General features: G+C 71.9%; 37 protein-coding genes. 14 read left to right on the top strand and 23 right to left on the bottom strand.

Going from position 1 to position 43384, the window contains the following annotated elements:
- Window positions 1-227, top strand: a 227-nt coding sequence (locus J5X07_RS11435) for a hypothetical protein (protein WP_208479879.1), incomplete at its 5' end; no start/stop codon positions are given.
- A gap of 445 nt (window positions 228-672) precedes the next feature.
- Window positions 673-1218, top strand: a complete 546-nt coding sequence (locus J5X07_RS11430; protein ID WP_124932475.1) for a DoxX family protein — start codon at window positions 673-675, stop codon at window positions 1216-1218.
- 44 nt (window positions 1219-1262) lie between these two features.
- On the opposite strand, the gene J5X07_RS11425 is transcribed toward J5X07_RS11430, so the two are convergent.
- The 4 genes from J5X07_RS11425 to gatC form a co-directional block, all read right to left on the bottom strand.
- A complete protein-coding gene (locus tag J5X07_RS11425; protein ID WP_124932476.1) occupies window positions 1263-2645 on the bottom strand; it encodes an NAD-dependent malic enzyme in 1383 nt (460 codons plus the stop codon).
- A 194-nt stretch (window positions 2646-2839) separates the two neighbouring features.
- Entirely contained in the window at window positions 2840-4336 is a 1497-nt protein-coding gene (gene gatB / locus J5X07_RS11420) for an Asp-tRNA(Asn)/Glu-tRNA(Gln) amidotransferase subunit GatB (RefSeq protein WP_124932477.1), read from the bottom strand.
- The gene (gene gatA, locus J5X07_RS11415; RefSeq protein ID WP_243896785.1) at window positions 4333-5868 is read right to left on the bottom strand and encodes an Asp-tRNA(Asn)/Glu-tRNA(Gln) amidotransferase subunit GatA; all 1536 of its coding nucleotides are present in this window, start codon (window positions 5866-5868) and stop codon (window positions 4333-4335) included. The genes gatB and gatA overlap by 4 nt, the downstream gene beginning before the upstream one ends.
- Window positions 5868-6170 (bottom strand): Asp-tRNA(Asn)/Glu-tRNA(Gln) amidotransferase subunit GatC, encoded by a 303-nt coding sequence (gene gatC / locus J5X07_RS11410; RefSeq protein ID WP_124932478.1) that lies wholly within the window; start codon window positions 6168-6170, stop codon window positions 5868-5870. The genes gatA and gatC overlap by 1 nt, the downstream gene beginning before the upstream one ends.
- A 374-nt stretch (window positions 6171-6544) precedes the next feature.
- Here gatC and J5X07_RS11405 point away from each other — a divergent pair, with 374 nt between their 5' ends.
- Window positions 6545-8596 carry a L,D-transpeptidase gene (locus J5X07_RS11405; protein WP_243896784.1) on the top strand — a complete coding sequence of 684 codons (2052 nt, stop codon included), beginning with the start codon at window positions 6545-6547 and terminating at the stop codon, window positions 8594-8596.
- A gap of 119 nt (window positions 8597-8715) precedes the next feature.
- On the opposite strand, the gene ligA is transcribed toward J5X07_RS11405, so the two are convergent.
- Window positions 8716-11250: an NAD-dependent DNA ligase LigA gene (ligA, locus tag J5X07_RS11400; protein ID WP_208479878.1), complete on the bottom strand. Its 2535-nt coding sequence runs from the start codon at window positions 11248-11250 to the stop codon at window positions 8716-8718.
- A gap of 204 nt (window positions 11251-11454) precedes the next feature.
- Between ligA and J5X07_RS11395 the strand changes: the two genes are divergently transcribed.
- Together J5X07_RS11395 and J5X07_RS11390 are read left to right on the top strand one after the other, a co-directional pair.
- Window positions 11455-15339: an FHA domain-containing protein gene (locus J5X07_RS11395; protein WP_208479877.1), complete on the top strand. Its 3885-nt coding sequence runs from the start codon at window positions 11455-11457 to the stop codon at window positions 15337-15339.
- A gap of 299 nt (window positions 15340-15638) precedes the next feature.
- Window positions 15639-15887 carry a WhiB family transcriptional regulator gene (locus J5X07_RS11390; RefSeq protein WP_124932481.1) on the top strand — a complete coding sequence of 83 codons (249 nt, stop codon included), beginning with the start codon at window positions 15639-15641 and terminating at the stop codon, window positions 15885-15887.
- A gap of 78 nt (window positions 15888-15965) precedes the next feature.
- Here J5X07_RS11390 and J5X07_RS11385 read toward each other — a convergent pair whose 3' ends face one another.
- Entirely contained in the window at window positions 15966-17438 is a 1473-nt protein-coding gene (locus tag J5X07_RS11385) for a sensor histidine kinase (protein WP_124932482.1), read from the bottom strand.
- A 156-nt stretch (window positions 17439-17594) separates the two neighbouring features.
- Here J5X07_RS11385 and J5X07_RS11380 point away from each other — a divergent pair, with 156 nt between their 5' ends.
- The 6 genes from J5X07_RS11380 to J5X07_RS11355 all read left to right on the top strand — a co-directional run bounded on the left by J5X07_RS11380 (window position 17595) and on the right by J5X07_RS11355 (window position 22432).
- Entirely contained in the window at window positions 17595-18089 is a 495-nt protein-coding gene (locus tag J5X07_RS11380) for a DUF2505 domain-containing protein (RefSeq protein ID WP_208479876.1), read from the top strand.
- Window positions 18090-18235: 146 nt separating this feature from the next.
- Complete coding sequence (locus tag J5X07_RS11375; RefSeq protein ID WP_124932484.1) at window positions 18236-18688, top strand: OsmC family protein; 453 nt, start codon at window positions 18236-18238, stop codon at window positions 18686-18688.
- A gap of 84 nt (window positions 18689-18772) precedes the next feature.
- Window positions 18773-19450 (top strand): hypothetical protein, encoded by a 678-nt coding sequence (locus J5X07_RS11370; protein ID WP_124932485.1) that lies wholly within the window; start codon window positions 18773-18775, stop codon window positions 19448-19450.
- A complete protein-coding gene (locus tag J5X07_RS11365) occupies window positions 19447-20304 on the top strand; it encodes a thymidylate synthase (RefSeq protein ID WP_243896783.1) in 858 nt (285 codons plus the stop codon). Before J5X07_RS11370 ends, J5X07_RS11365 begins: the two co-directional genes overlap by 4 nt.
- Before the next feature lie 64 nt (window positions 20305-20368).
- Window positions 20369-20986: a dihydrofolate reductase gene (locus J5X07_RS11360; RefSeq protein ID WP_243896782.1), complete on the top strand. Its 618-nt coding sequence runs from the start codon at window positions 20369-20371 to the stop codon at window positions 20984-20986.
- 90 nt (window positions 20987-21076) lie between these two features.
- A complete protein-coding gene (locus tag J5X07_RS11355; RefSeq protein WP_341769463.1) occupies window positions 21077-22432 on the top strand; it encodes an MFS transporter in 1356 nt (451 codons plus the stop codon).
- Here J5X07_RS11355 and J5X07_RS11350 read toward each other — a convergent pair.
- From J5X07_RS11350 to fumC, 9 genes are all read right to left on the bottom strand, one after another.
- Window positions 22429-23382 (bottom strand): ABC transporter substrate-binding protein, encoded by a 954-nt coding sequence (locus J5X07_RS11350; RefSeq protein WP_208479875.1) that lies wholly within the window; start codon window positions 23380-23382, stop codon window positions 22429-22431. The genes J5X07_RS11355 and J5X07_RS11350 overlap by 4 nt on opposite strands.
- Window positions 23379-24059 (bottom strand): ABC transporter permease, encoded by a 681-nt coding sequence (locus J5X07_RS11345; protein ID WP_124932488.1) that lies wholly within the window; start codon window positions 24057-24059, stop codon window positions 23379-23381. The genes J5X07_RS11350 and J5X07_RS11345 overlap by 4 nt, the downstream gene beginning before the upstream one ends.
- Entirely contained in the window at window positions 24056-24766 is a 711-nt protein-coding gene (locus tag J5X07_RS11340) for an ABC transporter permease (RefSeq protein ID WP_208479874.1), read from the bottom strand. The genes J5X07_RS11345 and J5X07_RS11340 overlap by 4 nt, the downstream gene beginning before the upstream one ends.
- Window positions 24763-25689, bottom strand: a complete 927-nt coding sequence (locus J5X07_RS11335; RefSeq protein ID WP_208479873.1) for an ABC transporter ATP-binding protein — start codon at window positions 25687-25689, stop codon at window positions 24763-24765. Before J5X07_RS11335 ends, J5X07_RS11340 begins: the two co-directional genes overlap by 4 nt.
- Window positions 25690-25986: 297 nt before the next feature.
- Window positions 25987-26379: a VOC family protein gene (locus tag J5X07_RS11330; RefSeq protein WP_124932491.1), complete on the bottom strand. Its 393-nt coding sequence runs from the start codon at window positions 26377-26379 to the stop codon at window positions 25987-25989.
- A gap of 90 nt (window positions 26380-26469) precedes the next feature.
- Window positions 26470-27267 (bottom strand): nitroreductase family protein, encoded by a 798-nt coding sequence (locus J5X07_RS11325; RefSeq protein ID WP_208479872.1) that lies wholly within the window; start codon window positions 27265-27267, stop codon window positions 26470-26472.
- Window positions 27268-27370: 103 nt separating this feature from the next.
- Window positions 27371-27823 carry a winged helix-turn-helix transcriptional regulator gene (locus J5X07_RS11320; protein WP_124932493.1) on the bottom strand — a complete coding sequence of 151 codons (453 nt, stop codon included), beginning with the start codon at window positions 27821-27823 and terminating at the stop codon, window positions 27371-27373.
- A gap of 55 nt (window positions 27824-27878) precedes the next feature.
- On the bottom strand, window positions 27879-28280 hold the full coding sequence (locus J5X07_RS11315; RefSeq protein ID WP_208479871.1) for a nuclear transport factor 2 family protein: 402 nt from the start codon (window positions 28278-28280) through the stop codon (window positions 27879-27881).
- A 202-nt stretch (window positions 28281-28482) separates the two neighbouring features.
- Window positions 28483-29922: a class II fumarate hydratase gene (fumC, locus tag J5X07_RS11310; RefSeq protein WP_124932495.1), complete on the bottom strand. Its 1440-nt coding sequence runs from the start codon at window positions 29920-29922 to the stop codon at window positions 28483-28485.
- Window positions 29923-30041: 119 nt separating this feature from the next.
- On the opposite strand from fumC, the gene J5X07_RS11305 reads away from it, so the two are divergent.
- Entirely contained in the window at window positions 30042-30233 is a 192-nt protein-coding gene (locus tag J5X07_RS11305) for a CsbD family protein (RefSeq protein WP_124932496.1), read from the top strand.
- 134 nt (window positions 30234-30367) lie between these two features.
- Here the strand turns inward: J5X07_RS11305 and J5X07_RS11300 are convergent, their stop codons facing one another.
- From J5X07_RS11300 to J5X07_RS11280, 5 genes are all read right to left on the bottom strand, one after another.
- Window positions 30368-31198, bottom strand: coding sequence for a purine-nucleoside phosphorylase (locus J5X07_RS11300; protein WP_208479880.1), 831 nt, complete (start codon window positions 31196-31198; stop codon window positions 30368-30370).
- A gap of 71 nt (window positions 31199-31269) precedes the next feature.
- Window positions 31270-32805: a purine-cytosine permease family protein gene (locus tag J5X07_RS11295; RefSeq protein ID WP_208479870.1), complete on the bottom strand. Its 1536-nt coding sequence runs from the start codon at window positions 32803-32805 to the stop codon at window positions 31270-31272.
- 70 nt (window positions 32806-32875) lie between these two features.
- Entirely contained in the window at window positions 32876-33526 is a 651-nt protein-coding gene (locus J5X07_RS11290; RefSeq protein ID WP_124932498.1) for a ferritin-like fold-containing protein, read from the bottom strand.
- 9 nt (window positions 33527-33535) lie between these two features.
- Entirely contained in the window at window positions 33536-34138 is a 603-nt protein-coding gene (locus tag J5X07_RS11285; protein WP_124932499.1) for a hypothetical protein, read from the bottom strand.
- Window positions 34139-35481: 1343 nt separating this feature from the next.
- Window positions 35482-36273, bottom strand: coding sequence for an ABC transporter ATP-binding protein (locus J5X07_RS11280; protein WP_208479869.1), 792 nt, complete (start codon window positions 36271-36273; stop codon window positions 35482-35484).
- Between the two features lie 1179 nt (window positions 36274-37452).
- Here J5X07_RS11280 and J5X07_RS11275 point away from each other — a divergent pair.
- The gene (locus J5X07_RS11275; protein ID WP_208479868.1) at window positions 37453-39132 is read left to right on the top strand and encodes a DEAD/DEAH box helicase; all 1680 of its coding nucleotides are present in this window, start codon (window positions 37453-37455) and stop codon (window positions 39130-39132) included.
- Between the two features lie 62 nt (window positions 39133-39194).
- Here J5X07_RS11275 and J5X07_RS11270 read toward each other — a convergent pair whose 3' ends face one another.
- The 3 genes from J5X07_RS11270 to J5X07_RS11260 all read right to left on the bottom strand — a co-directional run bounded on the left by J5X07_RS11270 (window position 39195) and on the right by J5X07_RS11260 (window position 42281).
- Window positions 39195-39824, bottom strand: a complete 630-nt coding sequence (locus J5X07_RS11270; RefSeq protein ID WP_124932503.1) for a MarC family protein — start codon at window positions 39822-39824, stop codon at window positions 39195-39197.
- A 156-nt stretch (window positions 39825-39980) separates the two neighbouring features.
- The gene (locus tag J5X07_RS11265) at window positions 39981-40826 is read right to left on the bottom strand and encodes a PHP domain-containing protein (RefSeq protein ID WP_208479867.1); all 846 of its coding nucleotides are present in this window, start codon (window positions 40824-40826) and stop codon (window positions 39981-39983) included.
- A gap of 27 nt (window positions 40827-40853) precedes the next feature.
- A complete protein-coding gene (locus J5X07_RS11260) occupies window positions 40854-42281 on the bottom strand; it encodes a hypothetical protein (protein ID WP_124932505.1) in 1428 nt (475 codons plus the stop codon).
- Window positions 42282-42548: 267 nt separating this feature from the next.
- On the opposite strand from J5X07_RS11260, the gene J5X07_RS11255 reads away from it, so the two are divergent.
- Window positions 42549-43307 carry a Gfo/Idh/MocA family protein gene (locus tag J5X07_RS11255; RefSeq protein ID WP_208479866.1) on the top strand — a complete coding sequence of 253 codons (759 nt, stop codon included), beginning with the start codon at window positions 42549-42551 and terminating at the stop codon, window positions 43305-43307.
- The last annotated feature ends 77 nt before the right edge of the window (window positions 43308-43384 follow it).

The raw sequence follows: 43384 nt of genomic DNA, 5'->3' as shown, positions 1-43384 counted from the left end.
GGGCAGGCAAACCAAAAACAAAACAGACCCAACAACAACCCCACAACAAAAAAGCCGCAGAACCATCATCAAGCCCACATGGCATAAAAAACATGACACACTATCGAGATCTCAAACAACACACCCAGCAAGCACTCACGGCACCTTCATCAGGACCGCTCGCCCTTGCGAGCAACAGAGAAAACTCTAGAGGATATCGGCTCATCCGTCAACTCCCGGGCCGGTGACCCTGGTCGCATCGAAGGCCGCTCTTGAGTTCTCATCGCCGCAGGGCCTGCCATCCCGGAGGAGCGGGCCGCAGCAGCAGGAGGAACTATAGGCAGCGCTCCGGCCACTGCGTCAAGCCGGGGCGGTACGACCCTCGCCACACCCCATCACACCGCATCACTCCACACTCTCGCGCGCCGGTGGCCCCGGCCGATGGCCGAGCATCCACGAGCCGCCCGGCCGGCCCCCGCCTGGGGCCCCGAGCGGTTGACGACGCACCGGCCCGTCCGACCGCCGGGCCGGACACGCGAGTGCCAGCGGGAGCGTGACATGGCTGCGGCCATGCCCTAGGGTCATCACGCACTTATTCAACGATCAACAACCTGTGAGCATCGGCACGCCGGGCCGCCGGCCCGGGACGCGCCCCACCGGCCACTTGATCTCCGATCATCCGAAAGGCAAGGCATGTCCACCTCCTCCCCGGCCCCGTCAGTGGTCATGGGCGATCAGATCGTCACCAGGATCGGAGCCCGCAGGGCCCTGGCCGCACTGAGGCTCCTCATCGGCTTCTACTTCCTGTGGGCCTTCCTCGACAAGACCTTCGGCCTGAGCTTCATGACCCCTCCCGACCAGGCCTGGATCCGCGGCGGCCTGCCGGCCCAGGGCTTCATCATCGCCGTCACCGGCGATGGCCCCCTGGCGGGCTTCTTCTCCCTGTTCGCCAACACCCTGGGCGATGTGCTCTTCATGCTCGCCCTGCTGGGCATCGGCACCGCGCTCATGCTGGGCATGGGCCTGAAGGTGGCCGCGCTCAGCGGCACCGCCCTCATGTTCTTCCTCTGGCTGGCCGAGTTCCCGCCGCTGAACGTCGGGCAGGCCACCAACCCGATCATCGACACCCACTGGGTGCTGGCCGCCGCCATGATCGTCATCGCCCTGACCCGGGCGGGCGACACCTGGGGCCTGGGCCGGTGGTGGTCGGGCATCGTCGGCGACTCCTGGCTGCGCTGACCCCCGGCGGAGCCTGAGCGGGGCCGCCCCCGCACTACTCGGCGCTACTCGGCCAGGCGGCGGACCGCCGAGGCCACGGCGTCGGCCACGCGGGTGTCGAAGGCGCCGGGGATGATGAAGACGGGGCTGAGCTCGTGATCCTCGATCACCGAGGCGATGCCGGTGGCCGCTGTGCGCAGCAGCTCGGTGGTGATCTCGGTGATGCCGGTGTCCAGCAGTCCCCGGAACAGGCCCGGGAAGGCCAGGACGTTGTTGATCTGGTTGGGGAAGTCGGAGCGGCCCGTGGCCACGACGGCGGCGTAGTCCGCGGCGCCGATCGGGTCGACCTCAGGAGTCGGGTTGGCCATGGCGAAGACGATCGCATCATCGTTCATGACCCTCAGGTCCTCGGGCGCCAGGAGGTTGCCCGAGGAGACCCCGATGAACACATCGGCCCCCTCCAAGCCCTCCTTGAGGGAGCCGGTGACCCGGCGGGGATTGGTGTTCTCCGCCAGCCACTTGCGGTGCTCGTTCATGCCCTCGGTGTCCTGGGCGGACAGGGCGCCGTCGCGGCCGTAGCCGACGATGTCGGTGGCCCCATGGGCCATGAGGAGCTTGGCGATGGCGTTGCCGGCCGCCCCCACGCCGGACAGGACGATGCGCACCTCCTCGATCCTCTTGCCCACGACCTTCAGGGCGTTGATGAGCGCGGCCAGGGTCACCACGGCGGTGCCGTGCTGGTCGTCGTGGAAGACCGGGATGTCGAGCTCCTCGCGCAAGCGCGCCTCGATGTCGAAGCACTTGGGGGCGGCGATATCCTCCAGGTTGATGCCGCCATAGGCCGGGGCGATGGCCTTGACGATGGCGATGATCTCCTCGGGATCCTTGGTGTCCAGGGCCACCGGCCAGGCATCCACATTGCCGAACTGCTTGAACAGCACGGCCTTGCCCTCCATGACGGGCATGGCGGCGGCGGGGCCGATATCACCCATGCCCAGCACGGCGGTGCCATCGGTGACCACCGCCACGGTGTTCTTCTTGATGGTCAGCATGCGGGCCCGCTCGGGGTGGTCGTAGATGGCCTTGCACACGCGGGCCACTCCCGGGGTGTAGACCCGGGCCAGATCACGGCGGTTGTGGATCGGGTAGGTGCCCACGACCTCGATCTTGCCCCCGACGTGGGCCAGGAAGGTCGAGTCGCCGACATTGCGCACGACGACGCCCTCGATCTGCTCGAGCCTGGCCACCAGCTCGCCGCGGTGCTTGGAGTCCCGGGTGTCGGCAGTCAGGTCGACGATGAGGGTGTCGCCTCCGGCCTCCGCGACATCGACACCCGTGACCACGGCGCCGGTGGCGGTGGCGGTGTCCACCAGGCTCGCCACCGCCCTCTGGGAGGCGGGCACCTCCAGGTGCAGGGCGACGGTGTAACTGGGACTGGGCTGGACCATGGGTCACTTCCTCCGAGGGTTCTGGGGCAGATCGCGCACATCGCGGACCTGCTGCGAGCCTATCCCGGGGCCCTGGCCCAGGTGAGGGCGATCGTCCCACGGCTTCCGGCATGCGAGACGCGTCCGTGAGACTTCACTCGCAGGGGCGGGCGCCGATGCCCTCGGCGCCCGCCCCTGCGGTGATGGCCCGGTGCTCAGCCCTGGACGCGCTCCATGACGAGCTCGCGCACGCGCCTGGCGTCGGCCCGGCCCTTGGTGGCCTTCATGACGGCGCCCACGATCGCGCCCGCGGCCTGGACCTTGCCGCCGCGGATCTTGTCGGCCACATCCGGGTTGGCGGCCAGCGCCTCATCGACGGCCGCCAGCAGGGCGCCGTCGTCGGAGACGACCTCCAGGCCCCGGGCCGAGGCGACCTCCTCGGGATCGCCCTGGCCCGCCAGCACGCCCTCGAGGACCTGCCGGGCCAGGGAATCGGTGAGCCGGCCGCTGTCCACCAGGGCCTGGAGGCCGGCGATCTGGGCCGGGGTGACCGGCAGGTCCTCCAGCGCGATCTCCTGGTCCTTGGCCGCGCGGGCCAGCTCCCCCATCCACCACTTGCGGGCGGCCTGGCCCGTGGTCCCCGCCTCCACCGTGGCCTCGATGAGCTCCAGGGCGCCGGCATTGACCACGTCGCGCATCTCGGTGTCGCTCAGCGACCACTCCTGCGCGAGGCGACGGCGCTTGGCGGCGGGCATCTCCGGCAGGGACTCGCGGATCTGCTCGACCCACTGGGGCGAGGGCGCCACCGGGACCAGGTCGGGCTCGGGGAAGTAGCGGTAGTCATCGGCGTCGGACTTCACCCGCCCGGCGCGGGTGGTGCCGTCGGCCTGGCCGTGGCGGGTCTCCTGGAGCACCTCCCCGCCGTCGGCGAGGATCGCCGCCTGGCGGGAGATCTCGTAGCGGACCACCTGCTCGATCCCGCGGAAGGTGTTGACGTTCTTGGTCTCGGTGCGCGTCCCCAGCGGGGCGTCGGGCGACTCGCGCAGGGAGACATTGACGTCGGCGCGCACATTGCCCCGCTCCATGCGCGCCTCGGACACGCCCAGGGCGCGGAAGATGTCGCGCAGGGTGCGCACATAGGCGGCGGCCACCTGCGGGGCGCGCTCACCGGCGCCCTCGATGGGCCGGGTGACGATCTCCACCAGGGGGACGCCGGCGCGGTTGTAGTCCACCAGGGAGTACTGGGCGCCCTCGATCCGACCGTCATGGCCGCCGATGTGGGTGTTCTTGCCCGCGTCCTCCTCCATATGCGCCCGCTCGATGGGGATGGTGAACCGGGAGCCGTCCTCCAGCTCGATCTCCAGGGCGCCGTCATAGGCGATGGGCTCGTCGGACTGGGAGGTCTGGAAGTCCTTGGACAGGTCCGGGTAGAAGTAGTTCTTCCGGGCGAAGCGGCACGAGGAGGCGATCCGGCATCCCAGGGCCAGCCCGATGCGGATGGCGTACTCCACCCCCTGGGCATTGACCTGGGGCAGGGCGCCGGGGAGCCCCACGGAGGTGGGGGTCACCAGCGTGTTGGGCCGGGCGCCGAAGGCATTGGGGGCGGCGTCGAACATCTTGGTGGCCGTGCCCAGCTCGACGTGCACCTCCAGGCCCAGCACCGGGTCGTAGCGGCGCACGGCCTCCTCGAAGTCCATCAGCTTCTCGCTCATCGCTCCTCCTCCAGCTCTCCGGCGCGGGCGAGCAGCGGCGCCCCCCACTGCTCCTCCAGGGCCGCCTCCAGGACGGCGCCCACGCGGTACAGGCGATCGTCGGCCCGCTGGGGGGCCAGGATCTGGAACCCGACGGGCAGGCCGTCACCGCTCAGGCCCGAGGGCAGGCTCATGGCGGGCACGCCCGCCAGGTTCGCCGGGATCGTGGTGACGTCCAGCTTGTACATCGCCAGGGGGTCGTCCTTCTCCCCGAAGCGGTAGGCCGTCACCGGTGCCGTGGGCGAGACCAGGACGTCGAAGCGCTCCCAGGCGGCGGCGAAGTCGCGCTGGATGAGCGTGCGCACCTTCTGGGCACTGGCGTAGTAGGCGTCGTAGAAGCCCGCTGAGAGCACGTGGGTGCCCAGGATGATGCGGCGCTTGACCTCGTCCCCGAAGCCGGCGCCGCGGGTGGCCGCCATCACCGTCTCGGCGGTGACCGGGCCGCTGTCAGGCTCCACGCGCAGCCCGTAGCGCATGCCGTCGTAGCGGGCCAGGTTGGAGGAGGCCTCGGCGGGCATGATGAGGTAGTAGGCGTCCAGGGCGTACTCCAGGTGGGGCAGCGAGACCGCGTCCACCCGGGCCCCGGCCCCCTGGAGCAGCTCGACCGCCGCGTGGAAGGAGTCCACGACGCCGTCGTGGTAGCCCTGGCCGCCGTCGAGCTCGGAGATGACACCCACGCGCAGGCCGCTCAGGTCCCGCCCCTCCTGGGCGGCGCGCACCACCGCGGCCATGCCCCGCGGGGCATCGTCCAGCGAGGTCGAGTCCAGCGGGTCGTAGGAGGCGATGACGTCGTGCAGCAGGGCGGTGTCGAGCACCGTGCGCGCCATGGGGCCGGGTGTGTCCAGGGAGGAGGCCATGGCGATGACGCCGTAGCGCGAGACCGTGCCGTAGGTGGGCTTGACCCCCACCGTGCCGGTGACGGCCGCGGGCTGGCGGATCGACCCCCCGGTGTCGGTGCCCACGGCCACCGGGGCCTCGAAGGCGCCCACGGCCGCGGCCGAGCCGCCCGAGGATCCTCCGGGGATGCGCTCGAGATCCCAGGGGTTGGCGGTGCGCTTGAAGGCGGAGTGCTCGGTGGAGCCGCCCATGGCGAACTCGTCGAGATTGGTCTTGCCCAGGATCGGCAGGCCCACGGCCCTGAGGTTGCGCACCAGGGTGGCGTCATAGGGCGGCACCCAGCCCTCGAGGATGCGGGAGGCCGCCGTGGTGGCCTGGCCCCGGGTGCAGATGAGGTCCTTGACGGCCACGGGCACGCCCGTGAGCTCCCCCACCGCTGCGCCCGAGCGGCGGGCGGCATCAGCCGCGTCGGCGGCCTCCAGGGCCCTGTCGGCATCGACATCCAGGAAGGCGCCCACGGCGCCGTCCACCGCCTCGATACGCTCCAGGTGGGCGGCGGTCAGCTCCCGGGAGGAGACCTCGCCGGCCGCCAGGGCGGCGGCCTGCTGCGCAGCGGTGCCCCGGATGAGGCCCTTCATGCGTGCGGAGCCGGTCATCAGGCATCGCCCTCCCCCAGGATCCGGGGCACGAGGAACATGGAGTCCTCCGCCGCCGGGGCGCCCGCGAGCAGCTCATCGACATCCAGGGTGGGGCCGACGACGTCCTCTCGCAGGACATTGGTCAGGGGCACGGGGTGGGAGGTGGCGGGCAGATCGGGCGTGACCACGCTGGAGACGCGGGCGAAGGAGGAGGCGACGGCGTCCAGCTCCCCGGCCAGGCGCGTCACCTCCTGCGGGCTCAGCGCCACGCGCGCCAGGGCCGCGACACGGGCGACCTCGTCCTTGGAGATGGCTGACATGGGCGCGAGTGTAGATCACCGGCCCCGGTGGGTTGGAGACGACTCCCCATGCCGGCCCCGGGCCCCGGCGGCGCATCATGCAGGAGCACCGGCTCCGCACCCGTGCCGGCGCCCCTGGATCCGAGCCGCTATCGCGCTGCTCCTCGCCGAGCGCATCTCACAGCCCGCCAGGGCGCTGAGATGCTTGACATCGTCCCGCGTGACGGCTGTCATGGGCCGTGGAGGTCCTCACCTCGGGCCCGCTCGGGGAGAGCAGTACGCGGATGCGCCCGCGCGAGCAGTATCGAGCAGATGCAGGCGCCTTGCCGGTCGGGCCTCGAGGGGCCCGGCCCCACAGGACGACAATGAGGCACATGAGGCAGAGGACGGATGACATGAGCAGCGATGAGTTCCCGGCAGACGGCTCCACGCGCGCCGATGCCGCGCCGGAGCAGCCGGAGCACCAGGCCCCCCGGCGCACGGCCGTGCTGAGCACGCCCTACGGGCAATCCACTGGCCTGCGCCGCCCCGCCCCCGGCACTCAAGGCCCTCAGGGCTCCTCCACGGACCCGGCGCAGAGCCCCACCGGCCCCGCAGCCCCGGACCCGGGCCCCGAGCCCGGGCAGGCCGCCGACCTGGCCACTCCCGTCCGCCTCGCAGCCGGAGCCACGAGCATGTCAGCGGCCACCCCGCAGGAGCCGCCCCTGCACGCCTCGGACTCCGCGGAGCCCGAGGGCACCGCTGATGACGCCGCTGAGGGCGAGCCCGCCACGAGGGCCGTTCCGAGCGTCGTCGAGCCCGCGCCGCAGGGCCGGGCGCCCACGGCCGCGCCCCGCTCCCGCATCCTGGACGGCCCCCTCCAGGAGGTCATGGATGAGGCGGGCGCCGATGAGGCCGACGATGGGGCCAACGAAGGGGCCGAGGAGGCCACTGCGGGCGCCCTGCCCGGCGGCCCCCCGCAGGGCAGCGGACCGCCGGAGGGCGATGACGGGCCTCTCTACGACGCCGGGCCGCGCCGTCGCCGATGGCCCCTCTGGGCGGCGGCGGCCTCCTTCCTGCTCCTGGCCGGCATGGGGGCGGGCGGCTACGCCTACGCCTCCCACTACGAGGACCGTGCCGTCCCCGGCACCAGCGTGGCCGGCACGGATGTGGCCGGCAGGAGCCGTGAGGAGATCGTCGAGCTCATCGAGGACCGGGCGCAGGGCGCCACCGTGTCCATCTCCGGCGATGTGCAGGCCACGGCCTCCCTGGCCGACCTGGGCACGACTGTGGACGCGCAGGCCACCGCCGATGCGGTGATGGCCCGCGGCGAGAGCGTCGTCAGCCGCTTCGAGGCGCTCCTGGGCGAGCAGAGCGTGCCCGTGGTGCTGTCCACCAATGAGCAGGCCGCCGCCGACTACGCCGTCTCCCTCATCCCCTCCGACCGGGCCAAGGCTATCAACGCCACCGTCGTCCTGGGCGAGGACGGCCAGACCTTCTCCGCCACATCCTCCTCCTCGGGCACTTCCCTGGACTCCGGCGCCATGGCCGCGGCGGCCAAGGAGGCGGCGGGCTCCCTGTCCCCCGCCTCGGTAAAGGTCTCCTTCGGCACCTCCGAGCCCGCGGTCTCCCAGGCCGACGCCCAGAAGGTGGCCGACCAGGCCAACAGCTGGGTGGCCCAGGAGGTGACCATCACCGTGCCGGCCTCCTCGGACCAGGAGGAGGCCAGTTACACGGCGGATGCCGCGGAGAAGGCCTCCTGGATCACGCTGACCACCTCGGTGGACGCCGCCCCCGCCCTGTCGGTGGACGCGGGCAGGGTCAGCCAGTGGGTGACCGCCCAGGCCCAGGAGGCCAATGCCGAGCCGGTCAACGGCAAGCGCAATGTCACCACCAAGGGCACTGTGGTGGCCACCCCGCTGGAGGCCGAGGACGGGCGCACCGTCGACAATGCCGAGACGGTCGCCACCGATATCGTCACCAGCCTGGGCCAGGGCAGGGCCTACACCGGCTCCTTCGAGACCACGGTGGTCGAGGCCACCTGGGATGAGCGCACCATCGCCGACGGCGCGGAGAAGCTCGTCTACCAGGCGGCGCCCGGTGAGAAGTGGATCGATGTCAACCTGGCCAACTACACGGTGACCGCCTACGAGGGCGCCACCGTGGTCTACGGCCCGGTCACCATGGTCGACGGCGCCAAGGAGACGCCCACCGTCACCGGCACCTACCAGGTCTACCTGCAGTACCCCTCCCAGACCATGGAGGGGGACAATGTCGACGGCACCCGGTACCGCACCGAGGACGTGCCGTGGGTGACCTACTTCTACTCCGGCTACGCCTTCCACGGCGCCCCCTGGCGCTCCGACTTCGGCTACTCCGCCTCCCACGGCTGCGTCAACATGCCCTCCTCCGACGCCCAGTGGATCTACAACTGGGTCGAGATCGGCACCACCGTCGTCAGCCACTGACAGCGCCACTGATAGCCCACGAGCCTCACCCGCTCTCAGGGGCCGCCCGGGAAAACGCCCCCGGGCGGCCCCTTTCTCGTGCGCCGGTGCGGCGGGCCCCGACGCACCGGCACAGGCACTCAGGCGGTCTGCGCGCCGACCGCCGCCGGGCCGCCCTCCAGCAGTGCGATGAATCCCTCCTCATCGAGGATCGGCAGGCCCAGCTGGCGGGCCTTGGCCTCCTTGGAGCCGGCCTTGTCGCCCACGACGACGTAGCTCGTCCTCTTCGACACGCTCCCCGAGGCCTTGCCCCCCCGGGCGATGATCGCCTCCTTGGCCCCATCGCGGGTGTAGCCCTCCAGGGATCCGGTGACCACGACTGTCAGGCCCTCCAGGGTGCGCCGCGCTCCGGGGGCCCCCGCCCCTGCCGGCTCGCCGTCGCGGTCGCCCCCGCCGTCGCCCGAGGCGCCGGCAGGCCGGCTCCGGGCGCCCGCCGCGGCGCCGTCGTCGACCATGCGCACGCCCGCGTCCCGCCAGCGCTGGAGGATCTCGCGGTGCCAGTCCACCTCGCGCCAGGCCGCCCAGGAGGCGGCAATGGCGGGGCCCACCCCCTCGACCTCGGCGAGCCGGTCCTCATCGGCCCGGCACAGCTCATCGAGGGAGCCGAAGCGATCGGCCAGGGCCCGGGCCGCCGTGGGCCCCACATGGCGGACGGACAGGGCCACGAGGATGCGCCACAGGGGCCGGTCCTTGGCCGCCTGGAGCTGGGCGAGCATCGCCGTGGTGCTCCGGGAGGCGGCGGTGGGCCTCTTGACCCGCCCATCGGGGGCGTGGACCTGCTTGGTCCAGAAGAACCGGCTCAGGCGCCAGTCGCCTGTGGGGGTCCCGCGGCGGGAGACCGGGCGCCACACGAAGACATCGCGCAGATCCTCCTCATCCAGGTCGAACAGGCCCGCCTCGCCGTCGAGGACCGGGGGCTGCTCGATGATCCCGGCGGCCCGGATCCGCTCGGCCACGGCCTCGACCCGCTCGGAGACGGCCATCGCCTCCAGCTCCTCGGCGGGGATGGAGATGCTGCCGCGCTCGGTCTCCAGGCTGCGCCCCGCGGCCAGGGCGGCCAGGGCCTCGGCGCGCCCGGCGTCGGGGCGGGTCAGGGCGCTGGCGGCCTCATCGCCCAGGCCCTCGATGTCCAGGGCGCCGCGCGCACCGATATGGGCGATGCGCTCGGTGACCTGCGCGGGGCAGGAGCGGGTGTTGGGGCAGCGCACGTCGACGTCGCCGTCCTTGGCGGGGGCCAGGGCGGTGCCGCAGGAGGGGCAGTGCTCGGGCATGACGAAGTCCCGCTCCGAGCCGTCCCTCGACTCGGGCACCGGCCCCAGGATCTCGGGGATGACGTCGCCGGCCTTGCGCAGGATGACCATGTCCCCGATGCGCACGCCCTTGCGGGCCACCTCAGTGGCGTTGTGGAGGGTGGCCCGGGCCACCCGGGAGCCCGCCACCAGGACGGGCTCCATGATGCCGAAGGGCGTGACGCGGCCGGTGCGCCCCACCTGGACGTCGATGTCCAGCAGCCGGGTGCGCACCTCCTCGGGCGGGTACTTGTAGGCCGCCGCCCAGCGGGGCACGCGGGAGGTGGCGCCCAACTCGCGCTGGACGGCGCGGTCATCGATCTTGAACACGATGCCGTCGATCTCGTGGAGCAGGTCGTGGCGGTGGGCGGCGTGGCGCTCGATGTAGGCCTCGCGCTGGGCGCGGCCCCGCACGACGGCGCTGTACGGGGAGACCGGCAGGCCCCAGCCCTGGAGCCGCTCGTACCACTCGTGCTGCTGGGCGACGGGCTCCTGGCCCTCCCGCAGGACGACCGCCCCCACCCCGTGGGCGATCATGGACAGGGGCCGTGAGGCCGTGATGGCCGGGTTCTTCTGGCGCAGGGAGCCGGCGGCGGCGTTGCGGGGATTGGCGAAGACCTGGAGGAGGGGGGCGCCGCCGGCCGCGCGCTCGACGTTCTGGCGGCGCCGGGCCTCGTTGAAGGCCTCGAACTCCTTGACCGGGAAGTAGACCTCCCCGCGGACCTCCAGCAGGCGGGGGTGGCCGGTTCCCGACAGGACCCGGGGGACATCGGCGATGGTGCGCACATTGCCGGTGACGTCCTCGCCCGTGGTGCCGTCCCCGCGGGTCGCCGCCCGGGTGAGGACCCCGTCCTCGTAGGTCAGGGCCACCGCCAGGCCGTCGATCTTGACCTCCGCGGTCATGGCCAGCTCCTCGTCGGGGATGCCGGTCTCGGCGACCATGCGCTCCGCCCACTCCTGGACCTCCTGGGTGGAGAAGACGTCCTGGAGGGAGTACATGCGCTCGTGGTGCGGGGCGGGGGCGAAGTCGGTGGTGGCCCGCCCGCCCACGCTCCGGGTGGGCGAGCCCGCCGCGGCCAGGGCCGGGTGGGCCGCCTCGATCTCCTCCAGCTCGCGGTAGAGGCGGTCGTACTCGGCATCGGACATGGGGCTCTGGGCGTCGATGGCGTTGTAGTAGGCATCGCGGGCGCTCTCGATGCTCAGGACCAGCTCGTTCCACCGGGCGCGCTGGCCGGCGGGGATGTCGGACAGCCCTCCGGCCTCTGCCGACCTGGAGGGGGCCAGGGGCGCCTCGGGGGCGATGTCATGAGTGCTGGCGGTGCGCATGGGGCACATCCTCCCCTCACCCGGCGCCTTGTCCAAGCAGCCGCGGGTGCGGGGCGCCACGAGGCCCGCTGCCCCGGCCCGCATCCGCGCCCTGCCGCGGGCAGCCGTGCGGCACACCTGTGGGAAACGCGCCCCGGGCCCCGATTGTCCACAGGCCCGCCCGCCGGGCAGGACATCCGCCCGGGCCGGCGGCACTCTCACCCCATGGTCATCGCACCGGCCCCCTCAGACGCCCCGACGCCGCCCCCGAGCGCGGCCGCCCCTGCCCCGGAGGGCCAGGACGAGGGCGCGCAGGCCGCGCGGGCCGCCCGAGCGGCCCTGGCCTCGCGCTGGCACCTGGCGGTCCTGGCCGGGCCCGACGCCGGCCTGGTGCTGCCCGCCGGCGGCGCCCGGAGCATCGGGCGCGATGGGGTGCTCACCGATCCCCTGATCTCGCGCCGCCATCTTCGCATCCGCGAGCGAGACCGGTGGCTGCTGGTGCGCGATGCCGGCTCGGCCAACGGCACCCGCAGGCGGGTGGGACCGCTGTGGCTGGGGCTGCGCGGGGAGGCGCGCCTGGGCGAGGGCGCGCAGCTGAGGATGGGCGGCACCCTGGTGGAGCTGCGCCGCCGCCCCCTGGATCTGGGGGTCCCCGCCCCGCCCGCGCCGCAGTCGGCCATCTGGATGCTCGTGGCGAGCCTGCTGTGCGTGGGGGTCATGGTGGTCCTGGGGGTTGTCGCCATGCGCACTGGCAGCCGGGGGGCCCTGGGCCTGGTGATGCTGGCCCCCATGGTGCTCATGGCGCTCATGCGCCTCATCCCCCTGCTCCAGGCCCGGGGCCCTGCCGGCAGGCGGGGGCGCGAGGCCCAGCGGGCCCGGCGCCAGGGGCTGGGCCGGCCGGGCTGGCGCTCGGGCAGGCCCGACCCGCCCACCATGCTCCTGGCCCTGGCCGCCCGCGCCCCGTGCCGGGCCGCGCCCGGCGATCGGGACTCCGAGGGGCGGGCAGGGGGCGCCGATGAGGATGCGCTCCTCGGGGGCTCCGCCCGGGGCCGGGGCTCCCGGGACCCCCGGGACTCGCTGCGGGCGTGGACCGACCGGACCGGGCGCCGCCGGGTCCTGTCCCTTCGGGACGGGGACTGCCTGGCTCTCGGCGGCCCGGCCGCCCATGACACCATGGCCTGGTGGTGCGCCCAGGTGCTGGCGCGGGCCAGTGCCCGCATCCGCCTGAGACCGGGCGGGGTCGAGCTCGTCTGGGGGCCGCCCTCCCGCGAGTGCTCGGCGAGCATGCTGGTGTGCCGCGGTGACCTGGTGCCGACCACGGCGCTCAGCGTGCTGCGCGCCCCCGCGGAGGCCCCTTCCTGCACCCCGGTGTGGTGGCTGGCGGCCTGCCGCCTCCAGGGCCTGGCCGACGGCCCCGGCGGCGGCCCCGGTGGGACCGGGGGCGTGCCGGAGGAGGTGCTCCTGAGCGAGGTGGTCGAGGAGCTGGAGGGGCTCGACAGCGGGGAGCTGGCCGAGCGCTGGTCGACCGGCGCCCCGGAGCGGTTGGAGGCCGTCCTGGGGGTGGGGGCCCACGGCCCGGTGCGGGCGGATCTGGTGAGGCACGGCCCCCACGCCCTGCTGGCCGGCACCACCGGCTCGGGCAAGTCCGAGCTGCTCGTGGCCTGGCTGCTCCAGCTGGCTCTGGGCGCGCCGCCCAGCAGGCTGGCCCTGGTCCTGGTGGACTACAAGGGCGGTGCCGCCTTCGGCCCCCTGGCGCGCCTGCCCCACACGGCCGGGGTGCTCACGGACCTGGATGCTGCCGGCACCCGGCGCGCCCTGAGCTCGCTGGAGGCCGAGGTGCGCCGCCGCGAGCGTCTCCTGGCCCGCCACGGCGTCAAGGACGTCTCCGGCCTGCCGGCGCGAGTGGTGGTGCCGCGCCTGGTGGTGGCCGTCGATGAGTTCGCCGCCATGGCCGCCGAGCATGCCGAGGTCCTCGGCTCCCTGGTGCGCGTGGCCGCGCAGGGCCGCAGCCTGGGCATCCACCTCATCCTGTCCACGCAGCGGCCCCAGGGGGCGGTCTCCCCCGCGGTGCGCGCCAACACGCCCCTGCGGGTGTGCCTGAGGGTCCTGGATGCGGGCGACTCGCGCGATGTGCTGGGGCACGACGGCGCCGCCCGCCTGCCGCTGCACGCGGGCCGGGTCCTGGTCGAGGGCGCGCCGGCCCCCGGTGCGGCCGGGCGATCGGCTCAGGGGATGTCGGTGGGAGCGGCGCCGGAGCAGTCGGCGTGGCCGGCTGAGGGACGGGGCGGGAGGGGCAGGCAGGCAGCGGAGGTGCTCCAGGCGCCCTGGTGCGGTCCGCAGGAGCGGCTGGCCGCCCTGGTGGACCGGATCGCCGCGGCGGCGGCCGGCGGCCCGGCTCCGTGGCGGCCCTGGGCGCCCGCGCTGCCGGCGCGGGTGGGGGCCGACCAGGCCCGGGCCCTGGTGGCCGCCCCCGGCGGCCCCGGGGCCCCGCGGAGCCCTGGCCCGCCGGGAGGACCCGCAGCCCCCGGGGCCGGCGGCGGAGGCGGTGGGGATCGCTGCCATGAGCGGGGCGGCGGGCCCTGCGGGGACCCGGCGGAGGCGGCTGTTGGGCCCGGCCCGGCCCGGGGGGTGGTCCTGGCCCTGACGGACCTGCCCGAGGAGCAGCGGCTGGGCCTGTGGCACTGGGACATGGATGCCCCCCTGCTGGTGCTGGGCTCACCGGGCTCGGGGCGCAGCACCGCCCTGGCCACTGTGGCCGCCCAGGCCGCCGGCGCCGGGGTGGGGGTGCACCTGTGCGGACCGCCGGCGGGGCTCCTGCGGGCCGCGGTGCCCGGGACCGGCGATGAGGGCGGCGCGGGGGCGCCGGGAGCGGCGCCGAATGGGCCCCCGGGGATGGACCCGATGGGGGCCATGGTGGGGACCGCGGTGGGGCCGGAGGACCCTCGGCGCCTGGCCCGCCTGTGGTCCCTGGCGGCCAGCGGGGCCCTGGCCGGCAGCCTGCTGTGCCTCGACGATGTCGATGCCCTCCTCCCAGCGGTTGACCAGGCCCTCGGCCCCGGGGAGGGCCATGCCCTGCTGGAGTCCGTGCTGCGCACCGCCAGTGCCACCGGCACTCGCCTGGCGCTGTGCGCTCCCCTGGCCTCGGCCAGCGCCCGCTGGGCCGGCTCCATCGGGCTGCGCCTGGTGCTGGGCGCCTGCACCACGGCGCAGGCATCCCTGGCGGGGCTGCCCCACGGCGTGGTCACCGGGGCCGGCGCCGGCCGCGGCGCCATCGTCCGGGCCGGCAGGGCCACCGCCTGCCAGGTGGTCCTGCCCCCGCCCTGGCCCGCCTCCGCCCGCGCCCGGCATCCCGGGACGGGGAGCGGGCGCCGGGGGATGCCGGATGAGTCGCCTCATGATCCCCGGTCGGCCTCGGGCGCCCCTGAGGGCGGGCGCGGGCCCGTGCGGCTCGTGGCGCTGCCGCGCAGGGTGGAGGCCGGGAGCACCCCACCCGGGACCTGGGCCCTGGGCGGTGATGAGGCCCGGCCGATGATCCTGGAGCCGGGCCTGAGCGTGCTGGTCGTGGGACCACCGGGCTCCGGGCGCTCGACCGCCCTGGAGGCCCTCCGGCGCGCGCTGGTGGAGCTCGGCCGGCCTGAGGCGCTCGGGGCCCAGGTGATCGGCACCCGCGTGGGCGGAGCGCAGGCCATCGGGGCGAGCGGGGCGCCGGAGCCGGCGTCCGCGGCCGCGGTGCCCGGCCCGGGGTGGCGCGGGCAGGAGCAGCAGGCCGCGCGGGGCGGGCTTGTCGTCGTCGACGACCTGGACCGCTGCGAGCCCGGCGTGCAGGCCGCCGTCGAGGAGGCCCTGGGCAGGGGCGCCACGGTCCTGGCCAGTGCCACCACGGAGCGGGCCGCGGCGACCTACCGCGGCCCGCTGGCCCTGCTGCGCGAGCGGGGCGCCGTGGTGGTCCTGTGGCCGGGCCTGGGGCCGGCCGCCCAGGTCGCCGGGATGGGGCTGCGGGCGGTCATCGACCCCCGTGCCTTGACGCTGCCGGGGCGCGGGGCCCTGGTGCACCGCGGGTCCTGCTCCCCCATCCAGGTCGTGGCCCCCGGCCCCGATCCGCCCTCATGACCCTCACCCGCCGGCGCTGATCCGCCCTGCCGCCCGCTGGACCACGACGGCGTGGCCCCGGCCCGGCGGCGGCACGGCGCCCTGGTGGCGCCGGGCCGCCGGGGCATGCGATGATCGGGATGCCATCCCCTTCTGAAAGAGCCCTGTGAGCATGACGACAGGGTCACGGCGCAGGTCTCACCCCCGGACTCTTGCCCGGCGCCCGCGCGCGTGTGAAGGTAGTTCGCAGACGCGGCGGGCCGCCCCTGCGCATGAGGCAGGCGCCCCTACCGCGATGGAGAACCTTGAAGGGAGCCCTCATGGACTGGCGCAGTCAGGCAGCATGCCTCACGGTGGACCCCGAGCTCTTCTTCCCCGTCGGCAACACCGGTCCGGCCATCGCCCAGATCGCGCAGGCCAAGGAGGTCTGCTCCCACTGCGAGGTGGTGGACACCTGCCTGAAGTGGGCCCTGGAGAACGGCCAGGACGCAGGCGTGTGGGGCGGCATGAGCGAGGACGAGCGCCGCTCCCTCAAGCGCCGGGCCGCCAGGGCCCGCCGCTCCTCCTGACCCGGCACCGGGGCCCTGGCCCTCAGCCCTGCTAGAGAGCCCCCGGGCGCGGGCCTCCTGGAGTCAGCGGGCCCTCCCTCAGCGCTCCTGGCCCAGATGCGCGTGGATGACCACATCCGTGCCCTGACCATCAGGGCCCGGCTGCCAGTCGATGGTGCCGCGCAGCTCGCCGCGCACCAGCGTGGTGACGATCCTGGTGCCCAGCCCCGACCTGAGGCTGCCCGGGACGATGCCCCTGCCGTTGTCCAGCACATGCACCTCGACCGCGTCGCCGTCGCGCCGGGCCCGCACCAGCACCTGGCCCTCGCGCCCGTCCATGCCCTCCATGCCGTGCTCGACGGCGTTGGTCACCAGCTCGGCCAGGACCGTGGCCAGGGCCTGGGCGATGTCGGCATCGACCACCCCGAAGGACCCCTCCAGGCGGGTGCTCACCTCCCCATTGGGCGTGGCCACCATGGCCGCCATGCGCAGGACGGAGGAGAAGACCTCATCGAAGTCCACCCGCTCGTCGACATTGTGGCTCAGGGCGTCATGGACGGTGGCGATGGTGGTCACGCGGCGCTCGGCCTCGGCCAGGGCGTGGCGGGTCTCCTCATTGGAGGCGCGGCGGGCCTGCATGCGCAGCAGGGCGGAGACGGTCTGCAGGTTGTTCTTCACCCGGTGGTGGACCTCGCGGATGGTGGCGTCCTTGTTGAGCAGGACCTGCTCACGGCGGCGCACCTCGGTGACGTCGCGCACCAGCAGGATCGCCCCTGCCCGCCCTCCCCCCAGGGTCAGGGGGATGGAGCGCACGGTGAGGAACACCCCGCTGGCCTCGACCTCGGTCAGCCATGCCTGCCGGCCCATGAGGACCACCGCCAGGGCCTCGTCCACGGGCGTGCGCGGCGGGATGATCGAGGTGACGGCCTCTGCCAGCACGATGCCGTCGAGCTCGCCGTCCAGGCCCAGGCGGTGGAAGCAGGAGCGCCCGTTGGGGCTGACGAACAGGACCCTGCCGTCGGCGTCCAGGCGCAGGAAGCCGTCGGCCACGCGGGGAGTGCCGTGGCGGATCGTGGTGCCGGCCCCCGAGATCGGGAAGCAGCCCTCGGCGATCATGCGGCACAGGGCGTCGGCGAGCTCGTCCATCTCGCGCTCCACGATGCGCCCGCCGCGGATGAGGCCCACGGAGGTCTCCTTGGTCACCACGGCGAGGGCGCGGCCCTGGCGCACGACGGGCACATAGGTCTCGTGGACCGCGGAGGTCCCCGTCCAGTAGGGCTCGACGGCCTCCCTGATCTGGGCGTGGAGGAGCGCCTCGGTGGCCATGGCCTCGCGCGAGAGCGGCATGCGCCTGCCGATGACGTCCTCCAGGTGCACGGTGGTGCCGCTCGAGGGCCGGGTGTGCCCGGCGGCCACGAACCTGCCGTCACCGGTCCGGACCCACAGCACCAGGTCGGAGGTGGACAGGTCCGCGACCACCTGCCAGTCCGCCATCAGCTGGTGGAGCCAGTCCAGATCGGTATCCGACAGGTCGGTGGAATCGCGCAGGGCGCGCGGCAGCGAGATGGGCACCCGACCAGGGTATCGGCACCGGGCCCCGCCGTCCCACTGAGCACATGGGGCACACTGGACCCAGCGGGCGCATCCGGCCCAGGTCCTGGCAATTGTCTGGATTTGCACCGCACGCTCCGGTTCGTGAGGGGGCGCGGCTCATGGCAGGATCGCGCCATGAGGAAGACCATCACCATCACCTACCCCGCCGATCCCGCCCGCACCAGCGCCATGCTGGCCGACCCCGAGTACCACAAGGAGCGCGCGGCCCGCGTGGGCCTGGAGGACGCCACGATCGACGTCGCCCAGCGCGGCCAGGGCTTCGCCGCCACCATCGCCGGCCATGTGGACGCCTCCCGCCTGCCGGCCGCCGCGGCCAAGCTGGTGCGCTCGGGGGTGTCCTTCTCCGTCGCCGAGTCCTGGGGCGAGGCCGCTGCGGACGGCTCGCGCACCGGCTCCTACGACATCGACGTCAAGGGCGCCCCGGTGCGCGCCAGCGCCACCGCCACCATGGCCCCCGCCCAGGAGACCACCGTCGTCACCGTGGACCTCGACCTCAGCGTCACCGTCCCCCTGGTGGGCAAGACCATCGAGGACAAGGCCATGAGCCGCGTGGACCGCGTGGTCGCCGATGAGGAGCAGCGCGCCGCCGCCTGGCTCGCCAGCCACTGAGGCCGACGGCCTGGCAGCGCCCGGGCCCCGCCCCGGGCGCTGCCCGAGGAGGCGGGGCCCACACCCGGCCGGTATTCCCAGTTCGCCTGGCGCGCAGAGGGGCGGCACCGGCCGGGGCGGGACCGGCCGTATGGCACGATCGAGGCATGACTGACACCGGAACCACCCCCAGCCCCCAGCCCTCGGCCCCCGGAGCCGTGTGGGCCGAGCGCGTGGGAACCCGCCAGTACATCGGCCACAACGCCAACGGCGCCCAGGTGCGCGTGGGCATGGGCCCCGGCGAGTTCTCCCCCGGCGAGCTGCTCAAGATCGCCCTGGCCACCTGCAACACCCTGTCGGCCGACCACCGGCTGGCCAAGGCCCTGGGTGAGGGATTCGCCGCGACCGTGGGCTGCTCCACGGTCAAGAACGAGGCGGAGGAGCGCTACGAGTCCTTCCAGGTCGAGATCGTCACCGACCTGTCAGGACTGGACGAGTCCAAGCGCTCAGTCCTGGCCGAGCGGGTCGAGGGCGCGATCGAGCGCTCCTGCACCGTGGGCCACACCCTGGAGAAGGGCGCGGCCATCACCATGGAGATCGTCGACCCCGACGAGGACTAGGCGCGCGCCGCCGCGCGGCCCCGCCCATCAGCCCCCGACCAGTCTCGGCCCCGCAGCCCCGACCGCCCGACCCCAGGAGAAGCCTTGTCCACCTCAACCGGTAGGCCCACAGCCCTGGAAAGGGCCATCAACCGGGCCATCGACATCCCCGCCGCCCGCATCACCGAGCGCGTGGCCCGCATGCGCCGCGACCGGCCGGGCGCCGACACCGCCGAGCTGGTGGAGCTGGCGGCCGCCCGCTTCCGGCGGGAGGCCGGGCTCTCCTCCGGCGCGGTGGGGGCCTCCGCGGCGCTGCCCGCCGTGGGCACGGGCACGGCCGCCGCCCTGACAGTGGGGCAGACGGCCGTCTTCGTGGCCTCGGCCGTGACCTATGTGCTCACCGTGGCCGAGCTCCACGGGCTGCGGGTGGTCGATGTCGAGCGCCGCCGCGCCCTGGTGCTCTCCGCCCTGCTGGGCCGCGAGGGGGCCGAGGCGGTCCAGGGCCAGCTGGGCCTGACCTCCCTGTTCTGGGCCGCCCAGATGCTCGCCCAGATGCCGCTGCCCACGGTGCGCTCGGTCAACTCCCAGCTGGCCAAGCGCATGGTCAAGAGGACGGCGGCCAAGGGCGGTGCCCTGGCCCTGGGGCGCCTGCTGCCCTTCGGCATCGGCGCCGCCATCGGCTGGACCGGCGGGCGCGCCCTGGCCAACCACGTCATCGAGGGCGCCCAGGCGGCGCTGGGGCCCGCGGCCCTCATCGACCCGGCTGAGGTCATCGAGGTATGAGCACCGCCTACCCGGCCCTGAAGGCGATGGGGCTGCACGCCCCCCAGGGGGCGGACGTCGCCTATGAGAACCTCCTGGCCGAGGTCCTGGCGCAGGGCGCGGCCAAGTCCGACCGCACGGGCACGGGGACCCGCTCCCTGTTCGCCCGCCAGCTGCGCTACGACCTGTCCGCGGGCTTCCCCCGGGTGACCACGAAGTTCGTGGCGATGAAGGCCGTCAAGGGCGAGCTGCTGTGGTTCCTCCAGGGGTCCACGAACGTGCGCTGGCTCCAGGAGCGGGGCATCACCATCTGGGACGAGTGGGCCGACGAATCCGGCGAGCTGGGCCCCGTCTACGGCTCCCAGTGGCGCTCTTGGCCCACCCGGGAGGGCGGCGCCGTGGACCAGATCGCGTCCCTGGTGACCACCCTGCGCACCGACCCCGACTCGCGACGGATGCTGGTCTCGGCCTGGAACGTCTCCGACCTCGACCGGATGGCCCTGGCCCCCTGCCACGCCTTCTTCCAGTGCCATGTGGCCCAGGGGCGCCTGAGCCTGCAGGTCTACCAGCGCAGCGCGGACCTCTTCCTGGGGGTGCCCTTCAACATCGCCTCCTACGCCCTGCTCACCCACATGCTCGCCCAGCAGGCGGACCTGGAGGCGGGCGAGCTCATCTGGACCGGCGGGGACTGCCACATCTACGACAATCACGTCGACCAGGTCCGCACCCAGCTCTCCCGCGTGCCCCGGGCCCACCCCTTCCCCACGCTGCGCCTGGAGCGCGCCGCCTCCATCGGCGAGTACACCATGGAGGGCATCGACGCCTCCCAGGGCTACGAGCACCATCCGGCGATCAAGGCCCCGGTGGCCGTCTAGACCCCTCGCCGGCGCGCCCGGCCCCAGCCACCGTGCAGCCCTGAAGCAGAGAGGCGCCAGACCCATGACAGTGAGCACGCGCAGGAGCCCCGTCGGGGGCCTGGGCATGATCTGGGCCCAGGACATCACCGGCGTCCTGGGGGCCGACGGCGGCATGCTGTGGCGCGTGCCCGCGGACTTCCAGCACTTCAAGGCCACGACGATGGGCTGCGGCCTGGTCATGGGCCGCACCACCTGGGAATCCCTGGGCGGGGCCCTGCCCGGCAGGCGCAATGTGGTCCTCACCCGCAACCCCCGGTGGCAGGCCCCCGGGGCGCTGCGCGCCTCCAGCCTGCGCGAGGCACTGGCCACCGCCGCCCGTGGACTGGCCCTGGATCTGGGCGATGATCCCCGCACGGGCCGGGCCGCAGGGCTCCCGCGGCTGTGGGTGATCGGCGGCGCGCAGGTCTACGACCAGGCGCTGGCCGCGGGCCTGCCCGATGTGCTGGTGGTCAGCATCCTGGACCTGGACGCCTCCCAGCGCGCCCGGGAGCGCGGGCTGGCGGACTCCGCCCTGGTGCGGGCACCGGCGATCCCCACCCGGGAGTGGGTCATCGACCCCGCCCGCTCCGATGCCCCGGGAGCCTGGCGCCCCGTCTCGGGGGACGCCCGCTGGCGCCTGGAGACCTGGGTGCACCTCTGATCCCACCGGCCCCGCGTCAGCGCCGGCCACGCGGCGCCACAGCGGGCAGGCCGTCCGGGAGGCGCGGGGAGGACGCACTAGAGTGCTGCGGTGCCTGATCCCTCCCGCCCCGCCCCTGGCGCGCCCCCGCGCCCGGTCCTGGCCGATCCGCGCCTGCGCGCGCTGCTGGTCATCTGCCTGTTCACCTATGCGGCGCAGAACATGCTCAACGTGTCGATCGCCCCGCTGGCGCGCGCCCTGGCGCTGCCCGAGTGGGTGGTGGGCCTGGCGGTGTCCATCGCCGCGCTGACCGTCACCGTGCTCAGCCAGTTCTGGGGCCGGCGCTCCGTGGCCTGGGGCCTGCGCCGGGTCCTGCTCATCGCCCTGGTCCTGGCGGCGGTCTCGGGGTGCCTGTTCGCCTCCGCGGTGGCTCTGCGCTCCCGCGGCCTACTGGGAGCGGCGGCGACCGCGGCCATCATCGTCGTGGCGCGCGGCCCGTTCTTCGGCGGGGCCGTGGCGGCCATCCCGCCCACCGGCCAGGCGCTCATCGCCCGGATCACCCCCGATGAGCCCTCCCGGGTGCGCGGGATGTCGGCCTTCGCCGGCGCGGTCCAGTTGAGCATCGTTGTTGGATCGGTGCTCTCCAGCGCCCTGGGGGCCTGGTCGATCCACGCCCCGGTGCATGCCACACCGCTGCTCATCCTCGTGGCGCTGGTCATCGCCGCCGTGGCCGTGCCGGGCGCGCCCGGCACGCCCCGCGCGCCCTGGCGCACCGCCGGCGCCGCCCCGCCGGGCCCTCCCCGGGGCGGCCTCGGCGCCGGTGGTGGCCCCCGCCACTGCGATGGCGGAGCGCTGCCGCCGCGCGTGCCATGGTCGGACCCCCGCCTCCTGCCATGGATCGGCTCCTCCTTCGGCATGTTCTTCGCCTCGGGCGTGGTGCAGATCATCGCCGGGTTCATCATCCAGGACCGCCTGCACCTGCCCGCGGAGCGGGCGGTGAGCCTGACCGCCGTCATGCTGCTGGCCAATGCCGCCGGCGCGATGCTCACCCAGCTCCTCATTGTGCCGCGCCTGGGGTGGGGGCCGGCCCGACTGGTGCGCATGGGAGTCAGCGCCGCAGCCGTGGCGCTGGCCGTCCTGGCTGCGGCGCCGTGGCTGTGGCTCATGGCCGGTGCGACCTTCGCCGTGGGGCTGTGCGCCGGCCTCGTGGGCCCCGGCTTCACCGCGGGCGGCTCCCTGGCGGTCGGGCCGGCTGAGCAGGGGGGCGTGGCCGGAGTCCTCCAGGCCACGGGCGCCCTGACCTGGGTCTTCGCCCCGGTGACCGCCACCGCCCTGTACGGCTGGCACCCGCTGGCGCCCTTCGCGCTCGCGCTCGGCGTGCTCGGTGCGAGCGTCCTGGTGGCCTGGGCGCACCCGGCTCTGCGGCCGCGCGGGCGGGACGGGGCAGGGACCGCCCCGCCGTCCTAGCCGTCCAGGCCCTGGGAGGCCAGCCAGTCGGCCGCGATGGTGGCCGGGTCGAGCTGCTCCCGGGTGGAGCGGGCGTTGAGGGACCTGAGCTCCTCGGTGGTCAGGCGCTCCGAGACCCGGTTGATGGCGGTGGCCGCGGCAGCGGGCAGGGTGGCCGCCACCACCGGCGTGACGTTCTGGGGCAGGATGAGCCCCTCGGGGTCCTCCAGGATCACCAGGTCGTTGGCGGCGATGGAGGGGTCGGAGGAGTAGATGTCGGCGACGTCGACCGTGCCGTCGGTGACGGCCTTGACCGTCAGCGGCCCTCCCGAGTCCTCCACGGGGGTGACCGCGGCCTCGACGCCGTAGACCCGCCTGAGGCCCTGCGGGCCATAGGGCCGGGTGTTGAACTCGGAGTTGGCCGCGATGCTGATGGGGCGCCCCAGGGAGGCCAGGTCCCCGATGGTGGTCAGGGAGTGCTCCTGGGCGGTGGCGCGGGTGACGACCAGGGAGTCCTGGTCGGTGGCCGGCGCCGGGGTCAGGGCGGTCAGCGCGGCGGGCAGGGCCGTGAGGAGTGCGTCGTAGACGCCGCTCGAGCCGGAGGCGGTGGTCCGGGGGTCATAGTACTGCAGCAGGTTGCCGCCGTACTCGGGAAGGACCTGGATGGTGCCGGACTCCAGCTCGGGCAGGTAGACCTCGCGCTGTCCGATCTGGAACTGGCGCTGGACCTCCATCCCGGCGTGCTCCAGGGCCTGGGCGTAGAGCTCGGCGATGATCTCGTTGGAGTAGTACTGCTGGCTGCCCACCACGATGGTCCGCCCCTCCATGACGGCGCCGCCCTCCTGGGCGAAGGGGTCGCGGTTGGAGCAGGCGGCCGCGGCCCCCAGGGCCAGGGCACCTCCCAGGGCCAGCAGGCTGCGGCGTCCCGGGGCCGGGGCGCCCGGTACGGGTGCGGGGTGGGGCGAGCTCATGCGGGGTCCTTCCGGTAGTGGCGCGATCCTGCGGGGGCCCAGACCCGCTGCGCCAGGGCGAAGATGCACTCCGAGGCCAGGGCCAGGGCGATGACCATGAGCGCCGCGGCCAGCATCATCGTGTAGTTCTGGGTCTTCAGGCCGAGGAACATCAGGCGCCCCAGTCCCCCGGCCCCGGTGTAGGCGGCCAGTGTGGCGGTGGAGATGACCTGGAGGCTGGCAGAGCGCAGGCCTCCCAGGAGCAGGGGCGCGCCCAGGGGGATCTCCACGCGCCAGAGGATCTGGGCCTCGCTCATCCCCGAGCCCCTGGCCCCGTCGACGGCGCTGGCCGAGGCCGCCCGGATGCCGTTGGTGGCGCCGGCCAGCACGCTGGGCAGGGCCAGGATGGCGAAGGCCAGCAGGGGCGCGGCCAGTCCGATCCCCAGGGCCAGGGCGAACAGGGTGATCAGGCCCAGGGTCGGCAGGGCGCGCACCGAGCCCGACAGGGCCTGGACCCAGCCGCGGCCCATGCCGCGGTGGCCCACCCACCAGCCCGCGGGCACGCCGATGAGGGCGGCGGCGCCCACGCCCAGCAGGGAGTACAGCACGTGCTGGAGGGTCAGTGTCCCGATCCCCATGGGGCCGCCCCAGTGGGCGGAATCCAGGATGTAGGCCAGCGCCCCCAGGAAGAACCTCATGCCGCGCCGCTCCCTGCCTGCGCTGGGATCTTGGGCTCGCGCTCGGGCCCATCGCCCAGGGGCTCCGGGGTGCCGGGGCGCCGGGTCCAGGGCAGTGCGAGGCGGCCCCCCAGGATGATGAGGCCGTCAAGCACCAGGGCCAGGGCCAGGGTCATCACCAGCCCGGTGAGGATCTCGGCGGTCAGCCCCCGCTGGAAGCCGTCGGTGAACAGGCGGCCCAGGCTGCGCACTCCCAGGACGGCGCCCACCGTCGTCAGGGAGACGGTGGAGACGGCCACGACCCTCAGCCCGTTGAGGATCGTGGGGCCGGCCAGGGGCAGCTCGACAGTCAGGAAGCGGCGCATGCGCCCCATGCCCATGGCGGTGGCCGCATCCAGGGCGCGCGGCTCGACGGCGTCCAGCGCGTCAGAGGTTGCCGGCACCAGCAGCGCCAGGCCGTAGAGGGTCAGGGCGACCACGACGTTGAGGACATCGCGGATTCCGGTGCCCAGGATGATGGGCAGGATGACGAAGAGCGCCAGGGAGGGCACGGCGTACAGCAGGGAGGACCCCGAGACCAGCAGGGCGCGCAGCGCCCGGGAGCCCTGGGCCAGTCGGGCGATGGGGATCGAGAGCACCAGGGCTGCGGCGATCGCCGGCAGGCACTGGGCCAGGTGCGCACCGAGATACTCGGCGATGAGGGGGAGGTTGGCCGCCACCCAGCTCATGACCGCTCCCCCGCAGCGCCCCGGGCGCCGTCGGCGCCCGGCTGAGTCCCGGCAGCCCCGGGCCCGCCGCCCGCCGGCGCAACGGCGCCGTCCTGAGCGAGCAGGCCAACGGCGCGGCCCGAGGCGTCCACGACGACGCTGCGCTCACCGCAGATCTCCAGGCGCAGGCGCCGCTGGGCGTCGTCGAGTCCCAGGAAGCGCACGACGAAGTCGTCGGCGGGGTCGGCCAGCAGCTGGGCGCCGGTGCCGCGCTGGGCGATCTGGGCGCCCTCGCGCAGCAGGATGATCTCATCGCCCAGGGTCAGGGCCTCCTCGACGTCATGGGTGACGAACAGGATGGTCTTGCCCAGCTCGGCCTGGATGCGCACCATCTCGCGCTGCAGCTCGCGGCGCACAAGGGGGTCGACGGCCCCGAAGGGCTCATCCATGAGCAGCACGCCGGGGTCGGCGGCCAGTGCGCGGGCCACCCCGACGCGCTGGGCCTGCCCGCCGGAGAGCTGGTGGGGGTAGCGCGCGGCGAGCTGGGGATCCAGGCCCAGCAGGTCCATGAGCTCCTCGGCGCGCTGCCGGGCCGCGCCGCGGTCCTGGCGCAGCAGGCGCGGCACGAGGGTGATGTTGTCGATGACCCGATGGTGCGGGAGCAGGCCCGCGTTCTGCATGACGTACCCGATGGAGCGGCGCAGGGACACGGCGTCGCGCGCCGAGACGTCCTGCCTGTCCAGGAGGATGCGGCCACTGGTGGGCTCCACCATCCGATTGACCATGCGCATGAGCGTGGTCTTCCCGCACCCGGAGGATCCCAGGAGGACAGTGGTGGTGCCCGCCGCGATGCTGGCGCTGAAGGACTCAACGGCCGCAGGCCCACGGGCCCTGGTGTCACGGTAGTGCTTGGTGACGGACTCGAACTCAATCGTGCTGCTCATCGTGCAGCGCAACTCCTCTCGCAGCGGCGCCGGCATGTGCTGCGGCGACTGCGCAGGCATGACCATAGCAAGACTGACAGGGACCACCGGCCCACAGACCTGTGGAAACCCGCAGAAAACACCGAATGGTGGCCGACATGCCATGCCCATCGCACAGCGCGGCGAGCCCGTGGCCATGGGGCGGCGGCTGAAGTGCGGGGCGGCCGGCCCGGCTGACCCCTCCACCGGCCTGGCCGCCCCGCCCCATTCGGACAGGCCGGTGGGGCGGGACGGGGCGGGCCCGCGATGGGGTGCGGCTCAGGTCCAGTCGGCGACGACCTCGACGCGGTTGCCCTCGGGGTCCAGCAGGACCAGCTCGTAGTAGCCGTCGCCGGTGCGCCGCGGCCCGTCGACCACTGCGACTCCGCGCTCCCCCAGGCACGCGGCGAGCGCATCCACCGCCGCCTCATCGGGGAGGCGGAAGGACAGGTGCGCCCAACCCGGCCGGTCCCCTCCACCGGGGCCCACGACATCGGGCCGATGCATGAGCTCCAGGCGGGCGCCGCCCTCGAAGGCCAGGAAGTAGGTGCTCAGGCCGGTACGGGGGTTGTGGTAGCGCTCGCCGGCAGCGCCTTGGAACCACTCGGAGTAGAAGTCGCGAGCGGCCTCCAGGTCCTGGACCCAGAGCGCGGCATGGTCGATGCGGGTCATGATCGCTCCTCACACTGCTTGTTCGGCCCTGCGTGGCGCATGGTTGTGTCAGGTGCATCACGGCGAGATGCCGCGGCGCCCTGCGAGCCCTCAGGCGCCGGCCTGGGGCCCGTCCAGGAAGCGGAACCCCTGGGCCTCCATGGTGGCCGCCACCGTGGGGAAGTAGTAGGTGGCATAGGTCGCGGAGGTGTCCTGGGACCAGGTGCCCATCTCCTCCATGCCCTGCTCGTCCCACCAGGCCCGCAGCGCCTCGTCGTAGGCCCGGGCGCCCCGGGCCACGGCCTCCTCGTCGTAGCGCTCCTCCATGGCGTAGGACTCCAGCGGCAGGCGGGGCTTGACCCGGGGCAGCTTCTCGGGGTCGGGAGCGCCCAGGGTGGAGGCGACCACCGGGAAGGTGTGCTCGGGCAGGCCCAGCAGCTCGATGAGGCCGGCCGGATCGTTGCGGATGCCGCCGATCGCGGTGGTGGCATAGCCCAGGGAGTGCGCGGCGGTCTGGAAGGTGGCCAGGGCGATGCCGGCGTCGACGGCGCCCACGAGCACCCCCTCGGCGCTGCGCTGGACGACCTGCTGGCGCCCGTGCTGATCGGCGGCCAGGCCCGTGCGGTGGTAGTCGATGACGAAGACCACGACGACGTCGGCCCCGGCGACCTGGGGCTGACCGCCGGCGATCTCGGCCACGGCGCGGATCCGCTCCGGGTCGCGCACGACCACCAGGCTCAGGCCCTGGGCGTTGATGGAGCTGGGGGCCTGGCGGGTGGCCAGGAGGATCTGGCGCAGGTCCTCCTGGTCGACGTGCTCCCCGGTGAAGGCCCGCACTGAGCGGCGCTCCCGCAGCAGCGACAGGACGGGGTTGGCGGGGCCCGGCTCGGCAGCGGCGTCACTGGTCATCGTGGTCTCCTCTACATAGGCGTCAGAACGCGAGGGCCGCTCCGGCTCAACCGCCCGGCATCGGGGCGATGCGGGTTCCGTCGATGGGGACGGCGCCTCCCTCTCAATTCTGCTCGCTGGAGGCACGGCCGCGTGCGGTTTCCGGGGATCCTGCTGAGACCGGCGGTCCAGCCGCGTCGTAGCGCTCCCGGGCCCTGATGACCTCCTGCGCATGGGCCTGGGCCCAGGCCTGCAGGGCCGCCAATGGCTCTCCCAGGGATCGGCCCAGTGGGGACAGGCCGTACTCGACGCGGGCCGGCACCCCGGGGTAGGCCCGCCGCCACACCACCCCGTCGCGCTCGAGCGCGCGCAGGGTGGCGGTGAGGACCTTGGCGCTGATGCCCTCGACCGCGGCCAGGAGCTCCCCGAAACGCAGGGGGCCGTCCTCCAGGGCCACGACGACCAGCACCGTCCACTTGCCGACCACGCGGGCCAGGACGGAGCGGGATGGGCAGGTCCGGCGCAGCACGTCGAGCCCGGCCCCACGGGACCGGCCACCGTCGTGACCGCCTGCCATCACTGCGCCCTCACCGCCTCATCACCGCCCAGCACGGCACCTGGACGGCGCACCCTCAGTCCCTGCCCCAGAAGAGGTCCTCGGCGGGGCCGTCCTGGGAGAACAGGTGCACCTCGACGATCCGGCCCTCCCGGATGGTCAGCAGGTCGATGCCGCCCTGGTCGAGGGTGCTCCCGGGGCGGGTGGCGGTGAAGCGGACGGGGACCGCGACCAGATCCCCGTTGGCCATGGCCGGGCCGGTCGCAGCCACTCGCAGGGTGCCGCCGCTGGCCCCGGCCATGGCGCCGATGAGCTCGCCGACGCCCCGGCGGCCCTCGTGGCGGCCGGAGTAGCGGCTGCCGCCCGGCTGATGCCACACGATGTCCTCGGCCAGGAGCGCGAGGGCATCCTCCACGCGCCCCTGGCCGAGGGCGGAGAAGTACTCCTCGGCGACAGCGATGGGGTGGGACTCGTTCATGGGGGCTCCTTCCAGGATCACGGGCGAGCGCCTCCGGCTCGCTCCCGGATGCTCGCACGCCTGATCCGGGTTACCAGAAGGTCACTACGTCCGTGATATGCGGCACATCAGCCGTGGACAGCGGCGACGGCGCCCTCACGGAGCCCTGGGCGCTGTCGCCGCTGTCCACGGCCGCCGGCCAAGAGGATCGGCCGGGAGGATCTCAGTCCTGGGCGGCCGAGGGGCGGGTCATATCCGCCGGCACGACCCAGGCGTCGAACTCCTCGGCGGTGACGAAGCCCAGCTCCAGGGCGGAGTCCCGCAGGGACAGGCCCTTGTGGTGGGCGTTCTTGGCGATCTTGGAGGCCTTGTCATAGCCGATGTGGCGGTTGAGGGCGGTGACCTGCATGAGGTTGGTCTCCAGGTTGGCCTCGATGCGCTCGGTGTTGGGCTCGATGCCGTAGGCGCAGTTGGTGTCGAAGGACACGCAGGCGTCGCCCAGCAGCTGGATGGACTCCAGGACGCACCAGGCCATCACCGGCTTGAAGACATTGAGCTGGAAGTTGCCCTGGGATCCGGCGAATCCGACGGTGGCGTCGTTGCCGAAGACCTTGGTGGCCACCATCGTCATGGCCTCGCACTGGGTGGGGTTGACCTTGCCGGGCATGATCGAGGAGCCGGGCTCGTTCTCGGGGATGATGAGCTCGCCGATGCCGTTGCGCGGCCCCGAGGCGTACCAGCGCACATCGTTGGCGATCTTCATCAGCGCATCGGCCAGGACCCGCAGGGCGCCGGAGACCAGGACCAGGGCGTCATGGGCGCCCAGGGCGGCGAAGAGGTTGTCGGCCTGGGTGAAGTCGATGCCCGTCTCCTGGCTGATCCTGGCGGCGCACAACTGCCCGAAGCGGGGGTGGGCGTTGAGGCCGGTGCCCACGGCGGTCCCGCCGATGGCCAGCTCGCGGGCGCGGGAGTCGGCGTAGCGGATGCCGTCCAGGGCGAAATCGATCTGGGCGACCCATCCGGAGAAGACCTGGCCCAGGGTGATGGGGGTGGCGTCCTGGAGGTGGGTGCGCCCCACCATGACGACATCGCTGTAGGCCTTGGCCTTGGCGTCCAGGGTCTCGCGCAGCTGGGCGATGCGCGGGTACATGGCCTCCAGCTCGCTGACCACGGCGATGTGCATGGCGGTGGGGAAGGTGTCATTGGAGGACTGGCCGCGGTTGACATGGTCGTTGGGGTGGACCGGGGCCTTGGTGCCCATCTCGCCCCCGGCCATCTCGATGGCGCGGTTGGAGATGACCTCGTTGGCGTTCATGTTGGACTGGGTGCCCGAGCCGGTCTGGAAGACCACGAGGGGGAACTCCTCGTCGAGCGCCCCGGAGATGACCTCGTCGCCGGCCGCGGCGATGAGGTCGGCGATGTCCTGGGGCAGCTCGCCGAGCTCGGCATTGGCCAGGGCGGCGGACTTCTTGAGCACGCCCAGGGCCCTGATCATGGGCCTGCCCCACACGAAGGTCTCGCGCCCGATGTCGAAATTGCCCAGGGAGCGCTGGGTCTGGGCGCCCCAGTAGCGGTCGGAGGCGACCTCGACGGCGCCCATGGAGTCGGTCTCGGTTCGGGTGGGGACGGCCTGGTCCGGCGTCTTCGCATCATCAGTAGCCATGGCGCCAGGCTACCGCGCTGCACGGTCGGCGCAGGTCTTGGACGAGAGCAGGCCCGCATTCAGGAGCCTCTCAGATAGGCTTGTCATGGTGGTGGAGATCCCAACGGAAAGGAATGCTCATGGGTGACAACGGAGCCTTCGACAGGCTGGCGGGCAAGGCCAAGGAGACCGCGGGCAAGGTCACCGGCGACTCCGGGACCGAGGCCGAGGGCAAGCTCCAGCAGGCCGAGGGCAAGGTCAAGGAGGTCGTCGAGGACGCCAAGGGCGTCGTCGAGGGAGCGGTCAACCGCTTCAAGCGCGACGAGAAGTAGTCCTCCCGCTCTCGCGGCCCCAAGGCCCCGCCTCAGGCGGCCCTGCGCGGATCACCCGTGCAGGGCCGCTGCGCATGCTCAGTGCGGGCGGCCCTGCCTGGAGCGGGAGCCGGGCGCGCCCGACGGCGGGGCCTCTACAGGGCGGCCAGGACCGCCTCGATACCGCGGGCGACGACGGGGCGGGCGGCCCCAGCCAGGCGCACCACCTCCTGGGGATCGGTGGGCTGCTGCGCGGCGCTGAGGTCGGAGACCACGCTCAGGCCCGCCACCCGCACCCCCAGCCGGTGCAGGGCGATGGCCTCCAGCACCGTGGACATGCCCACGCAGTCGGCCCCCAGCCCCGCCAGCATGCGGGTCTCGGCCATGGTCTGGTACTCCGGCCCGCGCAGGGCCGCGTAGACCCCGGCCCTGCCGGTGACCCCCTCCAGCACTGCGGCCAGCCCCGCATCCCACGTGGCGCGCACATCGGTGAAGACCGCGCCGTCGAAGGGTGAGGCGCCGGTGAGGTTGAGGTGGTCGGTGATGACCATGACCTCCCCCAGGCGCCAGTCGCGCAGGCAGCCGCTCGCGTTGACCAGGACGGCGGGGCGCACCCCGCTGGCCGCGGCGGCCGGGGCCCGGGCCACGACCGGGCCCGGGCCGCCGCCCTCGTAGAGGTGGGTGCGGCCCAGGGCCACCAGCACATGCCGCCCGCCGCGCTCATAGGAGGCCAGGAGGTCGCGGTGGCCCGGGGCGACCGGGGCCCTGACCCCCGGCAGGTCCGACAGGGGCAGGCCGGCCCGGGGAGCACCCCATTGCCGCAGGGCCTCGCCGCTGCCCGAGCCCAGGACGACGAGCAGATCGTGGCGCGGCACGCGGGTGCGCCGCGCGATCTGGTGGGCGCCCTCCAGCGCCGGGCCCGCGCCAGCAGGACCGCCGGACTCGATGAGCGCCTGGAGTGCCTGGGCGCCGGGGCCCGAGGCCATGCGCCCGCTCAGGACCTCCGGCCCGCCCGGTGCGCCCAGCCCGTCCACGGGCTCCTCGCCGTGGCCGGTGCTCATGCCCCGCCCCCGATCCGGGCGCCGTCGGGCTGCGTGCCAGGGGGCTGCCCAGTGGCCTCCTGAGGGTCCTCGCCCGGTACGCGGGCGGCCTCCTGGGCCCGCACCCTCCCGCGCCCCAGCGCCAGGTGGCCGACCAGCCCGATGAGCAGGGCGGCCAGCACTCCGAGGTTGGCGTGGGCCCAGGGCCCCTCGCGCCCGCCCAGGGGGCCCAGGAGGTAGCCCTGCCAGGCCAGCCAGGGGGCGGAGGAGTTGGTCACCAGGCCCCAGCCGAGGCCCGCGCCGGCCGCCATGAGGCCGATGGCTTCCCAGTTGATCGAGCCGTAGACGCCCTGGGAGGTGAGCAGCGCGGCCTCGTCGTAGTCGCGGCGCCGCAACACGACCTCGGCGATCATGATGCCGGCCCAGGCGGCGATGAGGACCCCCAGGGTGGTGAGGAAGCCCTGGAAGGGCACGAGGAAGCCCGAGGAGCCGAAGATGACCGCGATCGTGCCCAGGGCCATGATGGTGGCGTCGATGGCGGTGGCCGTGTGGCGCCGCACGGGCAGACCGGTGGCCAGGAGGGACAGGCCCGAGGAGTACAGGTCCATGATGATGCCCCCGGCCAGCCCCAGGATGGCCACCAGGGCGAAGGGGATGAGGAACCAGGTGGGCAGGATGGTGGTCAGCGCCCCGATCGGGTCGGCGTCGATGGCCCGTCCCAGCTCGGCGTCGGAGCCCACCAGGAGGATGCCGCAGATGACCAGGACGACGACGGGCAGGGCCGAGCCGAGCGTCGTCCATCCCACCACCCCCGGGGTCGAGGCGCTGCGCGGCAGGTAGCGCGAGTAGTCGGCGGCGGCATTGACCCAGCCCAGTCCGAAGCCGGTGGCCACCATGACCAGCGCGCCGATGAAGGCGGCCCAGGAGCCGGCGGGCAGCGCCGCCAGGGCCGCCGGGTCGATGTGGTCGGCCACGAGGAGAAGGTAGAGGGCCGTGAGGATGCCGGTGGCCCAGGTGATCCAGGTCTGCACCCGCATGATGGCCTCGAAGCCGAGGATGCCGGCGCTGGCGGCCAGGCCCGCGGTCACCAGGAAGCCGATGATCTGGGCGCTGGCCTGCCCCTGCCAGCCCATGGCGCGCAGGACGGTGGCCGAGGCCAGGGTGGCCAGGACGCACAGGACGGTCTCCCACCCCACGGTCAGCATCCAGGAGATGGCGGCCGACAGGCGGTTGCCGTTGTAGCCGAAGGCGGCGCGCGAGAGGGCCAGGGTGGGCGCGCTGCCGCGCTTGCCCAGGATGGCGATGACGCCGCACAGGCCGAAGGAGGCCACCACGCCCACGGCGGCGGCGGTCACCGCCTGGGCGAGGGACAGCCCGAAGCCCAGGACCCAGGCGCCCCAGGACAGGCCCAGCACGGAGATGTTGGCGGCGAACCAGGGCATGAACAGGTCGCGCGGCCTGCCCTTGCGCTCGGACTCGGCGATGACGTCCAGGCCGGCGCTCTCCATCAGGGGCGCGCTCGGCTCCCGGGACTCGGGGGCTTCAGGGCTCATGGGGCGGGCACCTCCGGCGAGAGGGTGGGCGGTATCCGAGCGCCATCACCCTACCGCCGCCCGAGCGCCGTCAGACCCGCAGGCCCAGGCCCTTCATGCGGGAGGTGGCGCCCTGGGACAGGACCTCGTGCAACTGCTCGGCGGAGGCCCCCACCAGGAGCTCGGGGAACTGGACCAGGAGCCGCTGGAAGGTGCCGATCTCCTCGCCGACCACGCGCCGCGCCCACAGCCCCAGGCGGGCGGCGAGCTGGGGGTCGGCGCTGATGGCGGAGTCGAGCTCCATGGCGGCGCAGCTGCCGATCGGGTCCTGGGCCAGCTCATCGATGAGACCCGTGCGCAGCGGCTCGGGCAGGAAGTCGGACAGCGCCATGCCCAGGTCGATGAGCAGCCCGAAGATGAGGTAGGTCTTGACCAGGCGCTCGGCCCAGTCCAGCGGCCGCAGGCGCTCGTCGAGGTCGCCCAGGAGGGAGGCGAAGCGCTCCGCCTCGGTGTAGGCCTCGATGCCCTCCGCGCCGGCGCGCTCCACGACGCGCTCGAAGGAGCCCACCTCCCAGGCGCTCATGTGCAGCAGCGCCACCCGCGAGTCCATGGTGGGGGCCTTGTCGGCGTCCTTGGCGTAGCGGACGCAGGCGGCCGTGCGCGAGTAGGCCACGATGCCGACGACGGTGAGCGCGTAAGGACTGGCCTGCGCGGCGGCGCTGGAGGTGGGCGTGCGGGTCATGGGGCCAGCCTAGCCAGAGGCGGCGCGGCGCGGTGGGCCTTGGGCGAGTGAGGCAGCGGCGATGATGAGGACGAGCAGGGCGCCCGCCCAGGCCGAGGCGCGCTGCGGGGGCGCCATGATCCAGGCCCACCACCTGGCCTGGTTGAGCATGTCCACGCCCAGGAGCCAGTTGGCGCACACGTACAGGACGACCAGCACACCGCCGGCCCGGGCGCCGCACCAGGTCGATGCCGCGACGGATAGGCCGGTGAGGGTGACGGCGTTGCGGGCGAAGGTGGGCACGCCCAGGGGCAGGGCCAGCAGGCTGGTGACGGCGAGCAGGGCGGCGTTGATGGGCAGGGCCAGGGCCAGCACCCCTCCCCGGCCGCGGGCCGAGACGGCCTCCCGCGCTCCTATGGCGGCGATGGAGGCCATGACGGCCAGTGCCGGGAGGATGGGCAGAACGCTGGTGACGGCGGCGCGGACGTTGATCCTGCCGGGGATGGGGACGGGCTCGTGCGGCACGAGGGCGCACAGCAGGAGGGTCAGGGCGCAGACCCCCGCGGCCTCGGGAATGCCCAGGTGCCTCAGCGCCGCCAGAGAGCCTCGGCTGCATGCGGACAGGACAGGCACTCCATACTCCTGGCGATGCTTGGCGCAGTACCGCCTGCGCTGAGGGCTCACGCGACGCCGCAGTGCTCGATGAGCTGTCACGGCGAGGATCCATGCCCGCAACGATCACCAATCGCAGTGGGCAAGTTCATCAACTGCCCCTCGCAGGGCCGAATCCTGCTGCTCAGCGCTCATCTTGGTGAACTCAGGGCTAATAGCTCCTGGTCCCGAGCGGCCTTGAACTCGCACACTCATCCAGTCTCGGATGATCAGCCGAGGAGCCGATTCCATCGCACCTCCCCAAGCGGGACAACGCCCGCTGTCGAACCAGCGGAGCATGACACTCCTGGCCCTCTCATCGCTAGCATCCAGGATATCAAGGGAGTCGACCTTCAAAACAGGCCCCTCGCTGGCCTCGCTTATTCCCTGCTCCACCCTATCGGGTACATGGACTCCAACCTTATTGAAAGCAGTGATATAGGGATGGAGGCTTGCCTCCACCTGTCCCGCACGGCTGGCGTAACCTGGAACCAAGCATACTTGCGGGGCACTTCCTTCGCAGACGAGATTACTGACTGGAGCCTCGACCAGTCGCTCACCCGAGCTCAGCACACCGATTCCTGCCCCGAGGACAGATAGGGCGCATATCATCGCAACCCCGCCCTGCCACCGGCCAGTAGAACTGGTGGACAGCCTGATAAACCAGATGAAGCACACCGTGATAATAATATAGAAGATATATTGCCAGAACATCAGATTAGGGGCCAGAGTGAGCCCGACAAGACTCCCTGTCGCCCCTCCTACCGACACCAGCCCAGAGGAGCCCCCTCCTCCAATAATATACCCGCACATCATGAGAGCGAATACGCTCAGAACCGTCAAACCGGGCGTGATCCGTGAGGGCAGTACCCACCCTACCAACCCTCCTGCTGCGCACCCGGAGGCGACAATAACCAGAAGCAGGGGAACAGGAAGGAGATCTCCCATGCGTGGCAGCAGGCCGGAGGTGGTATGAAGCACATAGCCGCCAACCACAGCGAACGAGATGAGGACCGCAGTCGCAGCGACCGCCCACACTCCTGCAACTGTTCTGACGACCGCCCAGGTGGCCCTGGGTGAGACCAGGTGCAGATCACGCGCCATCGCCAATCCACCTGTCTCAAAAGCAGCGACTCCTGCACACAGGGGCACAAGGAAGATGGAGGAGAAGGACAGGGTATCCATGGCCCACAGCCACTCGTAGTTCCAGGCCCACGACCGCGCGAACGAGTTTACGAGCACCACCAGGAGCACTGCAGGCGCCCAAATGCGTGTAGACATTCCGTTGATAAGGTGATGGACGAACCTATGACGGACCGCCACAGTCATGAGGACACCTCCTGTGGCTGGCGGCCTTCTCGGACGGAGCCTCCATCACCACCATCGTCGGACTCGACGAGCTCGGCGATCGACGCCTCGATCCGGGAGCCACGATCAGCCCCATAGCACGAACCTGCGGACAGGGCCTCAAGATCGCCCACGCTTCCATCCCAGATTAACCTGCCCCCAGAGAGCAGCACCGCACGGTCCGCCAAACGCTCGACATCCTCGCTGTGGTGGGTGGCGAGAACGACGGTGGACTCACGGGCAAGTTCAGCAATAATCGAGCGGAATGCTGCCTGCTGAGTCAGATCCAGGCCGACCGTCGGCTCATCAAGGAGCAGCAACGAGGGTTCATGGATAATAGCCTGGGCGAGCAGGAGGCGTTGAAGCGTGCCACCGAAGAGCGCTCCTACACGCTGATGGCGCAACTCCCCCAGGCTGAAGCCCTCCAAGAGTTCCTCAATTCTCTTCCATGATCTTCTCGGCTCCATCTTCTGAAGCCAGGCAGCATAATCAAGGGCCTCAAGAGTGGTCATTCTTCCCGGAAAAGAGGAGCGTTGCGCCAGGTAGCCCATCTGCCGCCTCGCCAGCTTCACCTGACGAGGAACCTCGTAACCCACCACTCTCACTGTCCCGGAGGCAATCGGAACCAGTCCCATGACAGCCCTCAAGAGCGTCGACTTCCCACTTCCATTGACCCCCAGTAGAGCGGTGATACCACCCGAGCAGCTCAGAGTCACCCCTTTCAGAATCGCATCACCCTTGATGTTCACGAACAACTCTTCAACAGTCATCCCAGATGAAGTCACGACCAGGCCCCACAAGCACGCCGACTCAGTAATCAAAGGTGGGGAACGCATACTCCGAGCAGGAATCTGGGACCGGGAACCCCATTTGAGCGCACACGTCAACCACCCCTCGCGCCCTCGATCCCGCACCGGTCAGGCTGAAAGACGTCTGAAGGGGCTCCATGTGGATATTATAGTACTCGGCCGTGGATTGTGACCCCGCTGGCTGCCATCCAGCCTCCCCATCCACACCCTCCTGATAGACCTTCCCATGAGTGCGACCATAGACAGGATTCCCATCCGCCCGCGAGTCCGTGAGGTAATACACGGTCCTGGCATTCACGTTTCCGTCATTAACAAAACTGCCATACCCACTCACTCTCTCAATACCATTGTAGTAGGAATTCAAGGGCCCCCAGTCGGAGGCGACAGCCTCACCAGCCGGAATAATCACCCCCCGCTACACCAAGCGCCAGCACAGCGCTGGCCACGACCTGACGGACGCCTGAACGCAACATCATATCCTCCTAGCAGCATGCGTTGATGCTCGCGCATTCCCATCATTACAACCAGCAAGCCCCCGATCAAGGAGATCGAGGATATTCCTGGTGTTCCGCCAGTTATGCAATCTTCACATACCCTCCTCCCTCTTAGATATCGCCGCGGGATCACGGCGCCCCCGCCGGCATCCGGGAGCGCAAAGCACGGGCCCGGCAGGACCGCGCCCCGCTCCGGCCCCGATTCATCCCTTCTGGACCCCGGCCGCCCCTTCACCCCCTCACGGTCCGGCACGCCTCGTCGGCGGCGCGGGCCGTGAACCACCGAGCCCGTGGCGGCACGGTGCGTGACAATCCGTCATCTCGGCGGTGATATCGCCCACGCCCCGAGCCGCTCATGCCCCTCAGACGGGACCGCAGCGCCCCAGTGCCGCTAGTGTGTGCCTCGTCCACGGTTGCCCGGTCGTCTCGCAGCCAGGCCCCGCACGCCGCCCACGCGGCCCCGAGCGGGGCACGATCCACGATCGGCTGCCTTCCCCGATCCGCGCCGCGCCGCCGCGCCCGAGAGTCTCAGGCGCCCCACCGGCTCAGGGTCGCGCACCGGCACACCCGCCGTGCGCCGCCCGCCGGGACATGCGGCGCGATCACCACCTCAGACGCACCAGTCAGACAAGGAACAACAGACCTCGTGACCGACGAGAACCAGAGCACCGACACCGTCGTGCCCGCGCACGGGAGCACGTCCACTGAACCCAGCCGTCCGGCCTCCGGCATCATCGAGACCGCCGGGGCCCACGCCCCGGTCCTGGACGAGGCCACGCCCGACATCACCGATGAGGGCGAGACCCAGGACCTCACGGCCCGGACCTTCGCCGACTTCGGCGTCGAGCCGGAGATCTGCGAGGCGCTGGCGGCCAAGGGGATCACCCACCCCTTCCCCATCCAGGCCCTCACCCTGCCAGTGGCCCTGGGGGGCCAGGACATCATCGGCCAGGCCAAGACCGGCACCGGCAAGACCCTGGGCTTCGGCATCCCCCTGCTCATGGACACCCTGGGCCCCGGGGAGGAGGGCTGGGATGAGGACCCCGCCTCCGGCTCGCCCCAGGCCCTCATCGTCCTGCCCACCCGCGAGCTGGCCAAGCAGGTCGCCGATGAGCTGTCCACCGCCGCCGCCAGGCGCACGGTGCGCATCACCCAGGTCTACGGCGGGCGCGCCTACGAGCCCCAGATCGAGGCCCTGGAGAGGGGCGCCGAGGTCGTCGTGGGCACGCCGGGCCGGCTCATCGATCTCATGGACCGGGGCGTGCTGGACCTGACCCATGTGACCACCGTCGTGCTCGACGAGGCCGATGAGATGCTGGACCTGGGCTTTCTGCCCGATGTGGAGAAGATCCTGTCCCGCACCCGCCCCGACCGCCACACCATGCTCTTCAGCGCCACGATGCCCGGCGCGGTCGTCGCCCTGGCCCGGCGCTACATGACCAAGCCCACGCATATCCGCGCCCAGGACCCCGGGGACGAGGGCATGACGGTCAAGGCCGTCCAGCAGGTCGTCTACCGCACCCATGCGCTGAACAAGGTCGAGGTCGTCTCCCGCATCCTCCAGGCCGAGGGCCGCGGGCGCACGATCATCTTCGCGCGCACCAAGCGCACGGCGGCCCGCGTGGCCGAGGACCTGTCCTCCCGGGGGTTCGCCACCGCCGCCCTGCACGGGGACCTGGGGCAGGGGGCCCGCGAGCAGGCGCTGCGGGCCTTCCGCAAGGGCAAGGTCGATGTGCTGGTGGCCACCGACGTCGCCGCCCGGGGCATCGACGTCGACGACGTCACCCACGTCATCAACTACCAGTGCCCCGAGGACGAGAAGATCTACGTCCACCGCATCGGGCGCACCGGGCGGGCCGGGAACTCCGGGACCGCGGTGACCTTCGTGGACTGGGATGACGTGCCGCGCTGGCGGATCATCGCCAAGGCCCTGGGCCTGCCGATCGATGAGCCGGTGGAGACCTACCACACCTCCGATCACCTGCGCTCCGACCTGGGCATCCCCGAGGGCGTCACCGGCAGGCTCCCGCGGCACAAGCGGGTCCTGGCCGGCCTGGACGCCGAGGAGATCGAGGACCTGGGCGAGACCGGCCGTCGGGGCGCCGGCTCCCGGGGCGGGCGGGGCGCGGGGCGCAGCGGTGGGCGCCGGGACGGCCGCGGCGCCGAGGGCGCCTCCGGATCCGGGCGCTCGCGCACCGGCCGGGGCTCGCGCTCGGGCCAGGAGTCCGGCTCCTCACGGCGGGCCGACGGCGAGGCCCCCCGGCGCAAGCGCACCCGCAAGCGCACACGGGGCGGGCGGCCCACCGAGCCCACCAGCGAGGCCTGAGTCGGGGCCTGAGGCTCTGACCGCCCGGCGGACGCCCGGCAGGGCACCGCCGGGCGGGCCTCTCAGAGGTTGTCCCGGAGGAAGGCGAAGACGCCGTCGGCCGTGATCTGCACGGCGATGGCGGCCAGGAGCAGGCCGAAGACGCGGGTGAGGATGCGGATGCCGGTCTCGCCCAGGAGCCGGTTGAGGGTCAGGGAGAAGCGCAGGCACAGCCAGATGATGATGTGGGTGCCGATGATGGCCGCGGTCACCGAGACCCATCCGGCCACGGCGTCCCCGGCGGTCTCCACGGCCACCATGGCGGCCACGATGGCCCCAGGGCCCGCCAGCAGCGGTGTGCCCAGGGGCACCAGGGCGGAGTTCGAGGCCACCGAGTCGGGGTCGGGCGAGTCATCGACCTTGCCGGTGAGCAGCTCCAGGGCCACCAGGAGCAGCAGCAGTCCCCCGGCCACCTGGAGGGAGGGCACGGAGATGCCCAGGAACTTCAGGATGTAGCGCCCGAAGACGGCGAAGACCAGGATGACGCTGAAGGAGACCAGCGTGGCCTGGCGCGCCGAGACCCGGCGCTCCTGAGGGCTCTGGCGCCCAGTGAGGGACAGGAAGATGGGGATGGCGCCCAGCGGGTCCTGGATGACCAGCAGGGTGGTGAAGCTGGTGGCGAAGAGCGCCACATCGAACACTGAGTCGAGCATGGAGGATGACGGCGGCTTTCTGCGGCTGTGCACTCGGGCGCTCAGCGCCCCGGAGGCCGCGGGTCGACTGGTGGGTTGACCAGCGCAGGGTACGCCACCGCGGTAGGGCTCCGCCCGACCGGCCGCCGGGCCCCGCACCTGGGCCGGCGGCCCGGGTCAGGGTGTCAGGAGCGGCAGGGCCCCCTCATCGACGATCCGCTCCAGCAGGGCCGGGGGCATGAGGTTCTCACCCAGGGCGTTGGGCTTGCCGCTGCCGTGGTAGTCCGAGGATCCCGAGCGGGCCAGGCCCAGCCTGTCGGCCAGGGCCCGGGCCTGCTCGCGCTGGTGCGGGCCGTGGTCGCGGTGGTCGACCTCCAGCGCCGCCAGGCCCTCCTGGGCCATCGCCTCGAAGACCTCATCGGGCACGAGCCTGCGCTGGCGGGAGGCGGCGCGCGGGTGGGCGGCCACGGGCACTCCCCCGGCGGCCCGCACGAGCCGGCAGGCCTCCACGGGGTCCAGCGCCCAGTGGCGCACGTAGTAGGGGGACCTGGGGGCCAGGGGCCCGGCGAAGGCGGCGGCGCGGTCCTCGAAGCAGCCGGTCGCCACGAGCGCATCGGCCAGGTGAGGCCTGCCGATGGTGGCCCCCGGGCCGGCCTGGGCCTCGACATCCTCCCAGGTGATGGGGTAGTCGGCGGACAGCCGCTCGACCATGCGCCGGGCGCGGGTGGCCCGCGAGCCGCGGGCCCGCTCCAAGGCGGCGCTCAGGGCGGGGTCCTCGGGCCGGAGGAGGTAGGCCAGCAGGTGGAGGGAGACGCCGTCGGCGGCGCAGGAGATCTCGATGCCGCGCAGGAGGGACACGCCGGTGCGCGCCACGGCCTCGCCCGCCTCGGCCCACCCCCGGGTGGTGTCATGGTCGGTCAGCCCGACGACGTCGAGGCCCGCCCGGGCGGCGGCCTCCATGAGCTGGGCGGGGGTGTCGGTGCCATCGGAGTGGACCGAGTGGGTGTGGGGGTCGATGCGCACCGGGCCAGTATAGCGGACAAATTAAAACTATGATGTCTTAGTGTTCGGCATATACCTGTGAGGTCCCACAAAACCTACATGCACCTTCTTCGTCCTCCCTTGAGTATCGTCATAAAAGTAAACTCGGGGCGCAAGATCGCCTCCCCCTTCTTGGATCTTGAGGTGTGCGACCATGTAGATCCTACCCGACGGATCAACTCCCGAATCAACAGGAAGGAGACGGTGCTCCCATAACTTGGGGTTATTTCTCACCGCCTCACTCTCATTCATCGACAACTTCTTATCCGTAGCCGGCCACCCCTGAGCAGGACCGGACTGACACCACTCCCAAAAGCCTCCCTCACAACCTCGAGATTTCGCTCTTGCATACGAAGCGAGCGCCCTGAATCCCCGCCAGCAAGTATTCCCCCAAACCTCAGATTGGGGTTGATTTGAAAGAAGTTCCACATCCCTCAAGGCTCCACCTGGAAGAGCAACCCAATCACTCAAATAGACCTGGGCATTAAGGACAGCGTCCTCAATATCATCAACATTGTCGGGAGGACCGTCGGCAACCTCATCTTTGGCCCCCCAGAAAATGTCAGACATCCCGGACCTATCGCACGCCTCTCTTAACCGATCGAGATGCCCATTAGCCCGATTCAGCTCAGACTCAATTTCCTCTAAAGCAATCTGGAGCTCAAGTTTTTCCTCTTCAAGAGACTCAATGCGCACTAAATCCGTTCGAGCAGCGACCGGCGCGGCGAAGATCGAGAACTCGCGAGGCAAACGCTGCTTCGAGGACATTCGTGCGGCGGTACTAACAACGCGATCGACCCCATGCTCCCAGGAGCGTTCGATCTGCTCCTCGCGAAAGTACCGGTGACGAAAACTATCCGCACACCCAGCAAGCGACGAAGGGGCGTACACCCTCACAGCCCCATCCCACACCGCCAGACACTCTCCGAGATAGCGTTTCAGCCCCTCCCACGCCTCCACTTCCATCGTGAAAACATTTGCGAACCCCTCCACCCTTCGGTGAATTTTTTCCGCCCGCTTACGCCAGTTTCCATGATCGTCTCGCCTGGGCTCAGTGCATACAATCGCAGGCAACCGCCTGCCGCTCGACCTAAGAAGACTCTCCACAAACCATTTGATCTGATCCTCACTAATCTCTTGAGCACCCCTAAGTGGAGTGGAAGATCCCAAAGCCCGCTGACTAGGCAGCCCCAAGAGTTCCGCCACTACCCGCGGGCGCCCAATGCGCACAGGAGCCGTAGGATCATCCGCCTCCACCCGGTTCTCTACGCACACATACACCCCACCCTCAACCACAACCGCACGAACAACCACAATCCATCTCTGTGTCGACTCCGGCTTTTCTTTATATTCGTCATAGGTTATCGCCTCAAATCCCGTTGTCTCAACACCCGACTTCACAACCCTGACTTCGATACGCCTAAGACGGTCCTTCATTTCAATCTTATGGACACCATCATCTAGAGGAGTGGCATCGTTGTTATCTAATGCCCAACGAGACACACATAGGCGCACATCACCCATATACACCCTGGAGTCATATGATACTTCCTCAAGCCACTGAGCGCGCGAAACTGTAGCCACAATAGTCTCCTTTGACGACCGTTCATCTACAAACGACCACAAGCATATCCCCGATCAGCAGTCAACAACTCAAGAGAATCACGTCTTGTGCATCACGATTTGGGCACATAACCTCGCCTCATGAGCACTTCTGCGGCCATGACTACGTCGACCTCCCCTCGCCCGGTGCGCTTCGGCGTCGTCGGCGCCGGCTTCATCGCCCAGTGGTTCGCCGAGGCAGTGGCCCAGGAGCCGGCCGCCCGGATCGTGGCCGTGGCCTCGGCCCGCCCCGAGCGGGCCCGCGACTTCGCGCAGCGCCACGGCGTGCCCCACGCCCATGCCGGCTTCGACGAGATGCTGCACGCCCATGGCCCCTCCAGCGCCGATCCGATCGACGTGGTCTACATCGCCTCCCCCAACACCCTGCACGCCGCGCAGACCATCGCCTCCCTGGAGGCGGGCCTCCACGTGCTGGTGGAGAAGCCCTTCGCCCTGAGCCCCATCGAGGCCAAGGCGATGGTGGAGAGCGCCCGCGTGGCGGGGCGATTCCTCATGGAGGCCTGGCTGCCCGCCTTCGAGCCGGGGGTGGCGCGGCTGCGGGAGGTGCTGCCCCGCCTGGGCCGGGTGCACCGGGCGGTGCTGGTCAAGGAGCAGTTCTCCTCGCGCATGGGGGCCTACCGGGCCGGGGAGCTCCCCGCCGCCTTCGATCCGGCCCGGGGCGGCGGCTCCCTCATGGACCTGGGCGTCTACCCGGTGAGCCTGGCCATCCACCTGTTCGGCACACCGGACCGGGTCACCGCCACCGGGCAGCTGCTGGACTCCGGGGCGGACTCCCACGGCACGGTAGTGCGGCTCTTCGTGTTTGAGGGTGTGGTAGGTGGGGCTTATCGGCGCTTTTAGGTGGTTGCGAGGTGGTCCTTGAGTCGTCCGGCGTGGATGAGGCTGCGGGTGGTGTAGTTGGTGAGGTTGCGGAATCC

The sequence above is a fragment of the Actinomyces bowdenii genome (assembly GCF_017592395.1).
Taxonomy (GTDB): domain Bacteria; phylum Actinomycetota; class Actinomycetes; order Actinomycetales; family Actinomycetaceae; genus Actinomyces; species Actinomyces bowdenii.
The sequence above is the reverse complement of the archived record's forward strand: the minus strand, read 5'-3'. Positions and strand labels throughout refer to the sequence as shown.

Coding starts and splice junctions, on each gene's coding strand:
- J5X07_RS11380 (WP_208479876.1), top strand. CDS start 17,595: ATGAGGAAGACCATCACCATCACCTACCCCGCCGATCCCGCCCGCACC.
- J5X07_RS11350 (WP_208479875.1), bottom strand. CDS start 23,382: ATGAGCTCGCCCCACCCCGCACCCGTACCGGGCGCCCCGGCCCCGGGA.
- J5X07_RS11305 (WP_124932496.1), top strand. CDS start 30,042: ATGGGTGACAACGGAGCCTTCGACAGGCTGGCGGGCAAGGCCAAGGAG.
- J5X07_RS11315 (WP_208479871.1), bottom strand. CDS start 28,280: ATGAACGAGTCCCACCCCATCGCTGTCGCCGAGGAGTACTTCTCCGCC.
- J5X07_RS11255 (WP_208479866.1), top strand. CDS start 42,549: ATGAGCACTTCTGCGGCCATGACTACGTCGACCTCCCCTCGCCCGGTG.
- J5X07_RS11300 (WP_208479880.1), bottom strand. CDS start 31,198: ATGGCCTCGGGCCCCGGCGCCCAGGCACTCCAGGCGCTCATCGAGTCC.
- J5X07_RS11375 (WP_124932484.1), top strand. CDS start 18,236: ATGACTGACACCGGAACCACCCCCAGCCCCCAGCCCTCGGCCCCCGGA.
- ligA (WP_208479878.1), bottom strand. CDS start 11,250: ATGCGCACCGCCAGCACTCATGACATCGCCCCCGAGGCGCCCCTGGCC.
- J5X07_RS11295 (WP_208479870.1), bottom strand. CDS start 32,805: ATGAGCCCTGAAGCCCCCGAGTCCCGGGAGCCGAGCGCGCCCCTGATG.
- J5X07_RS11290 (WP_124932498.1), bottom strand. CDS start 33,526: ATGACCCGCACGCCCACCTCCAGCGCCGCCGCGCAGGCCAGTCCTTAC.
- J5X07_RS11345 (WP_124932488.1), bottom strand. CDS start 24,059: ATGAGGTTCTTCCTGGGGGCGCTGGCCTACATCCTGGATTCCGCCCAC.
- J5X07_RS11360 (WP_243896782.1), top strand. CDS start 20,369: ATGACAGTGAGCACGCGCAGGAGCCCCGTCGGGGGCCTGGGCATGATC.
- J5X07_RS11405 (WP_243896784.1), top strand. CDS start 6,545: ATGAGCAGCGATGAGTTCCCGGCAGACGGCTCCACGCGCGCCGATGCC.
- J5X07_RS11270 (WP_124932503.1), bottom strand. CDS start 39,824: ATGCTCGACTCAGTGTTCGATGTGGCGCTCTTCGCCACCAGCTTCACC.
- J5X07_RS11340 (WP_208479874.1), bottom strand. CDS start 24,766: ATGAGCTGGGTGGCGGCCAACCTCCCCCTCATCGCCGAGTATCTCGGT.
- J5X07_RS11260 (WP_124932505.1), bottom strand. CDS start 42,281: ATGAAGGACCGTCTTAGGCGTATCGAAGTCAGGGTTGTGAAGTCGGGT.
- J5X07_RS11330 (WP_124932491.1), bottom strand. CDS start 26,379: ATGACCCGCATCGACCATGCCGCGCTCTGGGTCCAGGACCTGGAGGCC.
- J5X07_RS11365 (WP_243896783.1), top strand. CDS start 19,447: ATGAGCACCGCCTACCCGGCCCTGAAGGCGATGGGGCTGCACGCCCCC.
- fumC (WP_124932495.1), bottom strand. CDS start 29,922: ATGGCTACTGATGATGCGAAGACGCCGGACCAGGCCGTCCCCACCCGA.
- J5X07_RS11320 (WP_124932493.1), bottom strand. CDS start 27,823: ATGGCAGGCGGTCACGACGGTGGCCGGTCCCGTGGGGCCGGGCTCGAC.
- J5X07_RS11280 (WP_208479869.1), bottom strand. CDS start 36,273: ATGACTGTTGAAGAGTTGTTCGTGAACATCAAGGGTGATGCGATTCTG.
- J5X07_RS11335 (WP_208479873.1), bottom strand. CDS start 25,689: ATGAGCAGCACGATTGAGTTCGAGTCCGTCACCAAGCACTACCGTGAC.
- gatA (WP_243896785.1), bottom strand. CDS start 5,868: ATGACCGGCTCCGCACGCATGAAGGGCCTCATCCGGGGCACCGCTGCG.
- J5X07_RS11395 (WP_208479877.1), top strand. CDS start 11,455: ATGGTCATCGCACCGGCCCCCTCAGACGCCCCGACGCCGCCCCCGAGC.
- J5X07_RS11325 (WP_208479872.1), bottom strand. CDS start 27,267: ATGACCAGTGACGCCGCTGCCGAGCCGGGCCCCGCCAACCCCGTCCTG.
- gatC (WP_124932478.1), bottom strand. CDS start 6,170: ATGTCAGCCATCTCCAAGGACGAGGTCGCCCGTGTCGCGGCCCTGGCG.
- J5X07_RS11390 (WP_124932481.1), top strand. CDS start 15,639: ATGGACTGGCGCAGTCAGGCAGCATGCCTCACGGTGGACCCCGAGCTC.
- gatB (WP_124932477.1), bottom strand. CDS start 4,336: ATGAGCGAGAAGCTGATGGACTTCGAGGAGGCCGTGCGCCGCTACGAC.
- J5X07_RS11425 (WP_124932476.1), bottom strand. CDS start 2,645: ATGGTCCAGCCCAGTCCCAGTTACACCGTCGCCCTGCACCTGGAGGTG.
- J5X07_RS11430 (WP_124932475.1), top strand. CDS start 673: ATGTCCACCTCCTCCCCGGCCCCGTCAGTGGTCATGGGCGATCAGATC.